This is a genomic window from Corynebacterium sp. UMB9976 (genome assembly GCF_030212265.1).
Taxonomy (GTDB): domain Bacteria; phylum Actinomycetota; class Actinomycetes; order Mycobacteriales; family Mycobacteriaceae; genus Corynebacterium.
The window spans coordinates 1-47,181 of sequence record NZ_JASODY010000015.1 but is presented as its reverse complement, the minus strand read 5'-3'; the positions used below and the strand labels follow the sequence as shown (position 1 = coordinate 47,181).

The 47,181-nt window shown below is 66.5% G+C and carries 38 protein-coding genes and 2 tRNA genes; 24 read left to right on the top strand and 16 right to left on the bottom strand.

Annotated features, from left to right (window positions below):
• The first annotated feature begins 26 nt into the window (after positions 1-26).
• Positions 27-314 carry a tyrosine-type recombinase/integrase gene (locus QP140_RS10435; RefSeq protein WP_442875025.1) on the top strand — a complete coding sequence of 96 codons (288 nt, stop codon included), beginning with the start codon at positions 27-29 and terminating at the stop codon, positions 312-314.
• Between the two features lie 82 nt (positions 315-396).
• Here the strand turns inward: QP140_RS10435 and QP140_RS07665 are convergent.
• The 3 genes from QP140_RS07665 to QP140_RS07655 all read right to left on the bottom strand — a co-directional run bounded on the left by QP140_RS07665 (position 397) and on the right by QP140_RS07655 (position 3,998).
• Positions 397-473, bottom strand: a tRNA-Pro gene (locus tag QP140_RS07665).
• Positions 474-608: 135 nt separating this feature from the next.
• Positions 609-1,547 (bottom strand): metallophosphoesterase, encoded by a 939-nt coding sequence (locus tag QP140_RS07660; RefSeq protein ID WP_070760568.1) that lies wholly within the window; start codon positions 1,545-1,547, stop codon positions 609-611.
• Positions 1,548-1,817: 270 nt separating this feature from the next.
• A complete protein-coding gene (locus tag QP140_RS07655; RefSeq protein ID WP_284758972.1) occupies positions 1,818-3,998 on the bottom strand; it encodes a transglycosylase domain-containing protein in 2,181 nt (726 codons plus the stop codon).
• Positions 3,999-4,522: 524 nt separating this feature from the next.
• On the opposite strand from QP140_RS07655, the gene QP140_RS07650 reads away from it, so the two are divergent.
• The 4 genes from QP140_RS07650 (at position 4,523) to QP140_RS07635 (ending at position 6,636) form a co-directional block, all read left to right on the top strand.
• Positions 4,523-4,906, top strand: coding sequence for a WhiB family transcriptional regulator (locus QP140_RS07650; RefSeq protein WP_015382026.1), 384 nt, complete (start codon positions 4,523-4,525; stop codon positions 4,904-4,906).
• A 182-nt stretch (positions 4,907-5,088) separates the two neighbouring features.
• The gene (locus tag QP140_RS07645) at positions 5,089-5,244 is read left to right on the top strand and encodes a DUF4177 domain-containing protein (RefSeq protein ID WP_095075344.1); all 156 of its coding nucleotides are present in this window, start codon (positions 5,089-5,091) and stop codon (positions 5,242-5,244) included.
• Positions 5,245-5,246: 2 nt separating this feature from the next.
• Positions 5,247-5,738: a RidA family protein gene (locus tag QP140_RS07640; protein WP_284758969.1), complete on the top strand. Its 492-nt coding sequence runs from the start codon at positions 5,247-5,249 to the stop codon at positions 5,736-5,738.
• Between the two features lie 34 nt (positions 5,739-5,772).
• Positions 5,773-6,636 carry an MBL fold metallo-hydrolase gene (locus QP140_RS07635; RefSeq protein ID WP_284758967.1) on the top strand — a complete coding sequence of 288 codons (864 nt, stop codon included), beginning with the start codon at positions 5,773-5,775 and terminating at the stop codon, positions 6,634-6,636.
• 179 nt (positions 6,637-6,815) lie between these two features.
• Here the strand turns inward: QP140_RS07635 and glxR are convergent, their stop codons facing one another.
• Positions 6,816-7,499, bottom strand: coding sequence for a CRP-like cAMP-activated global transcriptional regulator GlxR (gene glxR, locus QP140_RS07630; protein ID WP_148811335.1), 684 nt, complete (start codon positions 7,497-7,499; stop codon positions 6,816-6,818).
• Positions 7,500-7,557: 58 nt separating this feature from the next.
• Here glxR and nth point away from each other — a divergent pair, with 58 nt between their 5' ends.
• The 4 genes from nth to QP140_RS07610 are packed head-to-tail and all read left to right on the top strand — an operon-like array spanning position 7,558 to position 11,255.
• On the top strand, positions 7,558-8,355 hold the full coding sequence (gene nth / locus QP140_RS07625; RefSeq protein ID WP_284758966.1) for an endonuclease III: 798 nt from the start codon (positions 7,558-7,560) through the stop codon (positions 8,353-8,355).
• Between the two features lie 4 nt (positions 8,356-8,359).
• The gene (locus QP140_RS07620; protein ID WP_284758964.1) at positions 8,360-9,232 is read left to right on the top strand and encodes a TlpA family protein disulfide reductase; all 873 of its coding nucleotides are present in this window, start codon (positions 8,360-8,362) and stop codon (positions 9,230-9,232) included.
• Positions 9,233-9,236: 4 nt separating this feature from the next.
• Positions 9,237-10,049: an NUDIX hydrolase gene (locus QP140_RS07615; protein ID WP_284758962.1), complete on the top strand. Its 813-nt coding sequence runs from the start codon at positions 9,237-9,239 to the stop codon at positions 10,047-10,049.
• A 12-nt stretch (positions 10,050-10,061) separates the two neighbouring features.
• A complete protein-coding gene (locus QP140_RS07610) occupies positions 10,062-11,255 on the top strand; it encodes a MarP family serine protease (protein WP_284758961.1) in 1,194 nt (397 codons plus the stop codon).
• A gap of 42 nt (positions 11,256-11,297) precedes the next feature.
• Here QP140_RS07610 and QP140_RS07605 read toward each other — a convergent pair whose 3' ends face one another.
• A complete protein-coding gene (locus QP140_RS07605) occupies positions 11,298-12,167 on the bottom strand; it encodes an alpha/beta fold hydrolase (protein WP_284758976.1) in 870 nt (289 codons plus the stop codon).
• A gap of 88 nt (positions 12,168-12,255) precedes the next feature.
• Positions 12,256-12,774: a phage holin family protein gene (locus QP140_RS07600; protein ID WP_284758960.1), complete on the bottom strand. Its 519-nt coding sequence runs from the start codon at positions 12,772-12,774 to the stop codon at positions 12,256-12,258.
• 111 nt (positions 12,775-12,885) lie between these two features.
• Here QP140_RS07600 and QP140_RS07595 point away from each other — a divergent pair, with 111 nt between their 5' ends.
• Positions 12,886-13,680, top strand: a complete 795-nt coding sequence (locus tag QP140_RS07595) for an oxidoreductase (protein ID WP_187440748.1) — start codon at positions 12,886-12,888, stop codon at positions 13,678-13,680.
• Positions 13,681-13,726: 46 nt separating this feature from the next.
• On the opposite strand, the gene QP140_RS07590 is transcribed toward QP140_RS07595, so the two are convergent.
• Positions 13,727-14,620 carry an HAD family hydrolase gene (locus tag QP140_RS07590; protein ID WP_284758958.1) on the bottom strand — a complete coding sequence of 298 codons (894 nt, stop codon included), beginning with the start codon at positions 14,618-14,620 and terminating at the stop codon, positions 13,727-13,729.
• 380 nt (positions 14,621-15,000) lie between these two features.
• Here QP140_RS07590 and QP140_RS07585 point away from each other — a divergent pair, with 380 nt between their 5' ends.
• The 6 genes from QP140_RS07585 to QP140_RS07560 all read left to right on the top strand — a co-directional run bounded on the left by QP140_RS07585 (position 15,001) and on the right by QP140_RS07560 (position 19,528).
• Entirely contained in the window at positions 15,001-16,059 is a 1,059-nt protein-coding gene (locus QP140_RS07585) for a hypothetical protein (RefSeq protein ID WP_284758957.1), read from the top strand.
• Positions 16,046-17,344 (top strand): TadA family conjugal transfer-associated ATPase, encoded by a 1,299-nt coding sequence (locus QP140_RS07580; protein ID WP_284758975.1) that lies wholly within the window; start codon positions 16,046-16,048, stop codon positions 17,342-17,344. The genes QP140_RS07585 and QP140_RS07580 overlap by 14 nt, the downstream gene beginning before the upstream one ends.
• A complete protein-coding gene (locus QP140_RS07575; protein ID WP_284758955.1) occupies positions 17,341-18,510 on the top strand; it encodes a type II secretion system F family protein in 1,170 nt (389 codons plus the stop codon). The genes QP140_RS07580 and QP140_RS07575 overlap by 4 nt, the downstream gene beginning before the upstream one ends.
• Before the next feature lie 183 nt (positions 18,511-18,693).
• Entirely contained in the window at positions 18,694-18,924 is a 231-nt protein-coding gene (locus tag QP140_RS07570) for a DUF4244 domain-containing protein (protein ID WP_256374177.1), read from the top strand.
• Positions 18,925-19,245 carry a hypothetical protein gene (locus QP140_RS07565; RefSeq protein WP_070760426.1) on the top strand — a complete coding sequence of 107 codons (321 nt, stop codon included), beginning with the start codon at positions 18,925-18,927 and terminating at the stop codon, positions 19,243-19,245. It begins immediately after the preceding gene.
• Complete coding sequence (locus QP140_RS07560) at positions 19,223-19,528, top strand: Rv3654c family TadE-like protein (protein WP_284758954.1); 306 nt, start codon at positions 19,223-19,225, stop codon at positions 19,526-19,528. Before QP140_RS07565 ends, QP140_RS07560 begins: the two co-directional genes overlap by 23 nt.
• A gap of 18 nt (positions 19,529-19,546) precedes the next feature.
• Here the strand turns inward: QP140_RS07560 and QP140_RS07555 are convergent, their stop codons facing one another.
• Positions 19,547-21,010 carry a lipase family protein gene (locus tag QP140_RS07555; RefSeq protein WP_284758953.1) on the bottom strand — a complete coding sequence of 488 codons (1,464 nt, stop codon included), beginning with the start codon at positions 21,008-21,010 and terminating at the stop codon, positions 19,547-19,549.
• A 496-nt stretch (positions 21,011-21,506) separates the two neighbouring features.
• The gene (locus tag QP140_RS07550) at positions 21,507-24,002 is read right to left on the bottom strand and encodes a DEAD/DEAH box helicase (protein WP_284758951.1); all 2,496 of its coding nucleotides are present in this window, start codon (positions 24,000-24,002) and stop codon (positions 21,507-21,509) included.
• A 327-nt stretch (positions 24,003-24,329) separates the two neighbouring features.
• Here QP140_RS07550 and QP140_RS07545 point away from each other — a divergent pair, with 327 nt between their 5' ends.
• Positions 24,330-24,533: a cold-shock protein gene (locus QP140_RS07545; RefSeq protein ID WP_012361084.1), complete on the top strand. Its 204-nt coding sequence runs from the start codon at positions 24,330-24,332 to the stop codon at positions 24,531-24,533.
• A 305-nt stretch (positions 24,534-24,838) separates the two neighbouring features.
• On the top strand, positions 24,839-27,760 hold the full coding sequence (topA, locus tag QP140_RS07540) for a type I DNA topoisomerase (RefSeq protein WP_284758950.1): 2,922 nt from the start codon (positions 24,839-24,841) through the stop codon (positions 27,758-27,760).
• Between the two features lie 248 nt (positions 27,761-28,008).
• On the opposite strand, the gene QP140_RS07535 is transcribed toward topA, so the two are convergent.
• Positions 28,009-29,535, bottom strand: coding sequence for an adenylate/guanylate cyclase domain-containing protein (locus QP140_RS07535; protein ID WP_284758949.1), 1,527 nt, complete (start codon positions 29,533-29,535; stop codon positions 28,009-28,011).
• On the opposite strand from QP140_RS07535, the gene QP140_RS07530 reads away from it, so the two are divergent.
• The 3 genes from QP140_RS07530 to QP140_RS07520 all read left to right on the top strand — a co-directional run bounded on the left by QP140_RS07530 (position 29,534) and on the right by QP140_RS07520 (position 32,225).
• Complete coding sequence (locus QP140_RS07530; protein ID WP_284758948.1) at positions 29,534-30,880, top strand: DNA polymerase III subunit delta'; 1,347 nt, start codon at positions 29,534-29,536, stop codon at positions 30,878-30,880. The genes QP140_RS07535 and QP140_RS07530 overlap by 2 nt on opposite strands.
• 87 nt (positions 30,881-30,967) lie before the next feature.
• Positions 30,968-31,040 (top strand) — tRNA-Thr (locus QP140_RS07525).
• Between the two features lie 69 nt (positions 31,041-31,109).
• The gene (locus QP140_RS07520) at positions 31,110-32,225 is read left to right on the top strand and encodes a C4-dicarboxylate ABC transporter (protein WP_284758946.1); all 1,116 of its coding nucleotides are present in this window, start codon (positions 31,110-31,112) and stop codon (positions 32,223-32,225) included.
• On the opposite strand, the gene QP140_RS07515 is transcribed toward QP140_RS07520, so the two are convergent.
• Positions 32,215-34,050, bottom strand: coding sequence for an FUSC family protein (locus QP140_RS07515; RefSeq protein ID WP_284758944.1), 1,836 nt, complete (start codon positions 34,048-34,050; stop codon positions 32,215-32,217). The two genes, QP140_RS07520 and QP140_RS07515, sit on opposite strands and share 11 nt — an antisense overlap.
• 136 nt (positions 34,051-34,186) lie before the next feature.
• Positions 34,187-36,334 carry an acyl-CoA dehydrogenase family protein gene (locus QP140_RS07510; RefSeq protein WP_284758943.1) on the bottom strand — a complete coding sequence of 716 codons (2,148 nt, stop codon included), beginning with the start codon at positions 36,332-36,334 and terminating at the stop codon, positions 34,187-34,189.
• Between QP140_RS07510 and QP140_RS07505 the strand changes: the two genes are divergently transcribed.
• Positions 36,290-37,636: an MFS transporter gene (locus QP140_RS07505; protein ID WP_284758941.1), complete on the top strand. Its 1,347-nt coding sequence runs from the start codon at positions 36,290-36,292 to the stop codon at positions 37,634-37,636. The two genes, QP140_RS07510 and QP140_RS07505, sit on opposite strands and share 45 nt — an antisense overlap.
• On the opposite strand, the gene QP140_RS07500 is transcribed toward QP140_RS07505, so the two are convergent.
• Positions 37,633-38,961: a hypothetical protein gene (locus QP140_RS07500; RefSeq protein WP_284758940.1), complete on the bottom strand. Its 1,329-nt coding sequence runs from the start codon at positions 38,959-38,961 to the stop codon at positions 37,633-37,635. The two genes, QP140_RS07505 and QP140_RS07500, sit on opposite strands and share 4 nt — an antisense overlap.
• Before the next feature lie 79 nt (positions 38,962-39,040).
• Entirely contained in the window at positions 39,041-40,165 is a 1,125-nt protein-coding gene (locus QP140_RS07495; protein ID WP_284758938.1) for an alpha/beta hydrolase, read from the bottom strand.
• 391 nt (positions 40,166-40,556) lie between these two features.
• Between QP140_RS07495 and lpdA the strand changes: the two genes are divergently transcribed.
• Both lpdA and QP140_RS07485 read left to right on the top strand, forming a co-directional pair.
• The gene (lpdA, locus tag QP140_RS07490; protein WP_070760399.1) at positions 40,557-41,981 is read left to right on the top strand and encodes a dihydrolipoyl dehydrogenase; all 1,425 of its coding nucleotides are present in this window, start codon (positions 40,557-40,559) and stop codon (positions 41,979-41,981) included.
• A gap of 234 nt (positions 41,982-42,215) precedes the next feature.
• Positions 42,216-43,337, top strand: coding sequence for a hypothetical protein (locus QP140_RS07485; protein WP_284758936.1), 1,122 nt, complete (start codon positions 42,216-42,218; stop codon positions 43,335-43,337).
• 89 nt (positions 43,338-43,426) lie between these two features.
• Here QP140_RS07485 and ramB read toward each other — a convergent pair whose 3' ends face one another.
• Positions 43,427-44,971: an acetate metabolism transcriptional regulator RamB gene (gene ramB / locus QP140_RS07480; RefSeq protein ID WP_284758934.1), complete on the bottom strand. Its 1,545-nt coding sequence runs from the start codon at positions 44,969-44,971 to the stop codon at positions 43,427-43,429.
• A 106-nt stretch (positions 44,972-45,077) separates the two neighbouring features.
• Positions 45,078-46,532 (bottom strand): LssY C-terminal domain-containing protein, encoded by a 1,455-nt coding sequence (locus tag QP140_RS07475; protein WP_284758933.1) that lies wholly within the window; start codon positions 46,530-46,532, stop codon positions 45,078-45,080.
• Positions 46,533-47,181 lie beyond the last annotated feature (649 nt).

The following is a 47,181-nucleotide window of genomic DNA, read 5'->3' as shown; positions in this document are numbered from 1 at the left end:
CTTCGGTGACACAGTAGTCATTATCGGTGACACTCCTTCTCGATCAGAGCCTCACACACAAACTTCCTGACACCCTCGTTCCGCAGCTTTGGCGGGGGAGATTTACTAGGTCCGCCAACTGGGCTCAGGTCTCTGGTGGCAGAACATTGCATGACCTTAGGCACAGTGCCGCTTGCAACTGGTTAAAACGCGGGGTGCCGGTGAACACGGTGCAAGCATGGCTTGGACACGCCGACCTTGAAACTACCGCAATTTATACGACCTATCTGGGGATGGGGATCGATCTTGCGGCGTATGAACGAATGAACGGGTGACAAACGGGTGACAAGAGGCGCACAAAAAAGAAGCTGGCGACCTGCTCTTTGAATTAAAAAGCAGGTCACCAGCCTGAGTGAGTGGTCGGGATAACAGGATTTGAACCTGCGACCCCCTCGTCCCGAACGAGGTGCGCTACCAAACTGCGCCATATCCCGGTCATAGGCTGCGAGGGTTTTCCTGCCGGTTGATCCGGTCGGAAGATCTCCGCAACGGTTCCTTACTATAACGCGTGATCCCCGGAAGAGAAAAACTGGGGTGGGGTTAAGGGCTAAGAACGCAGGTCGTACCCGCTAGTCCTCCCGTTCCACCACGTGGATCAGAGTCGCGGATGGGCGGCAGAAAATCCGGAAGGGCACGTACTTCGAGTTCCCCAGGCCGTTCGTCACGTGTAGCCACGTCCGCTCCGTCCACCGGGACAGTCCCTGCGCGCGGGACCGGTCGATGCCGCAATTCGTGACGATCGCCCGGCTTCCCGGCAGGCACAACTGCCCGCCGTGAGTATGCCCGGAAAGCACCAGTTGGTAACCATCGGCCGCGAATTGATCCAGCACCGCCGGCTCAGGGGAGTGCGATAGCCCGATGCTCAAGTCCGCATCCGCATTCGGCGCGCCCGCCACCTGCGAGTAATCCGCCAGGTCGTGGTGTGGGTCGTCCACGCCCGTGACCGCGAGCCGGATCATCTTTGGTTCCCCGCTTCCCACCGGCGCATCGGTCTCTAGCGGGAACTCCAGGCGGGCGTGGGTGGCATCCTGCCAACCGTGCTCGATGAAGGCCGCGCGCATTCCGCGCCACGGCAACTGCACGCGCGATGGCTTGCGCTTCTTGCCCAGCAGGTAGATGAACGGGTTCACCGGCTTCGGCGCGAAGTAGTCATTGCTGCCGAACACGAACACGCCCGGGCGCTCGAACAGCGGGTCCAGTGCGCGCAGCACGCCCGGCACTGCCTCGTGCTCGCCGAGGTTGTCGCCCGTGTTCACCACCAGGTCCGGGTCGAGCTCGATGAGGCCCGCAACCCACGATTGCTTGAGTCGTTGCTCCGCGAGCATGTGCAGGTCAGAGACATGCAGGATGCGCAGTGAATCCCAGTGAGAGGGCAGCGTGCCCGGTTCCAGCAGCGGGACGGTGACTTCCTTCAGCTCGAACTGCCGGATCTCGCGGTTCGCCGCGAGCAGCACGCCGACCCCCGCCGCGGCGAGTCCCGCCACCCCAGCGCCGATTGCCCCGACCAGGCGGGGTGCGGTGCGGTTGCCGTTCCCTGCCTTTTTCTTCTGGACGTCAACCCCCAGCGGGGCGTTCGGCTTCCCCGCTACCCACGGCAGTCGGGGCAGGCGGGCACGGAACTTCGAGGTCTTGCGCTTCAACACGGGTTTAAGTCTATCCACCGCTTGCCGGGAGTGACCCGCCCGCCCGCTCTAGCCGACCGTCTCCCGTCATCGCTCGGTTCCCGGGTGAGCGTCAGACCCCGGGGCCAGCCCCGGACTAGCCTGGTTTAGCCTCGGCTAGCGCCGGGCGGCTGCCGCCCCACCGTCGGCGAGCTCGCCGGTGCCCTTCTTTTGCTTCTGCCGCACGGGCGGCAGCTTCTTGCCACCGTAGGAATTCGCGATCGGGCCAGCGGCGGTGAAGAAGCTTCGGGCGGGCTCGTTGCCGCCGTAGAGGTTGCCGGAGCCACACTGGCGAACCGGCGAGGTGCACAGGCTCGAGGCGGTGCCGGAGTCGTTGAAGATATAGCTGCTGCCGGCGACGTTCTGGGTGAATCCCAAGAAGGCTGCGGAGTTGCTGGTCTCGGTGGTGCCGGTCTTCGCGGAGATCGGACCGCTCCAGCCGGTGGCGCGGGCGGCATCCGCGGCGGTGCCATTCGATACGTCGCCCGCCATGCCATTGGCCAGCGCATTGGCGACGGCCGGGTTGAGTACCTTCTCGCAGTCCTTGCGGGGGATGTCTACCTTCTTCCCCGAGGCATCCGTCACCGAGGAGATGGGGGAGGGCTCGCACCAGCGGCCCTGGTCCGCGAGCGTGGCGCCGACGTTCGTTAGCTCCAGTGGGTCCACCGGGGTGGGGCCGAGCACGAAGGATCCGGTTTGCTCCTCCTTAATACGCTGCGCGATGGACTTATCCCCGGAGGTGCCCTCCTTCGCGTAGCTGCGCAGACCCAGTTTCACGGCCAAGTCGACCGTGCGCTCCAGGCCCACATCCTGCAGCATCGAGATGAAGGGCGTGTTCGGGGAGGTTGCCAGCGCCTCCTTCAGCGTCATCGAAGGCTTGTAGGGGCCGACATTTTCGACGCAGTACTTGCCCGGCGGGCAGCCAGCGGCACCGCCGTTGCCGAGTCCGTCGACCTCCACCCGGGGAGGGACGTTCAGCTTGGTCTCCAGCCCCATGCCCTTCTCGATGGCGGCGGCAGCGGCGAAGATCTTGAAGACCGAGCCCGCGCCGTGCCCCTGGAGGGAATGCGGCAACGGCAGGACAGTCTCGTGCTTCTCCTGGTCCAGCCCATATTTCCGGGAGGACGCCATCGCGATGACCTCGTGGGCATCCTCGGTTGGCGCAATGAAGCTCAGGGCCTCGGACACCCCGGGCTGGCCGGGGGCCACATTGCTCCGTGCAGACTGCACGGCGTGCTGCTGCGCGGCCGGGTCCAGCGTGGTGGTGATGGTGTACCCGCCGCGGGCAATCTTCTCGTGGTCGAAGCCCTTCTCCTCGAGCCAGTTGAGGGCGTAGTCGCAGAAGAAGCCATCATCCCCGGCCGCGACGCAGCCATTGGGTTCACCGGCGGGTTTCTCCGCGATCCCCAGCGGCTCGGCGGCCGCGTTATCGGCCTGCTCCTGGGTGAGAGAACCGTTATCAGCGCGCGCCTGGAGAACCTGGTTGCGGCGGGTCTTCGCGGCGTCCGGGTTATCCCACGGGTCCAGCGCGGAGGTGGACTGGACGACCCCGGCGAGGAGTGCGGCCTCGGCGTCCGTCAGCTTCTCGGCTGAGTGGTCGAAGTAGGTGCGGGCGGCGGCCTCGACCCCGTAGGCGCCGCGGCCGAAGGAGATGAGGTTGAGGTAGCGGGTGAGGATCTCGTCCTTGGAGAAGCGTTCGTCGAGGTCGCCCGCGAGCTTCATCTCCCGCAGCTTGCGGGCCAGGCTGGTTTCGGTGGCGGCGGCGCGCTCGTCGTCGTTCTTGGCCCTGATCAGCCACAGGTAGTTCTTGATGTACTGCTGGTTGAGGGTGGAAGCACCTTCTGCGACCCCGCCGCTGGAGAGGTTGGCGGCCAGCGCGCGGGCCGAGCCGCGCAGGTCCACCCCGTTGTGTTCGTAGAAGCGCCGATCCTCGATGGCGACGATGGACTCCTTCATCGCGGAGGAGATCTTGTCCGCCGGGACGTCAAAGCGCCGTTGGTCGTAGATCCAGGCGATGGTGTTGCCCTCGCGGTCCTGAATCGTGCTGGCTTGTGGGAGGGACTTTTTGGTTTCGATATCCGCGAAGTTGGCGTTCATCGTGTTCGCGGAGGAGTTCACCACTGCACCGCCGAGGCCGGCGAAGGGGAGCATTCCCAGGGCAAGGAGCATGGCGATACCGAGCGTCGCACCGATCAGCTGAAGGGCCGGCCCGGGCCGGGCGCGGTCGGGGGCTGCCGTGTTTTGCTCGTTGTTCTTCTCCACGCGACACACATTAGTCGACGCACCGGACACCCTCATTGTGTCTAAAGCGACCGCGGCTGAGCTGCGGGATGGCAAGGTGCGGCTGGGTGACGCGTGGCGGGGGAGGAGCTTGCTACCCCCGCTAGGGCTAGTTTTGAGCAAACAAATATTCGTCGATATTTGCCAGGTTTTTCGGGGGCATTTATCACGTGCGGGCAAGCCCGGCAGAAAATGTGGGGCGCATCACATTTTAAAGGTATTTAAAGAAAACTCTGTTCTGACGTGCATAAACCGTCGGTGGCTTATTTTCACCCCGTGTGAATGGTGTGCTCTGGGGTTCTATCGAGGATGTTTGCGCGAGTTGCGCTAGCGGTGCGTGACCTATGAAAAATTTTTCCTCCATTAAGTACCCCCGGCGTTGTGACGCATTAGACATCCAAAATGTGACCCCCGTAACATTCTGGGCAATGCTTCAGCAGGCTATGCAACACATCCTGTTGATCGCTGAGGAAAGAGCAAGCACATCAGTTCCCCAAAGAACATCGCAACGAAGAACGTTAGATCCAGCTTGGAGGCGAAGAATGGCTGAATCCCGCTCCCAATCCCGACCAGCAGCAAAGCCCGTGCGTCAGACCGTGAAGCAGCTGACGTCCCGCGAGTCTTTCAAGAACCGCGGTGAATGGATTACCCACGCTCACTGCCGCAGCGTGGACCCAGAAGAGCTCTTTGTGAAGGGTGCCGCGCAGCGCAAGGCTGTTGCTATCTGCCGTCACTGCCCCGTCGTTCTGCAGTGCCGCGCCGATGCCCTCGATAACAAGGTGGAGTTCGGTGTCTGGGGTGGCATGACGGAGCGTCAGCGTCGCGCCCTGCTGCGTCGCCGCCCGGATGTCACCGACTGGGCCGACTTCTTCGCCGGCCAGCTCGAGGCTGCTGCCGCGCAGCGTGAGGCCGAGGGGCAGGCCTAAGCCCCTCTCATAGGGCCACACCCGGCCCGTCCATAATTTCGCAGTAGCTGGACGCTAACCGATGTGCCTGCAGCTCCCCCGGCGGGAGAGGTTTTCAAACCTCCCCGGCCGGGGATTTTTCTGTCTGTAACCCCCCAGCTCATCTACTCCATAACTCGCGCGCGATCGCTATGCTCGAGGGCATGAAGAAATGGGAATATGTCACCGTGCCACTGCTCACCCACGCGACCAAGCAGATCCTCGATAACTGGGGCCAGGATGGTTGGGAGCTCGTCTCCGTCCTGCCAGGTCCGACCGGCGAGCAGCACGTCGCCTACATGAAGCGGGAGCTGGACTAAAAATGGCCGAGAAGTCTCAGGTTCCAGCCCGGCTCGACGAGCTCGGCATCGAGCTGCCGCCCGTCGCGGCCGCCGTCGCGTCTTATGTTCCCGCCGTTCGTTGCGGCGACGTCGTCTACACCTCCGGCCAGCTGCCTTTCGTCAACGGTGAGTTGCCGAAGCTCGGCCTCGTCGGTGAGATCGGCACCCACAAGGGAGCCCAGGTCAGCCCGGAAGAGGCCTACGAGCTGGCTCGTATCGCCGTGCTCAACGCCGTGGCGGCCGCTGCCGCAGAGGTCGGCCTGGAGAACATCGAACGCATCGTGAAGGTCACGGGCTACGTCGCCTCCGCCACCGGCTTCGGCGGCCAGCCTGGCGTCGTTAACGGAGCGAGCGACATCCTCGGTGAGATTTTCGGCGACGCTGGCCAGCACGCCCGCGCCGCCGTCGGTGTCGCAGAGCTGCCACTGGGCTCCCCAGTGGAGGTCGACATCATCGTTCAGGTACGTCAATAGGCCTTTAGCCGCGAGTTTTCGTAGAATTAGAGTTATGCAACATCCCGCGTACAGTCAGCTTCGCCCGGTCACCGAGAATGTCGGTGTGGTGTTGGCGCCAAACCCCAGCTATGCAGCGCTCGAAGGCACGAACTCTTGGGTAGTTCGCGGTCCGGGCGACCCGGTCTCGGTCGTCATCGATCCGGGCCCGCAGGACGAGGGACACCTCAACGTCCTGCACAGCAAGGCCGTGGGGGAGAGCATCGGCGCCGGCACCAGCGACGAGGACGGCCCGCAGGCCACCATCGGCCTCGTGCTCCTCACGCACCGTCATAACGACCACTCCAACGGTGCCCAGCGCTTCCGTCAGCTCTCCGGCGCCCCGGTGCGCGCTTTCGACGAGCACAACTGCATCGCTGCTGAGCCGCTAAAGGATGGCGAGATCATCCGCATCGAGGGGCTCACCCCGACGATCGAGGTCATGCACACCCCGGGGCACACCTCCGACTCCGTGTGCTTCCTCATCCACTCCAAGGGTGGCTCCGACGACTCGGACGTGGAGGCCATCCTCACCGGCGATACCATCGCTGGCCGCCACACCACCATGATCTCCGAGACCGACGGCGACCTCGGCCTCTACATCGAGTCCCTCAAGGAACTGAAGCGCCGCGGCGCTGGCGTACCGCTGCTGCCGGGCCACGGTCCGGACCGCGAGGACACCAGCGAGCTCGCCGAGCGCTACATCGAGCGCCGTGAGCGCCGCCTCGAACAGGTCCGGGAGGCCCTGGCCAAGCTCGGCGAGGATGCTGACGTCATGGATGTTGTCGACGAGATCTACACGGACGTGGACCCGGTGCTGCGCGATGCCGCTGCACAGTCCACCCGCGTGACGATCGACTACCTGAAGAAGCAGCAGTAAAAACGGCAATGCCTAGCGAGTGGAAAACTCGCTAGGCATTCATGCGGGGTGACCAGCCATGGGCTGGTCTTTTTTTATGCACCGGCCGGTGCGGGTGCGGCCCTGGATCCGTCGGCCCCAGCCCTGGTGCTGTTGGTCCCAGCGCTGGTGTCGGCGCGACCCGGCGCCGGGGGAGGGGGTTAGCGTGCGCGGCGTGCGAGGCGCTCGGCGTCCGCGATGAGAACCGACTTGCCCTCCAAGCGGATCCAGCCACGCTGGGCGAACTCCGCCAGCGCCTTGTTCACCGTCTCGCGGGAGGCGCCCACCAACTGGGCGATCTCCTCCTGGGTCAGGTCGTGGTGCACGCGCAGCATGCCGTTTTCTTGGATGCCGAAGCGGTTGGCCAGCTGCAGCAGCGACTTGGCCACGCGCCCCGGAACATCCGTGAAGATCATGTCGGCCAGGCTGTTATTCGTCCGGCGCAGGCGGCGCGCCAGCACGCGAAGCAGCTGCTCCGTGATGCCTGGGTGCTCGGCAATCCAGTCGTGCAGCATCTGGGAGGTCATCACGCCAGCGGAGACCTTCGTGACGCACACTGCCGAGGAAGTGCGCGGGCCCGGGTCGAAGATCGAGAGTTCACCGAACATGTCCGAAGGACCCATGACGGTCAGCAGGTTCTCACGTCCGTCGGCGGAGTGACGCGCCAGCTTCACCTTGCCGGAGGTGATGATGTACAGGGTGTCGCCCTGCTCGCCCTCCTCGAAGATCGTGGTTCCGCGCGGGAAGTCGACGGTCTCCAGCTGCTCAACCAGAGCCTGCACGGCTTCGGGGTCTACCCCTTGAAAGATTCCAGCGCGGGACAGAATCTCGGTGTTCTCTGCCATCTGTTCCTTACACTCCCACTTGACGACGTTTAACCGGACTCACACTACAGTAGTAGCCATGCCGAAAACCTCAGCGCCTCGCTTGCCAAAACCTGGCAGCCATCGCGCCGCAGATCCTTCGCAGGTGGAAACCCCGCTTGCGCTCAAGCGCCGAGCGAGGAAACTCAACCGCACCCTTGCGGTCGGCTATCCCGATGCTCATGCGGAACTCGACTTTTCGACGCCACTGGAGCTTCTCGTAGCAACAGTCCTATCTGCACAGTGTACCGATGTGCGGGTCAACAGTGTGACGCCGATCCTATTTTCGTTATATCCCGCCGCGGCTGACTACGCCGCCGCGGATCCCGAGGAGCTCGCTGAGGTCATCCGACCGACCGGTTTTTACCAGGCCAAGACCCGTTCCCTCATCGGTCTCGGCACCGCCATTGCTGAGAAGCACGGCGGTGAGGTTCCCCGCACCCTCGAGGAGCTCGTCGCCCTGCCGGGGGTGGGGCGGAAGACTGCGAACGTTGTGCTCGGCAATGCTTTCGGCGTGCCAGGCATCACCGTGGACACCCACCTGGGCCGCCTCGTGCGCCGCTGGAAGCTCACCGAGCAGGAGGACCCGGTCAAGGTGGAGCGGGAACTCATGGAGCTCATCGAGCCCAAGGAGTGGACCATGTTCAGCCACCGGGTGATCTTCCACGGCCGCCGCGTCTGCCACTCCCGCAAGCCGGCCTGTGGCGCCTGCTTCTTGGCCTGGCAGTGCCCCAGTTTCGGGTTGGCGGGCACGCCCGACCCGGAGGAAGCGATGGCCGGCATCACCTCGCCAGACCGCGAACACCTGCTCGCCCTGGCCGGATTCGGAGAGGATTAACGCCATGGCCACCACCCCTCCCGGCTCCCATCCCAACGCCGCTGCGCCAGGCGACGCCGCTGCGTCAGGCCACGGCGGCCCCGAGGAGGTCACCGCGACTCGCGAGGACGTCGACGTCGCCCGCGGTTCCGGGGAGGAGGCAGGCGCGTCGCGCCCGCGTGTCCTCCTGCTTGTTCTCGCCATCGTTATCGGCCTGCTTGTCGCGGCCATCCCGCTGGTCGCGGGCGTGATGAGCGGCGGTGATGATCAGCCCGGCGCTCAATCCCAGCAACAGCAGCAAGCCGAACCGGGCATGGTGGGTGGCGCCGGCTCGGCGCCCGGCACTCCAGGCGAGTCAGACCGCGGCGCGGACGGCGACGCGGACCCAGGCCCCGAGCAGCCCGTCAGCATCACAAACCCCCGCAGCTGCCCCGCCCCGGAAGGCGCTACCCAGCCCGCCCCGGACTCGGAGCTCGCCGGCATCGAGCTGCCCTGCCTCACCAGCGGCAAAAACGGGACCGCCGACCTCGGCGCGGCCCTGGCCGGCAAGCCCACGATCATTAACGTCTGGGCCTGGTGGTGCGAGCCCTGCCGCCGCGAGCTCCCCCACTTCGACAAGCTCGCCAAGCAGCACCCGGAGTGGAATGTCGCCGGCATCCACCTGGACAAGAAGTCCCAGGCCGGGGCGGACTTCCTGGACGAGCTGAACGTCACGACCATGCCCGTCTACTCCGACCGCAGCCACCGCTTCGATACCGCAACCAGCCTTCCGAAGGTCGTCCCCATCACGGTGGTTTACCGGGCCGACGGCACCCGCGCGCAGATGTACCCCCAAGTGTTCCGCGACTACGAGGAACTCGAAGCCGCTGTGCACGCCGCCCTGAGCGGGCAGAATTAACACCATGCCCTATCCCTTCGAAGACTGGCGCGCCGCCATCACCACCCAACCGCCACTTGCCGCTGACCTGCCCGAATGGCTCACCAGGCTGGCCACCGCCGCGCGCAGCGGCAGCGTGCACGCAGCACTCAACGACCCCGCGCGCCACGTCCCGGAGGCCAACGAGGATGGCGTGCCGCCGCGCTACTCCGCCGTGCTGATCCTGCTCGGCGGGGACCCCGACTACCGACCCACCGCGATCCACCCCTTCCCGGAGGACGCCACCGTCGTCCTGACCCACCGCGGGGTGGATATGCGCAACCACTCCGGCCAGATGGCCTTCCCCGGCGGCGGGTGGGAATCCCAGGACGCCACCCCGATCGACACCGCCGTCCGGGAGGCCGTCGAGGAGACCGGCCTCAACCCCGAGGGCGTGGAGCCCGTGGCCGTGATGGACCCGGTGTACATCGACCGCACGAACTTCGCGGTCGTGCCGGTGATCGCCTACTGGCGCGAGTTCTCGCCCGTCCACCCCGCCACGGTGGAAAACGACTGGGTTCAGCCCGTGGCCATCCGCGAGCTCGTCCACCCGGATTACCGCTTCAAGCTGGGCTTTGCCGGCTGGTCCGGCCCCGCCTTCGACGTCTCCGGCATGGTGCTGTGGGGCTTCACCGCCGGGGTGCTCGACGCCCTGCTGCGCCTCGCGGGCTGGCACGAGGACTGGGACGAGGAGACCCAATTCGATCTTTTCCGTACCCTGGAACAATCCCGTAACGGCGAAGCCCGCGACCTGCGTGCCCACTTCGCTGCCGAGCGTAAGAAGGACACAGGAGAGTAGAAACCCACACCCATGATCGTTGATATCGCGCTCGTGCTCTGCGCCCTCGCTGCCTTCTTCTCTGGGCTGCGGCAAGGTGGGGTGGCCGCGCTGCTGAGCCTGGCCGGTGTGCTGATTGGCGGCTACCTGGGGCTGCAGGCCGTAGGGCCGGTCGTCCGCCTCGTGCAGGACGAGGGCACGGAAGGCTCCCGCCTGGTCATCGCGCTGCTCACCCTCGCGGGCTGTGTGGTGATCGGCTACCTCCTGGGGTCGGGTATCGGGCAGCGATTCCGCGATAACATCCGCACACGCCGGCTCTACCAGGCGGATTCCGCCGTGGGTTCCCTGGTCGCTGTCGTCACAGCCATGGTGGTGATGTGGATGATCGCGGTGCCGGTGGTCAGCAGCCAGGACTCCCGCATTTCCCGCGAGGCGCAGGACTCCCGCATCATTGCCACCATCGGCGAGGTTGCTCCCAACTGGATGCGCACCCTGCCCGCACGCATCAACGCCCTGATCAACCGCAGCGATATCCCCGCGGTCACCGACCCCTTCGCCTCCGTCACGAAGCGCGAGGTCCAGCCGCCGGACCCCGCACTGCAGGACCTTCCGGACGTCGCCGCCATCGGGCCGTCCGTCGTCAAGGTCGAGGGTGTTGCGGATCAGTGCAGCCGGATGCAGCAGGGCACCGGATTCGTCATCGAACCGGGCGTGGTGATGACGAATGCGCACGTCGTCGCGGGGACGAATAAGGTCACCCTGTCCACGGTCAACGGGCCGGTGGACACGGACGTGGTCTTCTACGACCCGGAGCACGATATCGCGCTGCTGCGGGCCACCGGGGAGCTGCCGCTGCAGCCGTTGCGCTGGGCGGAGAGTCCCGCCGTCTCCGGGGACGACGCCATCGCCCTGGGCTACCCGCTGGGTGGGCCGTTCAAGGCGGCCCCGGTGCGGGTGCGTGAGCAGATGCGGATCGCGGGACCGAATATCTACGCTGACCAGCGGGTCGAGCGCGAGGCGTATTCGCTGCGCGGCAAGATCGTGCAGGGCAACTCCGGTGGTCCGCTGGTCGCCCCGAATGGGGAGGTGCTGGGGCTGATCTTCGGTGCGGACTCGAATGAGGCGGACACCGGCTATGCGCTGACGAAGAAGGAAGTGCTGGAGCGCGTGGGTGATACCGCCCGGTGGAGCTCGCCGGTGGATACGCGCAGCTGCGTGGCTGACTAGGGCGCAGTTGCTTAAGTGTTGTTGAGCCGCTGAGGCGCGCGGTTAGTCGGTGGTGAGCAGCTCGGCGCGGAGCAGTTCTGCGACTGTGACGGGGTCCTCGATGTGCGGGTAGTGGCCGACGCCGTAGATCAGCTCAGCCCGGGAGCCCGCCGCGCCGCGCTCCAGTGAGCGGGCCGCGAGTTCGGGGGAGTAGTTCGGGTCCATCGACCCGTCGATCGCTAACACCTGGGCCTCGATGCGGCGCGGGATCGTGCGGTCGAAGATCCGACCCTCGGGGCGGAACCGGGAGCGGAACGCCCAGCGGCGGTATTCGCTGGCCAGGTGCGCGACCTTATCCACCTGCATCGCTTCGCGGCGCTTGATGGCGAACTCGCGGTAGATGGGGGTGTCGCGGAAGCCCGGTGCCACGCCGGTGCGGAAGATCTTCTCGGCCGTGGCGGCGCCGTCCTTGATCAAGGCGCGTTCCGGGAGGCGGGGGAGCTGCGCAAACAGGGTGCCCCGCGTGTGCCGCCAGCGCTGTAGCGGGCGAGAGAATAGGAACTTCGCTTGCTCGGTGGGGTGGGCAGAAGAGAGCGTAACCAGCCGGTCGATGCGCTCTGGCTCGTGGGCGGCCATCGTCCAGGCGACGAGCCCGCCGTAGCCGTGGCCCACGACGTGCGCGCTGCTGTAGCCCAGGCGGCGGATCACGCCGGCCATGTCGGAGGCGGCGGTCGTCAGGTCATAGCCGCGGGGCGTCTTATCCGAGCGGCCGTAACCCCGAAGATCCACGGCTGCCAGGCGCAGCGGGGCGCCCTCCAGCTGGGCGAAGAGTGGCTCGAAGTCGAAGTAACCGCCGCCGAAGCCGTGGATGAACAGCACCAGCGGGTTCCGCTCGGTTGAGCCCTCGGGCTTGACCGGCCCCTGGAGCAGCACATGCAAACGCACACCCCGCGAATGCACGAACGTGTGCTGCGGGGTGTGCGGGGAGGGGGTGCTCACGGGAGGTTACGCGTGCGGGGGCCTAGGTGAACAGGCCTGGCTCCTTGGTGGCCACGGAGTTGCCCTCGGTGTAGCGCTCCTTATCCGGGGTCAGCTGCTTGAGCTCGCCCAGGGAGTCGATGGTCTTCTCCGGCTTCTTCGCGCCCTTGAGCTGCTTCACGCCGACCAGCGCCAGGATCGCGGTGAGCACAGCCATGATCAGGAAGACCACGAGGAAGGCCAGGGAGCGCGGCATGAAGTGATCCAGCAGCCACGCCAGGGCGAGGAAGAGGAAGAAGGAGGAGTAGGCGATGATCACGCCGGCCGCGGCGACCAGGCCCACGCCCAGGCCGACCTTCTTGCCGGACTGTGCGATCTCGGTCTTTGCGAGCTCCACCTCGGAGCGGATGAGGGAGGAGGCTTGTGCGGTGGCGTCCTTCACCAGGTCGCCGATGCTCCCCTGCCCCTTCGGGCGGGTGTCCACGTCGGACAGCGGGATAGCGTTGACATGAGGGTTAAAGCTATCGCTATCGGTGAATAGGCCTTCGCTCTTATTGCTCATGATCGATACTCCTGACAATTAACGGTCAATATTCTGCGCAGAAATTACTGCACACCATTTTGCCAGACCATTGGTCAGCGTGGGGCGGTGGGGTGAATTATTGTGGTTGCCATGTCTGCTGAAGGTCGTTTCACTACCGATCCCCTCGCCCCACTCGCCGAGCTGCCCGGGGTGCCCGAGGCCGTCGAGCGGGCCTCCGACTTCATCGCCCGCGCGCACCGTCACCCCGCCAACCTGCGCGGCTGGGACGTCACCGGCTCCGAGTCCGTGCTGCGCGGGGCGCGTGCTTCCGCCCAGCTGGACGGCGGCACCCCGCGGCTGCCCGAGGACGGCCAGGTGGAGGACCCGATCTTGGCTGGTTCCCTGCGCGCCGCGGAGCTGCTCGCCCCGGACGGCATCGCGGAGACCCGCACCACCTGGCAGCGCGCCCCGCTGCAGGTGATCGCGAAGATCAACGCGGTGGCTTCCCCACAGATGTCGGATGAGAACTTCCGCGCGAAGGCTGCCCACAATGCGGAGTTCCTCGTGCCGGGTCGTCCGAAGCGCGCCACTGATGGCCGCCTGCAGCTGCTCGGTTCCCTCATCGCCGGGGGTACGAAGGTTAATTCTGTGGTGCTCTCCGCCATCATCCACGGCGAGCTGCTCACCCTGGAGCCCTTCGCCGACGCCAACGGGGTCACCGCCCGCGCCTGCTCCCGGCTGGCGACCATCACCGGCGGCCTGGACCCGCGGGGGCTGGGCGTGCCGGAGGTGTGGTGGAACCGCCACCGCGATGAGTACCGCGCGAAGGCTGCGGCGTTCGCGAAGGGTGGTTCGGAGGCGATGGCCGAATGGATCATCTTCCACGCCGAGGGGCTGGCCGAGGGCTCGCTGGAGGCGAAGTCCATCGCCGACGCGAAGCAGTAGAAGCGTTAGCGGTAGCCGCCCCGGTGTCAGCTGGGTGCTGATTTTACTAGGCGCGGCGCGGCATGAGGCGCGCCAGGAGCTGCGGGGTGCTGGCGGAACCGACGTCCTGAGCACGTTGGCGCAACCACAGGACTACGCCGGTGGCGGCCGCACCGAGGAACGCGAGCGTCCCCGCGCCTGCCAGGACCTTCCCCGGCTTGAAGAGGGGCTCGGGCTTGCTGAAGTACTCGATCGGCCAGTCCCGCTCGCGGGCGATCTTGCGCAGCTGGCGGTCCGGGTTGATCGCATAGGGGTGGCCGACCGCCTCAAGTAGCGGCAGGTCGGTGTGGGAATCCGTGTAGGCGTAGCTGCGGGAGAGGTCGTAGCCGCCGCGCTCGACCAGCTCCATCAGCTTGTCCACCTTCGCCTGCCCCTTGTTGAAGTGCAGGACCTTGCCGGTATACGTGCCGTCGATCTCCTCGAGCTCGGTGGCGATCAGGTAGTCCGCCTGGAGCTCGCGGGCGATGGGGTCCACCAGGACGCGGGCGGATGCGGTGATGATGGCGACGTCGTGCCCCAGCTTGTGGTGCTCGAAGATGAAGTCTCGGGCCTCGGCGTAAACGTAGGGGATCAGCACCTCCTGCAGGGCGTCCTCCGCGATGGCGCGCAGGGAGGCCGCGGGGCGGTTGCGAATCATGGAAGACAGGGCGTCCTTGGTGGCGTCCAGGTTCTCATCCGTGTGGGTGGTCAGCATGTAGCTGAACAGCATCGCGCCGATGCGCAACATTTCCCCCGTGGTGATGATCCCGCGCTTGGCCATCGGGCGGCCGTAGGCCATGGAGGCGCTGGTATCCACGATGGTTTTATCCAGGTCGAAAACCGCGAGCGTGCGCCGGGCCGTGCGACCTGGGGCTGTCCGGCGGCTCGCGATGCGGTTGCTGATCCTGGGTAGAGGCGTCACGGCCTCAATTCTAGGTATCAATATTCACAAAAGTCCACAGTTTTCACAGGGTCGGTGGGCGGGGGCGGTCGCGTGATGGGGTGAATGGCGTGGCGGCGTGATGGGTGATGGGGTGAATGGCGTGGCGGCGCGGCGTGTGATGGGGCGTGCTGAGTGGTGGGCGGCGTGGCCGGTGACGCGGCGGGGCGGGGTTATCCACAGAAAAACAAGGATTCGGGGGCCATAGCGGGGTGTGAACGGGGCCCGGCGGGTGGCTGTCCACAGGCTGCTCGCGGGTCTGTCGGTGCCCCGTGCCCCCGTGTGAGAGTGAAGCCATGAATGCATGGGGGAGCAAGCTACTTCGATCAGACCGAGCGCGGCACTCTGGGGCGCTGCGGGACATGCTGCGCACGCCGGTGATCGTGGACGTGGCCGACCACGATAGCGCTGACGCGGTGGCCATGGCTGTTGCGGCGACCGGGCGGGAGCAGCTGCGCCAGGACGAGGCGGAGTCGAAGTTTCCGAATGGTCACCACCGCAGGTTGCGGCGCGTCGACGACGCCCTCCTTGCGAGCCTGAGCGAGCCCGTCACCGCTGGTGGGGCGCTGGAACTCGCCGAAGAACTGGGGGCGATCGACAAGCCGCGCATCCACGTCCACGGCGTGCAGGGTGGCGCGGGAACCAGTAGCCTCGCGGTGCACCTCGCGCTGGCCCTGGCGCACTGCCTTTTTCAGGACGCCACCCCGGTGAGCCTCGTGGACGCCGATCCGGATTCGGTGGGGCTCGACCTGCTGTGTGGCTGGGAAGGTGTGCCGGGGCGGCGCGTGGGTGAGCGAGGCATCGGTGGTCACGAGGGCGAGGACATTCCGGTGGAGGGCTGGCCGGTCGCGCCGGGCGGGACGGGGCTGAGGTTCCGCTCCCGGCGGCTCGATGCTGTGGGTGGTCGTCCAGAACCCAACGCCGACCTCGTGGTGGATTACCCCGCTCCGGGAATCGCGGACTATCCCCGAGCGGGGGTCGTGGTGGTGGACCGCGGGCGGGTGGACCCGATGGCTGATGTTAGGGGTGTGGCACCTGCAGGGCAGGCCGAAGCGCACAGCGCGGCTACTGATGCCCCGTGCCCGGCTGCCCGGGCCGCTGACCTCGTGGTCTGCGTGACCCGCCCGACCGTCGCGGGGGTGCATGCGCTGGGCCGCTGCCTGGCGGAACTGGACGCAGTGGATGTGCCGGCGGTGGGCGTCCTACGGGAGGAAGCAGGGCTGGAGACCCCGATCGCGCTGCGGCAGATGCTGGGCAGGCTACCGGTTGAGCTATGGCCGTGGGACGGGACGATCGCCGCGGAACCGCTGGACGGGTGTTCAGGCGAGGCGAGAGTCAATGACCTGCAGTTCGGCCTACGCATCCTGGGGCATCTGCCGGGAGCGAGCGAGTGGGGGAGGGCTCGTGATGTGGATTGCTGATGGTCTCAACAAACTGCGCCTGATCCCGGGCGGGGCCGAAGCAGGTGCAGCCGGGGAGCAGGGCGCTGACACAGCGGTGGCCGTCGATAATTCCCTGCTGGATAAGGTGCGTCACCAGCTCGCAGTACAGGGTGCCAGGCAGGCCAGCGAGGCCGAGATCCTGAGCGCGATGGAGGCGGTGACCGGGGCGACGTCGTACGACAATATCCCGGATACCGTGCGGCAACTGCGGGATATCCAGCGGGAGCTGTCCGGCCTGGGCGTGCTCACCGAGGTGCTTGCGGAGCCAGGCGTGACCGACGTGGTGGTCAATCCCGACGGTGCGGTGTGGGCGGATAGGGGCAACGGTGTTGAGCGCACCCCGGTGAGCCTTGAGCAACCCGAGGTGCGGGAGCTCGCGGTTCGCCTCGCCGCGGTCTGTGGGGTGCGGCTGGACGACGCGCGGCCCTTCGCCGACGGCATCATCGACGACCTGCCGCCCGGGATTCCCGCCGCGGCCCTGCGGGTGCATGCGATGCTCTCGCCACCGGCGCGGGGTGGGGCGTGCGTGAGCCTGCGGACGCTGACGAGGGGGCGGCTGGGGCTGGAGGATCTCTGCGAGGCGGGGATGATGCCGGCCGAGGTGTGCGGCGTGCTGCGCAGGATCGTGCTCGCGCGCAAGAATCTGCTGGTCACGGGTGGTACCGGCACGGGGAAGACGACCCTGCTCGCTGCCCTGCTGGGGGAGGTTCCTGAACACGAGCGCATCGTGTTGGTGGAGGACACCCCGGAGCTCATGCCGACCCATCCGCACGTCGTGGCCCTGGCCGCGCGCGAGGGGAACGCTGATGGGGCTGGCGAGATCGGGATGCAGCTGCTGCTGCGGCAGTGCCTGCGCATGAGGCCGGACCGGATCGTCGTGGGCGAGGTCCGTGGCTCCGAGGTCGCGGACTTATTGGTTGCACTGAATACGGGGCACGCCGGGTCGGCCGGCACGATGCACGCCAACTCGGTGGCCGCGGTGCCGGGGCGGTTGGCCGCGCTTGGGGCGATGGCGGGGATGAGTCCGGAGGCGCTGCAGGCACAGGCGGCCGATGGGATCGACGTGGTCGTTCATCTGGAACGCGCTGGTGGGCGGCGGCGTGTGGCCACGATCGCGGTCACGGAAAGAGCAACGGAGGAGATGAAGGACGGTCTAGCGGCGGGAACGTCGGGAACAGCGTCGGCGGGAACCAAGGCCCGTGGGCTGCGGCTCCGACCAGTGTGGGACGGGCGTCCCCTCGACGGTTGGGAGGGGCTGCCATGACCTTGTTGATCGTGTTGACGCTGACCGCCGTGGCCTCAATGGGGGCGTTCACCGGCTATCGGGTGGGCGTACGGATCCGCGACGGGCGGGTCCAGCGCCGGCAGTTGGAGCTGTTCCGGGATCTCGCGGACAGCTGCGCTCGGGAGGTTGCCGCCGGGGCTCGGGTGGCGGACGCGGTGGAGTCCGCGGCGGTGGACTGCGAGGACGAAGAAGCCGAAGCGGAGGGAAAGGTCGGAGATGCCGGCGGGCGGCTCGGCGGGCAGCTGGCGCTCATCGCCGCACAGGTGCGCCTGGGTGCAAGCCCCGCGGCGGCGCTGCTGGATCAGGGAGCGACTAGCCGCGAGGGTGGCGAACCTCGGGCAAGAACGGGGAATAGCCCTGCTGAGCTGGTGGCCCAGGACGTTGAGGAGTTCTGCGAGCTCTGGGAACTCGCCGAACGCACGGGCATGAGTTTCGCACCACTGGCGGACAGCATCGTCGCGGACTTGGAGGCGCACTCCGCTCAGCAGGAGAAAACCGCAGCGGCGATGGCCGGAGCCCGGCTCACGGAAGTGTTGCTGCTCGCAATGCCCGTGGGGGCGGTGGGCATCGGCCAGAGCATGGGCCTGGATCCCGGTGGCACGCTCTTCGGCAGCGTGATCGGGCTAGGGCTCCTGCTCGTCGGGGCGATGCTCGCTTGCGCCGGTGTGCTGTGGACCGAGGCGCTGACCGCCAAGGTGCTGGGTGGGGTGGGTCGGCGCGCCGGGCCCACCGGTCAGGCCCTGGCTGTCGCCCGGCACCTGGACGTCTTTGCGCTGGCCCTGGCTGCAGGGCTACCGGTGGCCAAGGCATGGGGCGTGGCGGTCGGACCCGGGGAGGGGCCCGCCCACGACGTCGAGCCGCTGCTCCTGCTGGGGGCAGGCCCCGCGGCCTGGGAGCCACTGAGAGGCCACGAGCATTACGGGCCCGTGGCACGCCAGGCGGTTCAGCAAACCAGGGCCGGGACCAGGCTGGCTGAAGGCGCGAAGGCCCAGGCTCGGCGCATCCGCCAGCACAGCCTGAACCAGGTCGAGGCGGGTGCGGAGCGCGTGCTCATCGCTGTCGCCGCGCCGCTGACCCTGTGTTTCCTGCCGGCATTCGTGCTCATTGGCTTGGTGCCACTGGTCATCGGGCTGGCGGGGATCTAAGGCCGGCGGGGGCGACGTCGAAAAAGAACAAGGAGGGGGATCGCAGCGAGGGGAAAGCAAGACCACGAGAGAAAACGGCGTACGTAAAACGCGACACAAGACCGCTAAAGAAAAGACACCGAAAGGGAGAGAACAATGACCATGAACACCAAGAACACTGCCACTCAAACAACGGAGATCGCGATGGCGGATACGTCCGGCGGGCTGAGCTTGTTTCAGCGCGCTGAGTTGTGGATTCGGGGTGCGGCGAGGGCGCAGTACGAGGACGAGTCTGGGATGAGCACGATTGAATATGCGCTCGGCTGCGTGGCGGCCGCGGCACTCGGAGCGCTGCTGTACACGGTGGTGACGTCGGATGCAGTGGAGAGTGCGCTCAGCGGCATCTTCGAGCGTGCCCTGAGCGAAGGAAATTAGATGAACACGGTGGAAGGGGCGTCCGTGCTGACCGCCATCGCCGTGACCGTCGGCCTGCTGGTCGCGGGGCTCAGCACGCTGGCGACCAGTATGGCGGCGCATTCGAGCGCCCGGGATGTCGCGCGCATGGCGGCCCTCGGGGTGGACGATGGCGAGCTCACCGGCCGCGAGGGGGAAGCGGTGGAGATCACGCGCTCGCCCGTGGGGGATACACCGTGGTCCATGGTGACGGTGCGGCTGACGAAGCAGGCCCCGCTGTTCGACGTCACCGTGGAGGAATCGATCCTGGAGGAGCCCAATGCCGACGGCAGCGGGAGTTAGCTCCATCCTGGGGCTCATCGCCCTGTGCGGGGTGATCGTGCTGGGGTTCGGGCAGGTGGACGCGCACCAGCGGGCGGTGGTGGCCGCCGACTTGGTGGCGCTGTCTGCTGCGCAGGCGCACGTGGCTGGGGACGCGGATGCCTGCAGGATCGCTGAGCTCCTCGCGCGGGCCAACGCCGCGGAGCTGGTGGGCTGCCAGGTGGGTCCGGAGGGGCCGGACACGGTGGGCGTGGAGGTTGCGGTGAAGGGGCGGCACGCCTCGGCGGTGGCGGGCCCGATGTGATCCGTGGGACCCTACGGGCTAGGACTTCGCGGGGGTGCCCGACGGATCCGCGGAACCGAGCGAGCCGACGGGCCCCGGAGCGGCGTCGTCGTCGAAGATGGACTTCAGGAAGGGGGTGGAGTGAACCTGGGAGGCTGGCACCGTGCCTCCGTGGTCGGTCGGGTACCAGCGGACCTCCACGCGCGCGTTGCGGGGGCTGCCGGTGAACTGCTTGAGCCACATCTCCGTGTTCAGGGAGAGGCCGATGGGGGTGGGGACGTCCATGTCCGCCAGGCCGTGGCCGAGGAAGACCGGCCGGTCGTAACCGGTGGTCGGGGTCGCCATGTACGTCCGCAGCGCCTCCGGCAGACCGGGGACGTCCCGCAGCGGCTTCTTGAACGCGCGGGCGAGGTTGGTGCCGCGGACGGCATCCGCGGTTTGGGGGAGGCAGCTCTTCAGGGAGGCATCGACCATCTTGCGGCCCTCCTCGGTGAGTGCGGAGTCCACGTCGATATCGGGGTTGGCCTCGCGGAATCCGGCGAGGATGTACAGCGCGTAGCTGTTCAGGCCAGCTGGCAGCGGGATAGCCGGGAAGGTGGGACCGCCCGCGAGCACGATCTCCTCGATATAAGCGGGCGCGCCGGTGGCGACGGTGCCCCGGAAGTCCAGGCCTGCTGGCTGGGAGCGGGACGTCGCACCGTGTGCCACGTTCAGTGCCGCGCCGCCGCCCTGGGACTGGCCGATGACGGCCCACTTCTTGGAGAGCACGGGCTGATCCTTGCTCTCTGCGGGGAGTGCTGCCGAAAGATCGGCCTTGTGGGCGGCGATCACGGAGTCCACGACGGAATCCGCGGTGGCCTGGGAGTTGAGGTAGCTCATGAGTCCCGGAGTGCCGAGTCCTGCGTAGTCCGTGGCGACGATGGCATAGCCCTGGGAAAGCCAGTGATTGAGGTACGCGCTATCGCGCTCGCCGCGGTCGTTGATGCTGGGTGCGCAGGCATCATCCATGCCCACCGTGCCGTGCGCCCAGGCGAGCACCGGCCAGCCACCCTCCGGCGGGGTGCCTTTGGGGAGGAAGATCGCGCCCGTGGATGCGACGACCTTTCCGTGCTGGTCAGTGGTGGAGTGCGCGACGCGGTACTGGGCGCCCGCGTTGGTCAGACGCAGGGACTCGTCGAGCGGGACCTGGGCGATGTGCTCGCCCGGGGCTGCCGGGACCGAGTTCCACGTCAGGCCGGAATCCGCCGTGGGCTTGGTGTACGGGGCTGGGTCGCGCATCGGATCGCCGAGGCTGACCAGCGGTCGCGGGGTGGTGTCCGCGATGGAGCCGAAGACCTGAGAGGAGCCCGCGTTGGGATTCCCGGCCCCGCCAGTGGAGAAGCCAGGGGCAGCGGAGGCGGCCCCGCTCCCCGCGGCAAGAACCCCGAATGCCAGGGTTGCGGCGCTCAGCGCGGCGGTGGTTCGGCGGGGGCGAGTGCTCAGTGAGCGAGAAAAAGCGGGCATCGGCGTTCCTTCCAGATCATTAGCTTCGGGCGCAAAAGTAAATATTTCTCACCACAGTAGCTGCCCTGGCGTGCCCGCCTCGCGCGTTTCACCGAAAGAGCTGCGTTGCCCGGCGGCCCCGCGCTGTGTCCTTGCGTTGCGCGCTCACGGGACCCGGCCCCGCGGGCTTCACGGGTTCCTCGCGGTGCCCTGCAGCTTCTCCCCTACGGGAACCGCACGGCGTCCCCCCCTGGCTTCCCCGCAGCCTCCCTCAGGGTGTTTTGCAGAGTTTGATGCCGGAAATCAGGTGAAAAGCGGCATCAAACTCTGCAAAACGCATCCGATGGAGCGCGGGGCGGGGCTCGTGACGCTCGGCGCGCCGCTAGCGCTGGGCCGGGCGGGGGTTGGCTGGGCTGGTTGGCGCTGAGGCCGCTACCGTCGGGCCGCTAGCCCTGCGCCGCTACCGCCGGACCGCTAACGTTAGGCCGCTACCGCCGGACCGCTACCGTTAGGCCGCTTAGTCCTGTGCCGTCGCGGCGGCGAGGAAACGCAGCAACTCCAGCGCGCCCGTCTTGAACAGCGGGTCATTGCCATTCCCGCACTTCGGGGACTGCACGCACGACGGACACCCCGCCTCGCACTCGCACGCCCCCACGGCCTCCGCGGTTGCGGCCATCCACCGGCCAAAATCCGCGAAGCCCTTCTCCGCGAACCCAGCCCCGCCGGTATAGCCGTCGTACACGAACACCGTGGGCAACCCCGTATCCGGGTGCTGCACGATCGAGACTCCACCGATATCCCACCGGTCGCACGTCGCGATCAGTGGCAGCAGCCCGATCGCCGCGTGCTCCGCTGCATGCAAGGTCCCTGGCCATGTCGGCTCCGGAAGCCCCAGGTCAAGCAGAATATCGGGCGCGATCGTGTACGCCACCGCCCGGGTGCGCAGCCGCTCCGGCGGGTAATCCAGCGGCACGTTATCGATGATCTCCCCACCCGGCAGCCGCTTGGTAAACCCGGTCACCGTGTGCGAAACCTCCACATTCAGGTCCGCCAGCCACACACCGTCCGCCAGCTGGCGGGTACCCCGGGTGCGCAGAATCTGGATATCCGTATCCCGCTTCACCCGCGTGCTGTACTCCGGGCTCGCCTGGTGCAGCCACGCCACACCCGCGGAAAGATCTAGGTCATCCACCAGGTAGGTCTCGCCCTGGTGCACATACACCGCGCCGGGGTGCACGTCCGACACTGCGCGGGCCTCATCCACCGTGCCGAGCATGCGCCCCGACTCCGACTCCACGATCGCCACCTGGCCCGCCGCCCCGCCGCGGATCGCCACCTGCCCGTGGATCTGCTCTGCTGCCTGCAGGTCCGCGAACACCCCGTGCGGCCGCCGCCGCAGCACCCCACGCGAGATCAGGTGCTCAGCCACCGCCTCGCCCTGCCAGGCCGCGATCTCCGCATCGCTCAGCGCGCGCTCCGCAGCCGCGCACACCAGGTGATCAGCCAAAACATAAGGATTGTGCGGGTCGAAGACCGTGTTTTCCACCTCCCGGTCCAGCAGGTCCGACGGGTGGTGGATGAGGTAGGTATCCATCGGATCATCCGCGCCCACCAGCACGACCAGCGCCCCCTGCCCTCGCCGTCCCGCGCGCCCGGCCTGCTGCCGGAAGCTCGCGATGGTGCCGGGGAATCCAGCGGCGACGACGGCGTCCAGCCCGCCCACGTCGATTCCGAGCTCCAGTGCGTTGGTTGCGGCCACCCCCAGCAGCTCGCCTTCGTCCAGGGCCTTTTCCAGGTAGCGGCGGTCTTCTGGGGTGTATCCGGCCCGGTAGGCAGCCACGCGCGCGGCATCCTCCGCCCGGCCCATCCCGCCGAGCTCCTCTGCGGCCGCCAGGGCCACGATCTCCGCCCCGCGACGGGAGCGGACGAAGCTCAAGGTTCGCGCGCCTGCGGCGATGACCCGGGCCATGACCTCCGCAGCTTCCGAGTTAGCGCTGCGCCGCACCGGCGCGCCGTGCTCGCCCTCCACGCCTTCCAGGAATCCGGGTTCCCACAACGCGATCGTGCGCTCACCCGCCGGCGAGCCGTCCTCTGTCACCGCCACGACTTCGGCCCGCCCGGTCAGCCGACGCGCATGAGCCGCGGGATCCACACTGGTCGCGGAGGCCATGATGACGGTGGGGCCTGACGTCCTCGATTCCGAGCCGGCGACTGAAGATGGGCCTGCCACCGACGACGGACCAGCCAGCCCCGAACCGGAAGAACCAGCCCCCGGGGCGAGCCGCAGCAGCCGCCGCAGCACCATCGCCACGTGTGCACCGAAGACCCCGCGGTAGACGTGGCACTCGTCAACCACCAGGTAGCGCAGGGTTTTCAGCAGCCGTGTCCACCGCTTCGGATTGCCGAGGATCGAGGCGTGCAGCATATCCGGATTCGTCACGATGATCCGCGCCTGCTCCCGGATCGCGCGCCGGGCCTCGGGCGGGGTGTCGCCGTCGTAGGTGGCGACCATGACGTCCGCGAGCTCTGGGGTCGCCGCGCACAGTCGGGCCAGGGCCTGCATCTGGTCCTGCGCCAGCGCCTTCGTCGGGGCCAGGTACAGTGCCGTGGCGGTCGGATCCTCGGCCAGCGCGGTGAGGATCGGCAGCTGGTAGCCCAGCGATTTACCGGAAGCGGTTCCGGTCGCGACGATGACGTCCCTGCCCTCCCACGCGTGCTGTGCCGTTTCGGCCTGGTGGGACCACGGTTGTACGACGCCACCTCGGCGCAGCGTCTCCCTGAGCGAGGGGAGCGACCATTCGGGCCAGTCCGCGGGGGTGGACAGGCGCGCCGGGACGTGGCGGACGTGCGTGACGGTGGAGTCCGGCATGGCCGCGCGCAAGTCCTCGATGAGTTCGGCGCCGAGGGAATTGGGCGCACTGCCGGGATTGGGTGGATGGGGCGCACTGCCTGCGCCGTGGGAATCAGGCGCACCGCCTGCGCCGGAGGAGGGGGTGGAGGACTGCTCAGCCATGATGAGGGCAGTCTAGCCCGAGCACCAGACACACCGCGGGGTGGATTGACGAGGTGGCCTGATGGGGCGGTGCCTCGCGACTGGGTGGTGCGGCTTGGGGCGGTTGCGTTGGCTGCCCGGAAGCGAGCCGGAAGCAGTCTCGGGGCGCTGCATTAAGCGTTCGACCGATTGTTCATCTAAAACCCCTATCGGTGGCGAAAGAAACATGGCACACTGGTGGACGGTCCCAATCCCATGCGCGGTGTCAACCGTTGATGTGGCGGTGAAGGCCCTGCTCCGCTGAAAGTTGGCGGGGCTGGTACGCCAAGAAAGTTAGGTTGTTTGAAAATGGCGCAGGGAACTGTGAAGTGGTTTAACGCGGAGAAGGGCTATGGATTCATCGCCCCAGAAGATGGCTCCGCGGACCTTTTCGTCCACTACTCCGAGATCCAGAGCAGCGGCTTCCGCACTCTGGAGGAGGATCAGAAGGTCGAATTCGAGGTCGGCGAAGGCGCGAAGGGCCCGCAGGCTCAGAACGTCCAGCCGCTGTAAGCAGCGAGTATGAGCTGCAGCCGACTGCCGACTAGGCAGTAGGCACAGCGAAGAGCAAACGCCCCGGGGCGGTGGTTTCCACCGTCCCCTTTTGCTTTTCTTCACCCCCGTGTCTGCACCACCCGCTAACCTCAGTCCCCAACGGCAGCAAGAACCTATTTCGGGCTTCTCGCACCATCCGGTGGGGTTGCAGCAGGGGTGGGGAGCTGCCTCAAAGGTGGGGATAACACACCGCCCGATTTCCACTAAGCAGGTATCACTTGCCTATTGTGGCAATCTAAGGAGCAAATCCATGCGGAGGTCACGTGAAGCGTTTAGTCATTGTCGAGTCTGCAACTAAGGCCAAGAAGATCGCCCCAATGCTGGGGCCCGATTACATCGTCGAGGCTTCAGTTGGGCATATTCGTGACCTCCCACGCGGTGCCGCGGACGTTCCGGCGAAGTATAAGAAGGAGCCGTGGGCGCGCCTCGGCGTGAACGTGGATAAGGGCTTCGAGGCCCTCTATGTGGTCTCCCCGGATAAGAAGAAGCGCGTCGCCGATCTGCGCGCCAAGCTCAAGCAGGTCGACGAGCTGCTGCTCGCAACAGACCCCGACCGCGAGGGCGAGGCCATCGCCTGGCACCTGCTGGAGGTTCTGAAGCCCAAGGTCCCGGTCCGCCGCATGGTTTTCCACGAGATCACCAAGTCCGCGATCCTCGAGGCCGTGGAAAACACCCGCGAGCTGGACTACAACCTCGTGGATGCCCAGGAGTCCCGCCGTGTGCTCGACCGCCTTTATGGCTACGAGGTCTCCCCGGTGCTGTGGAAGAAGGTCATGCCACGCCTGTCCGCAGGGCGTGTGCAGTCCGTCGCCACCCGCGTGATCGTCGAGCGCGAGCGCGAGCGCATGGCCTTCCGCGCCGCCGACTACTGGGACCTGACCGCCGAGCTCTCGATCGACCCCGCCGCCCGGTTGGACGGTGATCCGGCATCCTTCCAGGCCAAGCTCGCCACCGTGGGCGGCCAGCGCATCGCGCAGGGCCGCGACTTTAAGGACGACGCCACCCTCAAGGCCAGCAAGTCCGGCACCCCGCTGGTCCTGGACGAACAGCGTGCGAAGCAGCTGGCGTCCGGAATTAAGGGCGAGGAACTGCACGTCGCGAACGTGGAGGAAAAGCCCTACACCCGCCGCCCGTACCCGCCGTTCATGACCTCCACGCTGCAGCAGGAGGCCGGCCGGAAGCTGCGCTTCACCTCCGAGCGCACGATGCGCATCGCGCAGCGCCTGTACGAAAACGGCTACATCACCTATATGCGTACGGACTCCACGACGCTGTCCACCGCCGGCATCAACGCCGCCCGCGCGCAGGCAGCCCAGCTGTACGGCCAGCAGTTCGTCGCGGACGGCCCGCGCCAGTACAACCGCAAGGTGAAGAACTCCCAGGAGGCCCACGAGGCGATCCGCCCAGCTGGCGAGCGCTTCCAGACCCCTGGCCAGCTCGCGCAGAAGCTGGATGCCGAGGAATTCAAGCTCTACGAGCTGATCTGGCAGCGCACCGTCGCCTCCCAGATGGCCGACGCCCGCGGTACCTCCATGAAGGTCACCATCGCGGGCACGTCCGGCGAGCCGGAGGCGGGCACCGAGGTGGAGTTCACCGCCACCGGCCGCACCGTCACCTTCCCGGGCTTCCTGAAGGCCTACGTTGAGGTCTCCCGCACCGCGGAAGGTAAGGACGTCGCCGATAACGCGGAGAAGCGCCTCCCACAGGTCACCGAGGGCGTGTTCCTCACCGCAGAGGGCGTCACCGCGGACGGTCACACGACGACCCCGCCGGCCCGTTATACCGAGGCCAGCCTCGTGCGGAAGATGGAGGAGCTCGGCATCGGGCGCCCATCGACCTACGCGTCGATCATCCGCACCATCCAGGATCGTGGTTACGTCCTGCCCCGTGGCAATGCGCTGGTCCCCAGCTGGGTGGCCTTCGCGGTCGTTGGCCTGCTGGAGCAGAACTTCGGCGCGCTGGTGGACTATGACTTCACCTCCGCGATGGAGGACCAGCTCGACGCCATCGCCGAGGGCAACGAGGACCGCACGAAGTGGCTGGAGGGCTTCTACTTCGGCGGTGGCACCAGCTCCCAGAACTACGGCCTGAAGAATGTGGTCGCCCAGAACCTGGAGAGCATCGACGCCCGCCGCGTGAACTCCCTCCACCTCTTCGACGACGCCAACGGCGTGCCGATCGTCGTCCGCGTTGGTCGTTACGGTCCGTACCTCGAGCGCATGGTGAAGAACGATAAGGGCGAGGAGGAAGCGCAGCGCGCCAACCTGCCGGAGTCCATGACCCCGGACGAGCTGACCCTGGAGGTCGCCGAGAAGCTCTTCGCCACCCCGCAGTCCGGCCGCGAGCTGGGCCGCAACCCGGAGAACGGGCGCATGATCGTGGCCCGCGAGGGTCGCTTCGGCCCGTACGTCACCGAGGTGCTGGGCGAGGACGAGGAAGCCGAGGTCACCGCGAAGGCGGAGAAGGTCTTCCTCGCCGAGCGCGATGAGGAGGACGCTGAGCGCGCGAAGGAGGGCAAGAAGCCCCTGTCGCGTGAGACCAAGACCTTCGCGAATAAGAAGGCCAAGCGGATCAAGGAGATCCTCGACGAGACGCTGAAGCCGAAGACGGCCTCGCTGTTCGCCAGCATGGAGCCGGCTACCGTCACCCTGGAGGATGCGCTGAAGCTGATGAGCCTGCCGCGCGAGGTGGGCGTGGACCCCGCCGACGGGGAGGTCATCACCGCGCAGAACGGTCGCTATGGCCCGTACCTGAAGAAGGGCTCGGACTCGCGCTCCCTGGGCAGCGAGGAGGAGCTGTTCACCATCACGCTCGACGAGGCGCGTCGCATCTACGCGGAGCCGAAGCGTCGCGGCCGCGCTGCCGCGAAGCCGCCGTTGAAGCGTCTGGGGGACAACGACGTCTCCGGCAAGCCGATGTCCGTCAAGGAGGGGCGATTCGGGCCTTATGTCACCGACGGCACGACCAATGCGTCGCTGCGCCGCGGGGACACCCCGGAGACCCTGACGGATGCCCGGGCCAACGAGCTGCTTTCGGAGCGCCGGGCGAAGGACGCCGAGAAGGCTGCCGCCGGACCGGCGAAGTCCACCCGCAAGAGCACGAAGAAGACTGCGAAGAAGGCGGCCAAGAAGGCCACGAAGCGCAGCACCAAGAAGACCGCGAAGAAGGCGGCCAAGAAGGCTTAGGCCTCAAGCGGTGCTAGGGCACCTAAGTCTAGGGCTTAAGTAGTGCTAGGCCCGGGTGGTAGCTCCCAGTAGGAGCCGCCACCCGGGCTTTCTGCTGTGCGCTGTGTCTGCTGGCTCCGGCATGAACTTCTCACTTAACTTCGTACTCATCTTCGTACAGTGAGAAGTAAGTACGAAGATGGGTGAGAAGATGCCCTGAGTGGCAGTCAAGAAGACCTAAAACCGCCGCCGAGCGGCCGGCCCGCTGGCTAGTGGCGGTCCGCGAGAGTGGCGCGCACCGGGCGGGCCAGCTGCGTCATCTGGCGGCGGCCGCGCAGCTCCACAGACTTCAGCATCGTCCAGCGACGCTGCTCGGCCTCATTAGCCAGCCGCACCGTCGCCGCACTCGTCAGCACTCGACCCGGGGTGTCCTTCGCTAGGTCGGTCAGCCGGGACGCCTGGTTCACAGCGTCGCCAATCACGGTGTACTCGAATCGATCCTTCGCGCCGATGTGACCGGCGACGACCGAACCTGCAGCCACGCCAACGCCCGCCTCGAACTCCAGATCCGTGAGCTTGGAGTGCATCTCCCGGGCGGCAGCCAGCGCGTGGCCAGCGGCGTCCTCAAGGGGCAGCGGGGCACCGAAAACGGCGAGTGCGGCGTCGCCCTGGAACTTATTGATGATGCCCTTGTGCTCGTGGACGACCTCCACGACGCGGTCGAAGAACTCGTTGAGCGCGGAGACGACGTGCTCCGGGGAACGCTGCGTGGCGAAGCCAGTGGAGCCGATGACGTCCACGAACAGCACCGCGACGTCGCGGGACTCGCCGCCCAGCTCCGGGTCCTCCTCCAGCGCGCGGCGGGCGACCTCCGTGCCGACGTAGCGGCCGAAGAGGTCCGAGACCTGCTGGCGCTCCTGCAGGCCGCGCATCATCTCGTTGAACCCGGCCTGCACCACGCCAATCTCGGAGGAGTCGTAGATACGCACCGTGGTTTCCAGGTTCCCGCGGCGCACCTGGTTGATGGCGAACTGCAGCTCGCGCACCGGGTCCACCACGCTCATCGCGCTCAAGCGCGCACCCAGGAAACCGGTGACCAGGGCGGTGACTGCCAGGGCCACGAGCGCCGGGATCAGGTCCTCCATTGAGCCGTCGAAGAAGCTCCGGGCCTGCGCGAAAATCAGCAGCAGGATGCCCAGCACCGGCACCGCGTTGGTCAGCACCCAGGTGGCCATGAGGCGGGTGGACATCGGCGAAAGGTCGGACTGCTCCAGGGAACCCTGCTCGAGGGCGCGGGCGGCGACGGGACGAACCAGCCGTTCGGCCTCCATGTACGTCATCAACGTCACCATCAACCCGCCCAACACGGCGGTCACGGCAACGGTGATCGCCCACCGCGAGGAGTACTGCGCGGCCACGATGGTGAAGATCGCCACGCCGATGGCCCACAGCACCGCGCCCGTCACGGACTGCAGGAAGGGGATGCGAAGCACCAGATGCCGGATCATGTTGGGGTCATAGGCATCGGGGTTGCGTTGCCAGCGCAGCACGGGGGCGAAGAAGATCAGCGTGAACACCACGCCAGCCACGATCGCGAAGATGAAATAACTCAAATACGCAATCGAGGTGACGGTGTTTGGGCTGGTCAGCTCGCGCGCACCGCGCAGCGGGATGAGGAAGCGCAGGAAGGTCGCGACGGCGATCGCGCCGACCACGTTCGTCATCAGAATCATCGCGGCATACAAGGGCCAGTAGGTGCCCCAGACCCATTTCAAGTAGCGCGCGAATTGTTGCATGGCTATTACATTATCGAACCCGTCTACAGCGGGGGCTAGACTGTGCTTCGTGAACGTGGATAGCTCTGGATTCGACCCCCTGGCCGGCGGTGGCGTGTGGCGCAAGATCACCGCCCAGCCGGTTCGGGAGCTGCTCGCGGGCGCGGTAGCGAACCCGCAGGCGATGACGCACTCCTGGCTATTCACCGGCCCGCCCGGTTCGGGTCGTTCAATCGCGGCCAAAGCCTTCGCCACGGGGTTGGTGTGCCCGAATGGGGGCTGCGGGGAGTGCGAACAGTGCCAGTCCGCGGCCGCCGGCACGCACCCGGACATCGTGTGGATCGCGACGACCGGCTCCGTCATCCCCGTCGAGGACGTCCGGGAGGTCATCAGTTCCGCCGCGTCGATGCCCACAGTCTCCCGGTGGCGGGTCGTCGTGGTCGAGGACGCCGATCGCCTCAACGAGGCCGGTTCGAATGCGCTGCTGAAGTCCGTGGAGGAGCCACCCGCGCACACCGTGTTTGTGCTCTGCGCCCCGTCCACCGACCCGCTGGACATCTCGATCACGCTGCGTTCCCGCTGCCGCCACGTCTACATTCCGACCCCGTCGCCGCAGCAGGTGGAGGATGTTCTTCTTCAGGACGCCTCCCTGGGCATTACGCAGGAGCAGGCGCGATGGGCCGCTGGGGTTTCCGGTGGACACATTGGCCGAGCCCGGCACCTGGCGCGTGACGAGGCAGCCCGGACGAAGCGGGCGACGGCGCTGAAGCTGCCGCAGATGGTCTACGAGGGCGCGCGCCTGTTCAGCTTCACCTCCCAGCTGGTGGCGAAGGCGACCGAGGAGGTCGCCGCCCAGGTGGAGGCGGTCGAGGCGAAGGAACGCGAGGCGCTGGAGGAGTCCCTGGGCGTGGGGGCGAAGGGCCGTGGTGCTGCGAAAGCACAGCGTGGTTCGGCGGGGCAGATGAAGGAGCTGGAGCGGGAGCAGAAGAACCGCCGCACCCGGATGGTGCGCGACGCCCTGGATCTGGCCTTGATCGACGTTGTGGGTTTGTACCGCGACGCGATGCTGCAGGCAGCAGGTGCGGTGGAACCGGTGGGTGCTTCGGCTGATGCCGCCGAGGGGGCCGCAGGTGGCACCGACGTCATCGCGGCCGCGGCCCATGGTCTGCAGCCCGTGGGTGGGTTCCAACACCCGGATATGCGCGCTACCTCGGGGGAGCTCGCGCGTCGGAACTCCCCGGAAGCGCTGGTCCGCTGTATCGACGCGGTGTCGACCTGCCGGGAGACCCTGGGGATGAATGTGAAACCGGAGGTTGCGCTCGACGCGCTGGGCGGTGCGCTGCGGGAAGCGTGCCGGGTGAGCTAGCTCGCTCGGTTTTGTGTCTTCGCGCTGCTGTCCGCTACGATGATCCTCCGTAAGAATGCTTGAGCTTTAGGCTCTGGGTTTTTGCGCGCCGCCTTAGCTCAGTCGGCAGAGCGTTTCACTCGTAATGAAAAGGTCGCGAGTTCGATTCTCGCAGGCGGCTCACCTAAAAACGGTCACTACCAGCGCAAGCGGTAGTGGCCGTTTCGCATTTCACCACTACACTATGCCCATGACGTCCATCTGGCCCAGCGCGCTGCCGCCCGCCAGCCCGGTGTGGTTCCCCTCGGTCATGGGTACGGCCATCCTGTCCTCCCTGCTCGGTCGCCAGGTCCCGGAGCATGGCTGGCTGCTGTACCCGGCAACGGCGCTGATGTTCCTCGCATTCGTCCTGCTCATCGGCCTGGGTGCCGGCTTCGCGGTCAACGCCCGCCGCAACCCCGGGATGTTCGCGAACACCTGGCGGGACATGTCAATCCTCCCGACCTGGGGCACCGTCTCCATGGGTATGACCGCGACGGGCTCGGCGATCCACAACGTCGGCCCGCTGCTGCCCTTCGGGACTGCGGCTGCTCCCCGCGCCGGGTTGACGGACTCCGCCCCCGCCGACTGGGTTATCGCCGTGGCCGCCACACTCTGGCTGATCGGCACCCTCATCGGCCTGTTCACCACCTTCCGGGTCGCACTGCGGCTCATGGAGAAGGGGGCCAACCACCCCGTCCCGGCTTGGGGGCTGGCGGTCGTCCCGCCGATGGTCTCCGCCACGACGGGCGCGAGCCTTGTCGACGACGTCGCTTCCGAGCAGCTCACGGTGGTCCTGGTGCTGGCGGTGACCGCGTTCTTCTTTCTGGCGCTGTTCTTCGCCGCTTTGTTGTTCACGCTGGCCTATCGCAGCCACTTCTTCTATCACCCGCTGCCGGTGGACGCCTCCATCTCCACCTGGATTCCGCTGGGCGTGGTCGGCCAGTCTATCGCCGCAGCCCAGTCCATTGCCGCTCAGGCGGAGTTCGTGATGCTGCCTTCGGCGACCCCTGCGGTCACCTGGCTCGCCCACGCCTATGGCTGGGTGGCGCTGGTCATCGGCATTCCCGTGGTGGTTTTCGCGGTGATCCGCACGATCTACGGTTTCCGGGAGCGCATGAACTTCACCCCGGGCTGGTGGGCCTTGACCTTCCCGATCGGCACCGTGGCGCTGGGCGCGGCCATGATGGCGGAGACCATGTCCGGTCCGTGGCAGGTGATCCCGCAGGTGGTGGGCACCGGCAGCCTCGTTGCGTTGTGCTGCACCTGGACCTTCTGCGCGGTCGCGACCCTCACGGCCATTCTGAAGGCGCGCGCTACAGGCTAGCCGGGGCGAGTTTGCCGTACAGCGCGGCCAGCTTCTCGACGTCGCCGCCCGGAACCTTGTCCAGGTCGGAGTGCGCGGCCGTGGCCCCCACACGCAGCACCTCGTGGGCGACCAGCTGTGCGGCGGCGTGGTGATCCCACTGTTCCCGCCGCCACTCATAGGACTCGTTGGCGCACGCATTCGTCACCGCACGCGACTCGTTGAGCTCGTAGCGCAGCTCGCGGCGATCCAGGATCGCGTCGTCGATCGGGCTGGTCCGTAGGCTGGCGATCATCTTTTTTATCGACGTCAGCAGGTACGCGTAGTTGAGCTCGGCGGTCTTCTGGAGGTTATTGGGGCGGAAGAGCCAGATGGCCAGGACGGAGAGCAGGGAGGCGATCACCAGCTCCGCACCGCGGTCCATCGCCGTCTGGCCGATGGGGGCACTGCCCAGGCCAGCCATCATGAGCCCCAGCGGGGCGGTGAAGACCATCGCCAGCCCGTAGTTCGCGGCGATGAAAAGCTCCGTGCAGGCCATGGCCACCGCCAGGCCGATGAGGTCCATCAGGATGCCCGGGTGCAGCTGATAGAAAGCCAGGTACAGCAGGATGCCGATGACGGAGCCCGCGATGCGGTGGATGCAACGCACTGTGCCCGCCATGCGGTAGGGGCCCTGGCCGAGCAGCAGCATCACGGAGGTGATCGCCCAGTCCGGCCGACCCAGACCTAGCACCGTGGAGAGGATGGACACGCCCAGGCCCGCGAGCGCGACGCGCTGGGCGGTGACCATCGGGTGGGAGTCGCGGTGCCACTGCCGCTTCAGCTTGGCCCACGCGCCGGGGGAGGCGAGCGGGATGGTGCGCCGGTCGGAGGGGGAGTGGCGCTGCGCCTGGGCGTCCGGGTCGGCGGTGGCCCAGCGGTGTTGTGCGCTGAGCATGCGGTGCACGAGCTCCTCGCTCTTGGTGCCCCGAGCTTCAGGGGTGATCGCTCCGCCGTGAATGGCACCCGCGTGGGCCAGCATCGACCAGGCGCGGTGGATCGCGCCGGCGGCGGTGAGCTTGAGCGATTCGTATTCGGCTGGCGCTTCCTTGGTTCGGGCCTCCAGGTAGTCGGCGACGGCAGCCTCGGCGTCCTCCACCGCCTTGCGTTCCGGGCCGTGCTTATCGACCAGCCAGCCGGACATGCTGATGATGAACCCGGAGACCGCGCCGATGATCGACCAGATCAGGGTGGCGGAGAGGGAGATGGAAATCTTGTTGACCATCAGCCCGCCGGTGACGAAGAGCATCAGATACGGCCCCGGCGGGGTGAGCCGTAGACACATCGTCACGTAGACGCAGACCACGCAGACGGCGAGGAAGAGCATCAGCGGCAGGTAGGCGATGAGCGCGCCGCGCGGGTTGGCGATGACCCCTCCGATCCCCTCGGAGAAATCCATCTGGCCGTGGGAGTGGCTCCAGATGCCGAGCAGCCGGAAGCCCAAGGTCAGGCTGGTGAAAAGCAGCCCATAGCGCAGCAGGGACTTCCAGCGCTCGCGGTAGGGCTTGTTCTCACCGTTGATGAGGAGCACAGCACCCGCGGAGACGAGCAGTAGCTCGGAACCGAAACCCAAAAGATAACCGATGATGCCCGGGATCAGGATCGCCAGCGCCGCGCGGGTGGCGCGGGGAATGTGGTGGCGGAAGGAGTTGAAAGTCAGCAGCATCGCCCGCATCGAGGGCGGGGAGGGGGCGTCGGGGAGGGCGCGGACGCCGAAGGAATCAGCATCCGTGCCGAAGATACGGTCGACTGAACTTTTGCCCGCTGCTGGCGGGTCCTGCCTATTCTGATCTCCCGAAACTGTCACTCAGCCGAGTCTAGCGCGCGGGTTGTGCGCGAAGTCTGCAGGGTTGAGGACGCCGCACGGCCAGCATTCCCACCCGCCGTGCCGACCTTCTGCCGCGCGACCCCCCACGCCACGCAGCCTCCCCGCAGCACTGGGGTTAGTCCTCCCGCCAGCGGCCTGGCTGGCCGACCGCCGGGTCGGACTCGGCCTTGGTCACCATGTCCTCATAGCGCTGCATGAGGTTCACGGAGGTGATCTCCGATGGCACCCCGAAGGCGTCCACCAGCAGTTCCGACCAGGGGCCCAGGGAGTCCACCAGGTCGTTGAGCGCGGCACGGGCCGCCTTGGTGCGGGTGCCTGTGAGCAGGTTCTGCTCCAGGTACCAGCTGCCGTTGCGGACGATGAGGTCCAGGAAGTAAACGTCGCGGACCTGCTCCATCACATCGCGGGCGGTGTCGCTGGTCAGCGTCGCTTCCGCCTCCAGCATGGCCTCGAGGAGGATGCGGTCCACGTGGGCCCACGCGACCTCCAGCAGGTGGTCCTGTGCCCGGTCGACGACCTTCGCGGCCTTCTCCACCGGCATGTCCTTGGCCACGCGCAGGCGGCGGCCCAGGGAGACCATGAGGCGGCGCTCCCGCTCAGACACCAGACGCAGCTGGCTACCCGGATCGAAGAGGGTGGCCTCCTCACTATCGGAGAAGGTGTCCTTCAAGTTCTGGACCAGGGCATCCGCGGCGGTGCGGCGGCGCAGCAGGGTGGAGAAATTATCCAGCCCGAAGCGGACCATCTCCAGCGGGTTGAAGCTGCCGATCTCCTTGGAGAATCCGGTCATCAGCTCCTTACCTGCCAGCTGCATCATCACCACATTGTCGCCCTCGAAGGTGGTGAAGATATCCGAGTCTGCCTTCAGGCTGGTCAGCAGGTTTTCGGCCATGTAGCCGTAGCCGCCGCAGGCCTCGCGCATCTCCTGGATGGTGTCGGTGGCGTGCGCGGTATTCGCAGCCTTCAGGGCGGCGGCGTGCGCCTCGAGCTCGCGCTGGTTGGCCTGCTCCTCCTTCGTGGCGTCCACGGGGTCAACGCCGCGTGCCTCGAGGTCGTGCAGCCCGGAGATCAGCTCATTCGTCGCCAGCTGCAGCGCGTAGGCGCGCGCCACCCGGGGGATGAGGCGCAGCCGGTGCTTGCGGTGCTGGATGAGGGTGTTTTCCGGCAGGTCATCGCTGGGCGCGAACTGCTTGCGCAGGTTGGCGTAGCGCACGCCGATGTCGAGGGCGGTACGCGCCGCAGCACCGGCGGCGGCACCCACCGTCACGCGCCCGCGAACCAGCGCGCCGAGCATGGTGAAGAAACGGCGGTTCGGGTTCTCGATCGGGGAGCTGTAGTTGCCCTCCTCATCCACGTCGGCGAAGCGGTTGAGCAGGTTCTCGCGCGGCACGCGGTAGTTCTCGAAGACCAGGGTGCCGTTGTCCACGCCGGGCAGCCCGCCCTTGTAGCCGTGATCGCCCAGGCGCACGCCCTCGACCGGGGAGCCGTCGTCCTCGCGGATGCGGGCGACGAGGCAGTGCACGCCGTGCGACTCCTCCACACCCGGGGTGTAGAGCTGCGCGAAGACCGCGGCAAAGCGGCCGTCGCGGGCGGCGTTGCCGATGTACCACTTCTCCGAAGACGCGGTGGGGGAGTTGATGATGAACTCCTGGGTCTCCGGGTCGTAGGTCGCGGTGGTCTCCAGGCTCTGGACGTCGGAACCGTGGCCGCGCTCCGTCATCGCGAAGCAGCCCAGCGCTCGCAGCTCGATCAGGTCCTTAACCAGGTCATGGTGGCGCTCGGTGCCGAGGTTGCCCACAGCGCCGCCGAACAGCCCCCACTGCACGCCGGATTTCACCATCAGGGAGAGATCCGCCATGCCGAGCATCTCGATGCTGGCCAGGGTCGCGCCGGTCTCCCCGGTGCCGCCCTGCTCCTCGCGGAACGCGCCGTGCGGCAGGCCCGAATCCAGCACCGACTGCAGCTGGGCGGTGGTGCGGGCGCGGGCTTCTTCCAAGCTGAGCCCCACCGCGGGCCGGAACTGATCGTCCTTGAGTACCTCGCGAATGTTGTCCCGTGCCTCGCCAAATTGGCCGTCGAGCACCCGCCTGAGCTCCGGGAGGATCGCCGGATTCGGGGTGGTCGGCAGGGGGTTGGGGGCCTTGGAGCGACGGGGGATGTCCTCTCCAAGCTGCTTATTCTTTGGTGAGTTCTGTGCCATGACCCAAGGGTACGCAATGTGGCGAAGGCCACAGCCAATTCGCGATTTCCGCTTAACCCGCATTCGAGTATGGCGGCGAGATGCCGAGGATTAACATTGGTAGCCATGTCACGAAGCTCCGATACCCCAACCAATCTCAACATCGACTCGCGAGGCTCGAAGTACAAGGGTTCGCGAGCGTGGCTCATGGTTGCGTTGGCGGTATTTATCGTCGCATGGGGCGGCAACGAGTTCACTCCGATGATGGTCTTCTACCGCGGGGAGGACGTCTTCTCCCCGGTGTTCGTGGATGCCCTGCTGGCCTTCTACGCGGTAGGTATCGCCATCGGCCTGCTGGTCGCCGGGCCGCTCTCCGACCGTTATGGACGCCGCGTCGTCATGCTGCCTGCTCCGATCGTCGCGCTGATTGGTTCCATCCTCATCGCGATGGGCGAGACCAGCGAGCCGATCATCTTTGCTGGTCGCATGCTTTCCGGCCTGGCGCTGGGCATGGCGATGACCGCGGGTGGCTCGTGGATCAAGGAGCTCTCCAGCCCGGCCTTCGACCCCACGGCGAAGCCGAACTCCGGGGCGAAGCGTTCCGCGATGGCCATGACCGGCGGTTTCGCGGTGGGTGCATTGATCGCCGGCCTGCTTGGCGAGTGGGGTCCGATCCCCGGCCAGCTGCCCTACATGATTCACGTGGTCCTCTCGATCGTGACGATCGTGGGCCTGATGACGGTGCCGGAGACCCGCCAGAGCGCACACCTGAAGGTCAAGGGCTCGTTCCTGAGTGACCTGGCGTCCCCCTCCGCGAAGCACCCGCGTTTCCTGCTGGTCGTGCTGCCGCTGGCGCCGTGGGTCTTCGGCTGCACCGGCGTGGCCTATGCGATCATGCCTGCTCTGATTCAGAATTCTTATGGCAATCCGATCGCCATCACCGCGGGTATCACCGCCCTGGCGCTGGCCTTCGGCTTCGGTATTCAGCAGTTCCCGGACCTGTACTGGCGTAATCATTCCGCGTTTGGCCAGCAGGTCGGTCTGGTCACCGTGATCATCGGCATGCTCGTCGCTGCCTGGACCGCAAAGACCGTCTCCCTGGCGGGCGCGTTGATCGTCGCGGTCGTCCTGGGGCTGGGCTACGGCATCACGCTGCTGACGGGCCTGACGGAGGTGCAGCGCCTGGCCAGCCCGGATGAGTTGGGTGGCCTGACCGCGATCTACTACGTGTTCACCTACGTGGGCTTCTTCTTCCCGATGATCCTGACCCGTCTGTCCGAGTGGTTCAGCTACCCGGTCATGCTTCTCGCGGGCGTGGTGGCTGCGGTCCTAAACCTGGCCCTGATCACGGTGTTCTCCCGGAAGTTCATCCCGGCGGAGAGCTAGGCCTTTTCTTTCACGACGTCGCCCTCGCCGGCCTCGGCTCGGCCGGGCCAGGTCGGTAGGCGCTGGAGCCGCCAGAGCTGGAGGGCGACGCCGACCAGCGGGCCGATCCCGAGTGCGAGCACCGAGCGGAGCTCCGGGGTGGTGTCCACCAGCAGCAGACCCACCGCCGCGACGGTGGCGATGGCCCAGCCGAACCAGTACAGGTCGTGGCGGCCAGCGGCGAGGGCCGCGGAACCCGTGACCATGAGCAGTGCGGTGCCGGTGGAGGCGAAGGTCAGCAGGCCGAGGGCTGCGGGGGAGACCAGGTAGGCCTCGTCGAAGAGCAGGGCCATGATCGGTCGGCCCACGAGGTAGGCGGCCACCCCGCCCACCGCGCCGATGGCGATGATCGCCAACGCGGGAGCGGCCGCGGCGCGCAGCACCTGCTCGCGGCGTTTGGTGAAGTGCACGATCAGCGCCGGCTGGAAGCGCTGCAGGGGGACCAGCAGCGGGGCGCGGGTGAGGGTGACGGCTGTGATCGTTCCGGCGAGCACTGCGCCCGCCCCGGCGGCCCCGCCGGCGGAGCTGAGCTCCTCGCCGGTGCCGCTGGTACCAGCGAAGCCCAGGTCGGTGGTGGCGCGCAGCAGGACGGGGAAGCCGGTGATGAGCACGGCATTGGCGCCGGAGGCCAGCATCGCCTTCAGCCCGCGTTGCACGAAGGCTCGGGCGGGGATGTCCGCGCGGTGGCTCAGCAGTGGGCGCACCCCGGGGAGCAGTGCGAATGCGGCCCAGGTGCCCGCGCCGATGACGGTGATGATGAAGAAGGAGACCACGCCCCAACCCAGCCACCAGGCGAGGGCTGCGAGCAGTAGGCGGATCCCGGAATCGATGCCGATGAGCCAGGCGAACTCGCGCCAGCGGGAGGCCGCGGAGATCAGCCCGCAGAGGATGGCTTGGAAGGCGAAACTCGCGAGCCCTGTGGCGGTGAGAATGGCAGCCCACAGGGGGTGGGCGGGGCTCACGCTGGTGGCCCACAGCGGGGCAGAAACCAGGGAAAGTAGCCCGAAGGCGAGGGCGAAGCCGCCCGCCAGAGTAAAGGGGCGGGCAGCACCGCGATCGGTGGCCGTCTCCCGCGGTTCGGTGCCCTTGCGGTTGTGCCGGGCGGCGGTCACGCCGCGGGCGGTCTCCTGCATGAGGCCGTCGATCAGCCCAGTGAGGGCGAAGAATAGCCCCCAGAAGACCATGAAGTCCACATAGCCTGCGGGCGGAAGGGCCTTGGAGGCGATCCAGATGACCAGGTAGCCCGCGGCGGCGACAACAACGGTGGCGATGCTCAGTGCGCGCATGATGGCCGCACCTCCCGCCGCGCGTTAAGCCCGGCCCTGTTGAGGGCCGGGCGGTGTGGGTTTTTGGTTCCCGAAAGCGTTAGTTCCCGAAGGCCTTCTTCAGGACCGGCAGGTAGCCGCGCAGGTCGTCCTGCCAGTAGCCCCACTGGTGGGTGCCGGTGTTGCGGAAGTTGAAGGTGGCGTCCTTCTTACCCAGGGAGCGCAGCTTCACATCCAGGTCGTGGGTGCAGCCATTGGTGGCGGCTTCGATGACGCCACCCTCCACAGCCACGGTCGTGGCCGCGGACAGGTCGCCGTTCACGCGCTCGGAGCTCAGCACGTCGTGCTTGCCAACCAACCCAGAGGCGTTGGAGACGTACAGGTTCGGCTGCTTGACCAGGTTCTTCGCGTTGACCAGGGCATCGTCGCGGAGGGCTGCCGGGGTGTGGGAACCGCCCCACATCTCGTTGACGTTGGTCCCGCCGCGGGCCAGGGTGATGTTGACGAAGGTCGGGGCCAGACCCTTGGTGGTCGACGCGCAGCCGGAGAAGGAGCCGACGGAGTCATAGAAGCCCTGGTTGTGCGCGGCCAGGTTCAGCGAGGAAGTGGCGGACATGGACATGCCCGCGATGGCGCGCTTGCCGTTGGCCTTCAGCTCCTTCTCGATGGTCTGCGGCAGCTCCTTGGTCAGGAAGGTCTCCCACATCGGCTTGTAGCCAGCTTTGTTGTACTTGCTCACCCAGTCGGTGTAGTAGCTGAACGCGCCAGACATCGGGATGACGATGTTGGCGTTGAGGTTCTTGCCGTAGTAATCGATGATGTCCGACTGGTTGATCCAGTTCGCCCGGCCCTCGCCGCCGTCGGCGCCGTTGAGCATGTACAGGGTTGGTAGGCCGGCGGTTTCGCGCAGCTTCTTACCCTTCGGGCCGATGACGACCAGCGGGATTTCCAGGCCACCCATGGCCGGGGAGGTCGCGGTGGCATAGCTGACGTTGTGGCCCTCGCGCTTCAGCTTCTTGACCTTGCTGACCCAGCGACCGTTGGTGCTCGGGTTCACGGTCCCCGGCAGCTCGTCCCAGTACAGATCCGCGGCCTTCGCGTTGCCAGCGACGGCCTGGCCGCTCACCGGGGCAGCCGAGGCAGAGGATGCGGTGTGGGCGGCCATGGACAGTGGCATGAGGGCCGCGAGGGATGCGGCGAGGCCACGGGCGAGGTACTTCTTCATCGAATTTCCTTTGCGTATCAGCTGTGGTGATCGGCGGTTTCTCTGTCCCTACTCCGACCAGCGGCTGGGAATCTACCAGCTAGATAGTAGCCATGATTATGAGCTAAGGGAAAGCAAATGCCAGCTTTTCTTAGTATTTTTGCCCATAAAGCTGCTAGAACTAATGCAGGAAGTGGACAGGCTGTTCTCATTCCCCTGGCATCGCAGCACGTGAAGGCCAAAAATTTCGGATCTTTCCCTCGGATACTTTAAGGACAACCCGACATGCAGTTCATCGACCAGATCATCCTCATCATCACCGACTTCCTGGGCGGATTCGTCCACGGCAGCGCGGATGCTTTCTCCAGCCTGAAGCTGGCTCTGGGCTCGATTTAAATATAAGGTGGGGGCCGTGGCTGAACATTATGACGTAGTAGTAATCGGTGCAGGCCCCGGCGGTTACGTCGCCGCAATTCGCGCGGCGCAGCTGGGCCTCAAGACCGCAGTTGTCGAGAAGCAGTACTGGGGCGGCGTGTGCCTCAACGTGGGTTGTATCCCCTCGAAGGCTCTGATCCGTAACGCAGAGCTGGCGCACACCATCACCAAGGAAGCGAAGACGTACGGAATTACCGGCGATAACATCTCCATGGACTTCGGTGCAGCGCACAAGCGTTCCCGCAAGGTCTCTTCTTCCATCGTCAAGGGTGTCCACTACCTGATGAAGAAGAACAAGATCCAGGAGATCCACGGCCGCGGCGAGTTCGTCTCCGACAAGGAGATCTCCATCGTCGAGGGGGATGACGAGGGCAAGAAGATCACCTTCGATAACGCCATCATCGCCACCGGCTCGGTCGTCAAGTCCCTGCCGGGCGTGGAGATCGGCGGCAACATCGTCTCCTACGAGGAGCAGATCCTCGACGAGAACGCCCCGAAGTCCATGGTCATCATTGGCGCCGGCGCCATCGGCATGGAGTTCGCCTACGTGCTCTCCAACTTCGGTGTGGACATCACCGTCGTCGAGTTCATGGACCGCGTCCTGCCGAACGAGGACAAGGACGTCTCCCGCGAAATCGCGAAGCAGTACAAGCGCCTCGGCGTGAACCTCAAGACCGGTCACAAGACCACCGAGGTCCGCGACCTGGGCGAGGGCAAGGGCGTCGAGGTGGACATCGAGTCCGCCGACGGCAAGAAGTCCGAGACCATCAAGGCAGACCGCGTCATGGTCTCCATCGGCTTCGCGCCGCGCACCGAGGGCCTCGGCCTGGACAAGGCCGGCGTCGAACTGGGCGAGCGCGGCGAGATCGTCATCGACGAGCGCATGCGCACCTCCGCGAAGAACATCTACGCCATCGGCGACGTCACCGCGAAGCTGCAGCTGGCCCACGTCGCTGAGGCGCAGGGCGTCGTCGCAGCAGAGACCATCGCTGGTGCGGAGACCCAGGAGCTGGGCGACTACCAGATGATGCCGCGCGCCACCTTCTGCAACCCGCAGGTCGCATCCTTCGGCTACACCGAGGAAGCAGCCCGCAAGAAGGCAGAGGAGGACGGCCGCGAGATCAAGGTCGCGACCTTCCCATACACCGCCAACGGCAAGGCTCAGGGCCTCGGCAACGCAGTGGGCTTCGTGAAGCTCATCGCGGACGCAGAGTTCGGCGAGCTGCTCGGCGGCCACATGGTCGGCCCGGACGTCTCCGAGCTCCTGCCGGAGCTCACCCTGGCGCAGCGCTTCGACCTGACCGCGGACGAGATCTCCCGCAACGTGCACACGCACCCGACCCTGTCTGAGGCCATGAAGGAAGCCGCGCACGGTATCGGCGGCCACATGATCAACCTCTAACGGGTTCCCGGGGTGCGACCGCCCCCAACCGGCGGGTCACTGTGCCCGCCGAGAATCTCTGCAGCGCGCCCCCGAACTGGCTATGTTCGCCGGTTCGGGGGCGCGCTTTGCTGCGCTAGGATCACTCCCCGTAAAATCCACCCCAGCCAGCGCAGATACCGGTGATCTCGTACAGGCCGGCTGCGCTGCGGGCAGTCCCCAATCCCTCCTGAGGCAAGGAAACACGAAGCACCCATGACCACCCGCATCGGCATCGTGGCAGACCCTGGTCTGCCCGAGCGGCGCGCTAAAGCGCTCTTCGCCGATCTCCAAGCTGCAGCCAAGGACCACCGCACCGGGGAGCCCGCCGAGCTCTACTTGCGCATCGGCTCCTTCCCGATGAGCTCCCGTGGAACCGTGGAGCTGCACGATAACACCATCGACGTGCTCGAGAAGTACCGGTGGGACCGGTTGATCTACCTCACCGACCTGCCGCTCAGCACCCGTCGACCGGTGATCAGCCAGTGTGTCCAGAACGGCAAAGCCACCATGCTCTGCCTCCCTGCCTTCGGCCTGCTGCGCGCGAAGCTCGGCCTGAAGCAGGAGATGACCCGCCTGGTGCAGGGCAAGATGGCCGGTGCGGGCGTGCCCGAGGAAAACATCGACGGCTACGAGGACATCGCGGGCGGCGACGTCCGAGCGGATACCACCCGCGTGCTGGAGGGCCGGGGCCGAACCCTCCGCCTGCTGCTCGGCATGATTCGCTGCAACCGGCCGATGGCCCTGCTGCGGGCACTCTCCGGATCCATCGCCCTGGGCGTGGCCAGTGGCGCGTTCGGCGTTTTTTTCGGCTCGATCTGGCTGATGAGCTCTCTGATGCCGATCTGGCGGCTGATCCTCATCAGCATGCTCGCGATCTGCGGGATGACCTTTTGGCTGATCTACAACAACAGCCTGTGGAACCCCCGCTCTTCGAAGTTGCACTACGACTCGGTGGGGTGGTGGCGCGCCCGGTGGGATAACTACGCCACCCTGGTCACCGTGGCGATCTCCTCGCTGCTGATGTACCTGCTCCTCATCGGGGTGCTGCTCATGCTGGCGGCAGCGATCGTGCCGGTGAAGTATTTCAGCCTGCAGATTGGCCACCCGGTGGAGCCCTGGAACTACCTCTTGTTGGCGTGGTTCGCCGCCTCGCTCGGCATGATCGCCGGCGCTCTGGGATCCGGCTTCGACTCGGAGGAGGCGATCCAGCAGGCCACTTATAACCGCCGCGAGCTGGAGCGCCGCGCGCAGATCGGGCTGTTCGACCGCGAAGAGCCGGGCTTCGGTTACTACAACACCGATACCTCGCTAGACATCACGCCGCCACGCGACTAGGCACACCACTAGCGGCGCTACTAGCCACGCGGCGGCGCGAGCGTCGCGGGGGCAACGTCCTGGGACAATCCGCCCGCGTCCGAACGCCGCTAGTACGGCGAGACCGAGGAACGGTGGGCGTCGATGTCCACCTGGCGGTCGATCGGCGGGAACGCGCGCTGCGGGCAGGTCATCCTCGGGCACAGGCGGCAGCCGGAACCGATCGGGGTGGCCGCGGAGGTGTCCTCCAGGTCCAAGCCATCGGCGTACACGGTGCGCTGCGCGTGCCGCAGTTCGCAGCCCAGGCCGATGGCGAACATCTTGCCCGGGTTCCCCCACGCCGAGCGGTGGTGATTCACCGTCCGGGCGACCCACAGGTAGGTGCGACCGTCGGGCATCTGGGCGATCTGCCGCATGATCTTGCCCGGGTAGCTGAAAGTCTCATAGACATTCCACAGCGGGCACGTACCGCCCGAGCCGGAGAGGTGCAGGCCAGAGGCGCTCTGCCGCTTAGACATATTCCCCGCCCGGTCCACCCGCACGAAGGTAAAAGGCACACCGCGCAGGCTGGGGCGCTGCAGGGTGGAGAGCCGGTGGCAGACCGTCTCGTAGCCCACCCCGTACTCGCGCATGAGGAATTCCAGGTCATAGCGGGATTCCTCCGCGGAGGCGTGGAACTGCCCATAGGGCATCAGCAGGGCCGCCGCCCAGTAAGTGGCCAAGCCACGGGAGGCCAGCCTGCGGGAGGCATCAGAGGTGAAGTTGCCCAGCTCCACCAGGGAACGGATGGTCGGGCCGGCCTCCAGGTAGGCCAGCTCGGTGGCCAGGCGGAACGCGATCTGCCCTGGCCGCATCATGGCGGAGACGTACAGCCGCTTCGTCTCTGGGTCGAAGCTGTGCTGCGTGTCGCCCATGTCCCGGGAGTAGGTGACCGTCACGTTGTGCTTATCCGTGAGTCGGTCGACGAGGATCGCTTCCGCGTGGCGGATCTGCGTGGCCCCGAGGTTCAGCTTTTTCGCGAGCTTCTCGGCCTGTACGTCCAGGACGTCCACGTAGTTCTGCCGGGCGTAGAAGTAGTCCCGGACCTCCTCGTGCGGCATGGAGAAGGCCTCCGGCCCGGAGGCGCGCCCGAAGAGCTCGCCACGAGGGGTAATGGACAGCACCGCAGAACCCTGCAGGCGCTCCTCGGTGGCCAGCGTGAGCTTGTCAGAGACGTTCCGGTAGCGGCTGTGCATGTCCACCATGGCGCGGGCGATCGCGGGGTGGTGGCGCACCAGCTCGGCCAATTCGGTGACGTCCACCGGAGTGGGCCAGATATCGCGATCGGCCATGACGTCCTGAACCTCGGCGAGCAGGCGGAGGGAGTCCTCGTTGGCGAAGAAGGTGGCGTCCACACCGAAGGCCCTGGTGATCTTCTGCAGCACCGCCAGGGTCAGGGGGCGCTGATCGTGCTCGATCTGGTTCACGTAACTCGCGGACAGCCCCAGGGTCGTGGCGAGCTGGGCCTGCGAGATATCCCGCTCCTTGCGCAGCTGGCGCAGGCGGGAGCCCACGAAGTTCCGGTTCGTCTCGTCCGGCGTGCGGGGGCTCTGGGAAGCTCGGGCACCCTGGGTGCTCCGGACACCCCGGGGGCCGGGGGACGGTGCGTCGGCCATGCTGAACCTTTCTTCGTTGCGGAGGCGTTCTGTCGCGGAGACGTTCCGGTGCGGGGCGTTCCCCGGGCACGTTCCTGCTGAATATCTCGCCCGCGGCTGGCGCTGCCTACTCCACGGACACCCCGCGGTTGGGGTGGCGCAGATTGTAGCTAACCACCTTGTCTTCCCGGTCGCCGCTGACCCAGCGCCGCGAACTTTCGGAGGAAATACTCATCACCAGCACCAGCGCGACCGCCACCATAAAGAGGTTGCTGGCCACGTGGTTTTCGGAGGTGCCGGCGGCGAGCAGGTCGCCGATGGAGATCAGCGTGATCGTGACCATCAGCAGCACCCGCGCCCACCGGATGCGCATGAAGGTCAGGACCAGGAGCAGCAGCGCTGCCAGCGCCCCGACGAAGTGCCCGTAGAGCACCCAGGTCTGCTTCAGCGAGCCAGTCACCCAGCCGATGTTCGCCAGCTGGATGCCGGAGCGCCACGCGGTGAAGACCGCCACGATGGCAGTCAGCGCACCGACGATGTTCATCTCGGCCGGAGGCAGCACCTTGTCCCGCTTACGGCTGGCCTCTGCCTCCTCCTTGCGCGCCTGCACACCTTCGCGCACCTCGGGAACGTCAGCGAGCCTTTCGGCCGCGCCGGTGACGTCGACAATCGGAAGGTCACCATCCGTGACGATCTTGTCCCCGCCGCCGTTGTGGCAGATGTACGGGGAGGAGAAGTCGGGAAGGATCTTCACCGTGATCTCGGGGTCGACGTACTGCAGGGTGCTGATGAGGTAATCGCGCTCTGCGTCCGTGTCCTCGTCGATCTTGTGGGTGACTTGCCCGGTGAAGCTGGACAGCCCCACGCCCCGGTCGTAGGTTGCGCCGGCCATCCAGGGGACCTTCTCGCCGCCGGGCAGCGCCCAATCATCCGGGGTGCGCCACAGCCGCACGTGGTGGCGCTTGGACGCGCTGCCGGAGTCCTCCTGCTGATAGGCGAAGGCCTGTGAGCGCTTGAAGATGACCAGCGGGCTGACCGGGGCTGCCGGGTAGGACTTCCGGAACACGCTGGATACGGCGATCTTCCAACTGGAGCGCAGCGTGATCTTGTCCGCTTTCGTCCAGCCCGCGGCGAGCAGCACTGCGTGGATATCCTCCTCTGAGCCGTGCAGCGCAATATTCACCGGATCACCCAGCAGCCCATCGGAGGTGCGGGCGCGGGCGACGAAGTAGTCCGGCACGTAGACGAAGGTGAATAGCTGGTGCATGCGCGGCAGCGAGAGGTACGCGAGCACGAGGAACCACCAGATCACCCAGATCAGGCTCTTGGTTTCCATGTTGAAGCCGTTGAGGATCATCAGCGCCAGGTACCAGGCGGTCAGGGCTAGGGTGACGATGATGAAGAAGGCGTCGATGGCGGTGTAGACGGAGAGTTTGCGCTGCCCCTTCGTCGTATCGTTTTTCGGCTGATACTCCGGGTACTCTTCCGGTACCGGGTAGGGGTTCTCCTGGTCGCTGATCCGCGTCAGCTTTTGCTCGCCTGCCTGCTCTTTTTCCTGCTGGCTGGCCTGCTGCTGCGCCATCTTTGTGGTCCTTCCTTCTGTCCCCGGGGCGCTCTTAGTTTTAGGACGTCAACCTCGCGCTGGCGCCCGGCCTGCCGGTAGGGATTCGGCAGGGTGATGGTGGATATGAGTGTAGCGGGGAGGGGTGGATTATCCGGTTCGGGATAGCGAAAACCCCGGTGCGCTTGCGCGCGCACCGGGGGAAATGAGCCGATGACGGTGTCTGAAGTCACGACATAGTTGACACGGTGTGCCTGGCAGAACATTCCTGATGGTTGTCACATCAGTCGCGACATCGTTGACGCCCACCGATAGCACCGTTGCGGGATGATGGTTGTCACATCAGTCGCGACATCGTTGGCACTGACTATGCAAGCGTGGCGCGAAGGCGGGCGGGGATCAGCCAGGCAGGGTGTCAGCCGCTTGCACAGCCCACGATTCGGCACAGGACGAGCTTCTGAGGCCTTGCCGTCGGCGTATGTGCCTCTCCCGCGCCTCACCGCAGAAATCATCACGGAGCACTACATCGACACGTCCCGTGATTATCAAAAACCATACTGGCGAAAAGGGGACCCGCCCCTGGTGTAAAAACAGGGTTAAGTAAAGAAAAGTGTGTCCGCATGCCACCATAACCCCAGACCACACACCACAAATCACCAAAGAATAGCTC

Bases quoted from the DNA above. Each gene is read 5' to 3' on its own strand.
- QP140_RS07495 (WP_284758938.1), bottom strand. From the start codon at position 40,165: ATGAAGAAGTACCTCGCCCGTGGCCTCGCCGCATCCCTCGCGGCCCTC.
- QP140_RS07645 (WP_095075344.1), top strand. From the start codon at position 5,089: ATGAAGAAATGGGAATATGTCACCGTGCCACTGCTCACCCACGCGACC.
- QP140_RS07520 (WP_284758946.1), top strand. From the start codon at position 31,110: ATGACGTCCATCTGGCCCAGCGCGCTGCCGCCCGCCAGCCCGGTGTGG.
- QP140_RS07500 (WP_284758940.1), bottom strand. From the start codon at position 38,961: ATGCGCGCACTGAGCATCGCCACCGTTGTTGTCGCCGCCGCGGGCTAC.
- QP140_RS07585 (WP_284758957.1), top strand. From the start codon at position 15,001: ATGCTGCGCACGCCGGTGATCGTGGACGTGGCCGACCACGATAGCGCT.
- QP140_RS07545 (WP_012361084.1), top strand. From the start codon at position 24,330: ATGGCGCAGGGAACTGTGAAGTGGTTTAACGCGGAGAAGGGCTATGGA.
- QP140_RS07570 (WP_256374177.1), top strand. From the start codon at position 18,694: ATGGCGGATACGTCCGGCGGGCTGAGCTTGTTTCAGCGCGCTGAGTTG.
- QP140_RS07475 (WP_284758933.1), bottom strand. From the start codon at position 46,532: ATGGCGCAGCAGCAGGCCAGCCAGCAGGAAAAAGAGCAGGCAGGCGAG.
- QP140_RS07565 (WP_070760426.1), top strand. From the start codon at position 18,925: ATGAACACGGTGGAAGGGGCGTCCGTGCTGACCGCCATCGCCGTGACC.
- QP140_RS07595 (WP_187440748.1), top strand. From the start codon at position 12,886: ATGTCTGCTGAAGGTCGTTTCACTACCGATCCCCTCGCCCCACTCGCC.
- QP140_RS07555 (WP_284758953.1), bottom strand. From the start codon at position 21,010: ATGCCCGCTTTTTCTCGCTCACTGAGCACTCGCCCCCGCCGAACCACC.
- QP140_RS07600 (WP_284758960.1), bottom strand. From the start codon at position 12,774: ATGAGCAATAAGAGCGAAGGCCTATTCACCGATAGCGATAGCTTTAAC.
- QP140_RS07575 (WP_284758955.1), top strand. From the start codon at position 17,341: ATGACCTTGTTGATCGTGTTGACGCTGACCGCCGTGGCCTCAATGGGG.
- QP140_RS07485 (WP_284758936.1), top strand. From the start codon at position 42,216: ATGACCACCCGCATCGGCATCGTGGCAGACCCTGGTCTGCCCGAGCGG.
- QP140_RS07635 (WP_284758967.1), top strand. From the start codon at position 5,773: ATGCAACATCCCGCGTACAGTCAGCTTCGCCCGGTCACCGAGAATGTC.
- QP140_RS07580 (WP_284758975.1), top strand. From the start codon at position 16,046: ATGTGGATTGCTGATGGTCTCAACAAACTGCGCCTGATCCCGGGCGGG.
- QP140_RS07535 (WP_284758949.1), bottom strand. From the start codon at position 29,535: ATGCAACAATTCGCGCGCTACTTGAAATGGGTCTGGGGCACCTACTGG.
- QP140_RS07550 (WP_284758951.1), bottom strand. From the start codon at position 24,002: ATGGCTGAGCAGTCCTCCACCCCCTCCTCCGGCGCAGGCGGTGCGCCT.
- QP140_RS07510 (WP_284758943.1), bottom strand. From the start codon at position 36,334: ATGCGGGTTAAGCGGAAATCGCGAATTGGCTGTGGCCTTCGCCACATT.
- QP140_RS07655 (WP_284758972.1), bottom strand. From the start codon at position 3,998: ATGAGGGTGTCCGGTGCGTCGACTAATGTGTGTCGCGTGGAGAAGAAC.
- QP140_RS07610 (WP_284758961.1), top strand. From the start codon at position 10,062: ATGATCGTTGATATCGCGCTCGTGCTCTGCGCCCTCGCTGCCTTCTTC.
- QP140_RS07620 (WP_284758964.1), top strand. From the start codon at position 8,360: ATGGCCACCACCCCTCCCGGCTCCCATCCCAACGCCGCTGCGCCAGGC.
- QP140_RS07530 (WP_284758948.1), top strand. From the start codon at position 29,534: ATGGCTATTACATTATCGAACCCGTCTACAGCGGGGGCTAGACTGTGC.
- QP140_RS07640 (WP_284758969.1), top strand. From the start codon at position 5,247: ATGGCCGAGAAGTCTCAGGTTCCAGCCCGGCTCGACGAGCTCGGCATC.
- QP140_RS07560 (WP_284758954.1), top strand. From the start codon at position 19,223: ATGCCGACGGCAGCGGGAGTTAGCTCCATCCTGGGGCTCATCGCCCTG.
- nth (WP_284758966.1), top strand. From the start codon at position 7,558: ATGCCGAAAACCTCAGCGCCTCGCTTGCCAAAACCTGGCAGCCATCGC.
- glxR (WP_148811335.1), bottom strand. From the start codon at position 7,499: ATGGCAGAGAACACCGAGATTCTGTCCCGCGCTGGAATCTTTCAAGGG.
- QP140_RS07615 (WP_284758962.1), top strand. From the start codon at position 9,237: ATGCCCTATCCCTTCGAAGACTGGCGCGCCGCCATCACCACCCAACCG.
- ramB (WP_284758934.1), bottom strand. From the start codon at position 44,971: ATGGCCGACGCACCGTCCCCCGGCCCCCGGGGTGTCCGGAGCACCCAG.
- QP140_RS07650 (WP_015382026.1), top strand. From the start codon at position 4,523: ATGGCTGAATCCCGCTCCCAATCCCGACCAGCAGCAAAGCCCGTGCGT.